This window comes from Escherichia sp. 20412-1, assembly GCF_003027595.1.
Lineage (GTDB): Bacteria > Pseudomonadota > Gammaproteobacteria > Enterobacterales > Enterobacteriaceae > Escherichia > Escherichia marmotae.
Map to the genome: position 1 here is coordinate 1 of NZ_PYQM01000031.1, position 42,433 is coordinate 42,433.

A 42,433-nucleotide genomic window follows, 5' to 3' on the forward strand; every position below is an offset into this window, starting at 1 on the left:
GTCTGCGTTTCTCCGGTCCTAAGACATCAATCATCTGTTCTCCAATGACTAGTCTAAAAACTAGTATTAAGACTATCACTTATTTAAGTGATATTGGTTGTCTGGAGATTCTGGGGGCTAGTCTAGTAATCACTGGCATTACCGGTATTACCAAACCAACCAGTAGTTCCTTCATCAGTCCATGAACCTGAGGTCACGGTAGAATCTTTAACAGTAATAGTGTTATTAAACACTTCACTGCTGTTTACGCCAGTGCTGACCGTGTTGTCGTCAATATCTTCCCACTCATAACCCTGAGTCAGCGTAATACCTGCCACGTGAGAGTTATTAGAGATGGACAGATCAACTTCTTGATCCAGAGTAATGGCAGTACCAATGTTATAAACGTCTACAACATGAGTATCAGCGGCATTATTGTAGGTGCCGTTATAAGTATAGTGTTCGTAGTTGTCGTCGATTGTTGAATTATCAACAGTCAGCGCCAGACGATCATGGTAGTAGTCATCCGCACGATCAACACAATCAGTTGTCATGCACTCGGAATAAATCATACCGTGGATAGTGCTGTTTTTGATTGTCAGACTATTGGCGTTGGTATTGGTAGAAATACCATCGTCCAGATAGTAGGTAGAGATTACGCCATTAACGGTAGCTTTATTGATGACGGGATAAATATCGCCGTTGTAATAGCTGTCAGCTGCGTAGTTGTTCCAGCCTGCATAACCATCATAGTAAACGTCATCAGCATAGGTGGCGTCATTGTAGTGATGGAAAGTATTGTAAGTTTGACCAGAAATATCGTTGGTCGCTGCATTAGCCTGAGAGGTGATAGCCAGAGTGCAAGCCAATGCTAATTGTGATACTACAAGTTTCTTTTTCCAGGAGTGCATTTGTCATCCCTCCTCAGGGACGTAATAAGTTGATCCATCAATTATCAATGCATAGAAAACATATTATGTTTCGCGCTAACGATTATGCTGCGTTACAGACGAATGGTTCAATTATTCTTTCCCCTAAGTCCGAATGTGGACATATATAAATCACACGTGCACACTTATTACAAAAAGAGATAAAAACGCAGCATTTCAATATGTTAATGATGGCCTTAATTTTAACTCATACACTTTGCAATATATTACAAAAACAAATCAGACAAATAATGTATCAATAACCAAAATAACTTTTAATCATTCTGTTTTTGACAGTGCAATCAAATAACCAAAAACAATAACCAATAGCTATAAATAAAAATTAAAAATATTTTCAATGAATATGAAATTATTGCTATTTCTATTAAAAAGATGTCATGGCCTCTCTTTCATTCCCTTCTTAACAACATCGCGACAACTTTCGTAAAACACTCCTGCCCCGCTTCAGGTATACTGTGCACCTTAATTCCACAAACATCAGGCAGACCATGACAGACTTAATCCAACGCCCTCGTCGCCTGCGCAAATCTCCTGCGCTGCGCGCCATGTTTGAAGAGACAACACTTAGCCTTAACGACCTGGTGTTGCCGATCTTTGTTGAAGAAGAAATTGACGACTACAAAGCCGTTGAAGCCATGCCTGGCGTGATGCGCATTCCAGAGAAACATCTGGCACACGAAATAGAACGCATCGCCAACGCCGGCATTCGTTCCGTAATGACTTTCGGCATTTCTCACCATACCGATGAAACGGGCAGCGATGCCTGGCGGGAAGATGGTCTGGTGGCGCGTATGTCACGCATCTGCAAGCAGACCGTGCCAGAAATGATCGTCATGTCAGACACCTGCTTCTGTGAATACACTTCTCACGGTCACTGCGGAGTGCTGTGCGATCACGGCGTCGACAACGACGCAACCCTGGAAAATTTAGGCAAACAAGCGATAGTTGCTGCTGCTGCGGGTGCAGACTTCATCGCCCCTTCCGCTGCAATGGACGGTCAGGTGCAGGCAATTCGCCAGGCGCTGGACGCCGCAGGTTTTAAAGATACTGCGATCATGTCGTATTCGACTAAATTCGCCTCCTCCTTTTATGGCCCGTTCCGCGAAGCTGCCGGAAGCGCATTAAAAGGCGACCGCAAAAGTTACCAGATGAACCCAATGAACCGTCGCGAGGCGATTCGTGAGTCACTGCTGGATGAGGCCCAGGGCGCAGACTGCCTGATGGTTAAACCAGCCGGAGCGTACCTCGACATCGTGCGTGAACTGCGTGAACGTACTGAATTGCCGATTGGTGCGTATCAGGTCAGCGGTGAGTACGCGATGATTAAGTTCGCCGCGCTGGCAGGTGCAATAGATGAAGAGAAAGTGGTGCTCGAAAGCTTAGGTTCAATTAAGCGTGCGGGCGCGGATCTGATTTTCAGCTACTTTGCGCTGGATCTGGCTGAGAAAAAAATTCTGCGTTAATGACCATGGATGCCGGGTAATCCCTACCCGGCACTTCACCTTACTCTGCCCGATAAAACGGTTTATCCCCGAGAATTGTCGCCCGATGCATAATCCGCCGCTGCGGCAGATAATCAGCATTCGCATAGTGCTGAGTCACACGGTTATCCCAAATCGCCACGTCATTTGGCTGCCAGCGCCAGCGCACCTGAAATTCCGGTTTGGTGATATGGGCGAATAAAAAGCCCAGCAACGCTTCGCTCTCTTTCTCGCTAACATCGATAATTCGCGTAGTAAAACCTTCATTAACAAACAGCGCCTGTTTACCGCTCACCGGATGCGTACGCACCACCGGATGGAACAACGGTGGATTTTTCGCAGCAGCCTCGCGCCAGCGTTGATGTTCCTCCTCAGTTTTACGATATTTGTATTCCGGAAACGATTTACGGAAATCATGCTCCGCACGCAGCCCGCTCAACAGTTGGCGGAAGGGAGTTGAAAGCGCCTCATACGCTGCAATACCGCTGGTCCATAGCGTGTCACCGCCGGTCGAGGGCAACTCTTTCGCCGCCAGAATCGCCCCAGCGGGTGGCGTCTCAATAAACGTCACATCGGTGTGCCAGTTGTCGTTATCTGGCGGATTATCGTTATGGGTATCCAATACGATAATCTCCTCAACCCCTTCGGCATGAGGATAAACAGGGTGAATATGCAGCTCGCCAAAACGCTGGGCCAGCGCGCGTTGCTGCTGCGGCGTAATGGCTTGTTCACGCAGAAAGACTACCTGATGGCGCAGCACCGCATGGTAAAGCTGTTCAAACTGGTTATCGCTTAACGGACGCGTCAGGTCAGCCCCCGAAATTTGTGCGCCAATATACGATCCCAGCGGGGTAATGCTCAGACGTTCACTCATTGTATTTCTCCATGCCAGGGCGTCAGGCGGCGCTGTAACGCGCGCAACCCCAGTTCTAAAAGAAAGGCGATAATCGCGATCACCGCAATCCCCGCCAGTACCACGTCAGTCGCAAGAAACTCCCCCGCAGACTGAACCATAAAGCCCAAACCACGCGTCGCTGCAATCAGTTCCGCCGCCACCAGCGTAGACCAACCCACCCCCAAACCAATACGTATTCCGGTGAGAATTTCTGGCAGCGCGCCAGGCAGAATAACAAACCACAGCACCTGCGCACGGCTTGCGCCTAGCGACTGCGCGGCACGAATGCGAACCTGCTGCGCGCTTTTCACTCCCGCCAGCGCCGACATCGCCACCGGTGCAAAAATCGCCAGATAGATCAGTAAGATCTTCGAGGTTTCACCAATACCAAACCAGATCACCATCAGCGGCAAATAGGCCAGCGGCGGCACCGGGCGATACAGTTCGATTACCGGATCAAGAATGCCGCGCACCATCGGGCTTATCCCCATCGCGATCCCGACCGGAATGCCGATCAATACCGCCGCAAGTAACGCCAGCAAAATGCGCGTCAGGCTGGCTGCCAAATGCTGCCAAAGTGTGGCGTCCATAAATCCTTGCGGCCCGGCAATGGTGAGCAGTTTTTCCAGCACCTGCTGCGGCGGTGGTAAAAACAGCGGGCTAATCAGTTGCAGCGCCGCCACTGCCCACCATACAGAAAGTAAAACGGCTAACGTGCCAATGCTTAAAGTCACCCGACCTGAGAGCGGCCAGCGCCATTTCAGCCGACGCGAATGCAGTTTTTCATTAATGACCACGCTCATGAGAACGCCTCCCGTTGCTCAAATACGCGGCTTAAGACATATTCGCGCATGGCGATAAACTGTGGATCAGACTTAATGCTGCGACTCGACTCCCCCGCAACAAAGCGGCGGGCGAAGTTGAGCGGCAACCGCTCCAGCACACGGCCAGGAGCGGATGAAAGCAGAACCAGTTCAGTTGCCATAAACACCGCTTCTTCTATATCGTGGGTAATCAACAGCACCTGCTTGCCGGTCTCCTGCCAGAGTTTCAGCAGTAAGGTTTGCATCTGGTCGCGGGTAAAGGCATCCAGCGCGCCAAACGGTTCGTCGAGTAATAACAACTGAGGATTAGCCGCCAGCGCGCGGGCAATTCCCACCCGTTGACGCTGACCACCGGAAAGCTGCCAGACATATCTTTTTTCTGCGCCTTCCAGACCTACTTTTTTCAGCATCTGGCGCACGATTTCCAGACGTGGCGTTTTCTCCATCCCCGCCAGTTGCAGGCCAAACGCCACGTTATCCTGCACATTGCGCCACGGCAGCAATCCTTCATTCTGAAAAACCACGCCGCGCTCAGCCCCCGGTCCCTGAATACGCTTGCCCGCCAGTTGAATGCTGCCGTGCTGATAAGGCACAAAACCAGCTATCAAATTTAACAAGGTAGTTTTGCCGCAACCGGACGGCCCCAGCACTACCAACAATTCGCCGTTTTCCAGCGCCAGGTTGATATCTTCCAGCGCCGGTTTGCCGCCATAATCGGCGTAAAGATGAGAGATTTGCAGCATTCGCGCCTCCTTTTATTGCACGAAGCGCGAGGTGACAAACTGGCTGTAATCATTCGCCACGGCGGGAACTTTGCCCTGCTCTTTCAAAAACTGGGCGGTATCGATGATCGCTTTGTTCACCGGCCCGGTCAGTTCTACCGTCTGTTGCTGCGGCGTCAGATAGGTATTCCCCTTCACCAGCCCTGGTACATCGCCTTCCGGCACGCCGCTTAAGCGCGCCAGCTTGCTGATATTTTCCGGCTGTTTCAGCCACGCGTCAGGATTAGCAATATACGGTTGCTGGGCATCGATAGCGCTTTTAGCAAACGCTTTCACTACCTCCGGATATTTCTCGGCAAAATCTTTACGCACTACCCAGACATCCAGCGTCGGCGCGCCCCACTGGCCGACCTGTTCAGAATCGGTCAGCACCTTGCCGTCTTTTTCCAGGGCGTTAACCGCAGGTGCCCAGACATAAGCACCATCAATATCTCCCCGTTGCCATGCGGCGATAATCGCGGGCGGCTGCAGGTTCACAATTTCCACTTGTCCGGGTTTTATGCCCCAGTGTTTCAGCGCCGCCAGCAGACTGTAATGCGTGGTGGAGATAAACGGCACGGCGATACGTTTGCCAATCAGATCTTCCGGTTTGCTGATGGTTTTCTTCACCACCAGCGCTTCGGAGTTACCCAGTTTCGAGGCTAAAAGAAAGACTTCAATCGGCACCTGTTGGCTGGCAGCCACCGCTAATGGGCTGGAGCCGAGGTTGCCGATTTGCACATCGCCAGAAGCCAGCGCCCGCACAATGCTGGCTCCGCTGTCAAACTTACGCCAGTCCACGGTCGCCCCGCTCTCTTTGGCAAAGGTGCCATCAGCCTGAGCCACTTTCGCCGGTTCAGCGGAGGTTTGATACGCCACGGTGACGTTCACCGCCTGCGCCTGAAAAGCGATGAATGCCAGTGCGGCAAGAAGTGTGTTACGCGATGAAATTGTCATGATTATCTGCTCCCCTGTCTTGTTATGGGTGCAGTATTCGCGGGTAAAGACATTTATTAAAAGAATTAATCATTATGGGCAATATGTTTTTATTCTTAGCAAAAAAACGGCAAACGATAGATTAGTTATGCATTTGCTAATCGTTTCCCTACAAAGTAATGCCATATTTCTTTTTATATGCGAATAAAAATTCGAACTACGCTAGTTTATTTCTCCAACCTACTGACTAAGTAAACCAATAACAAATACATATATCATTCTAATTTTATATAATGCAAAGCATAGAAACCACTTTATCATACAAATTCATTCATAATACGAATATAAAAACCAGTTTTTCACAGAAGATATTTTTTAAATGCAATTAATTGACAAACTAAATCACATCTAAATACAATATATAAAAAATATAAACACATTCACAAAACACACAAACAGTTAACATATGACACACACAATTCAAACTTATACCGCTTACGGCCCTCCGGGCATTAAATAACCCCGTTCTCAGGATTATTCTTTTTTACAGCGTGCCATTTTTAACATCTGAGTATGTTGCAGAGGGTTGCAGCTCTGCATTCGCCGCGCTTTCAGCATAATAATTAAAATGGAGTGTCATGAATTGGACAAGGTTTTAAATTCTGCGTTGCATTCTTCAGCAGAAAAGAGGAAAGGTATCCTTGCGATTGGCGCACATCCTGACGATATAGAATTAGGTTGTGGTGCATCGCTTGCTCGTCTTTCGCAGAAAGGAATTTATATCACTGCTGTTGTCATGACTGCCGGCAATTCGGGTGTTAGCGATGTCATCGATCGTTGTGAAGAATCTCGCGAAGCATTAAAGATGTTGGGTTGTCAGCAAACTATTCATCTTAATTTTGCAGACACCCGTACACATCTGCAACTCAATGATATGATTTCTTCCCTGGAAGATATTATTAAAAATCAAATTCCCTCTGATGTAGAAATCATACGGGTATATACCATGCATGATGCTGATCGCCATCAGGATCATCTGGCAGTTTATCAGGCGTCAATGGTTGCCTGCCGCACTATTCCACAAATTCTCGGCTATGAAACCCCAAGCACCTGGCTTTCATTTATGCCCCAGGTTTTTGAATCCGTGAAAGAAGAATATTTCACCGTCAAACTTGCAGCATTAAAAAAACATAAAAGCCAGGAGCAACGTGATTATATGCGTCATGAACGTTTACGTGCTGTTGCACAATTTCGCGGACAACAGGTCAATAGCGATCTGGGTGAAGGCTTTGTTATTCATAAAATGATTCTTTGAGCAGATAAAATGAAAACCTGGATCTTTATATTTATGGCCGTCGCAATATTGCTATGGTTTTTGAGTACGTTAAGGCGTAAGCCCAGCCAAAAGAAAGGCTGTATTGACGCAATTATTCCTGCCTATAACGAAGGCCCTTGTCTGGCACAGTCGCTGGAAAATCTACTGCGCAACCCTTATTTTTGCCGTGTGATTTGCGTTAACGACGGCTCTACGGATAACACAGAAGCAGTAATGGCGGAAGTCAAACGCAAATGGGGCGATAGGTTTGTTGCTGTTACACAAAAAAACACCGGCAAAGGCGGTGCTCTAATGAACGGCCTCAACTACGCCACATGTGACCAGGTTTTTTTAAGCGATGCCGATACTTACGTCCCTCCAGATAAAAATGGCATGGGGTATATGCTGGCGGAAATTGAGCACGGCGCTGACGCCGTAGGCGGCATTCCCTCGACAGCCTTGAAAGGCGCAGGCCTGTTGCCGCACATCCGCGCGACCGTAAAGTTGCCGATGATCATTATGAAACGCACGCTACAGCAACTCCTGGGCGGCGCACCGTTTATTATCAGCGGTGCGTGCGGGATGTTCCGTACTGATGTATTGCGTAAATTCGGTTTTTCGGACCGAACGAAAGTTGAAGATCTTGACCTCACCTGGACGTTGGTCGCCAATGGTTACCGCATTCGTCAGGCGAATCGCTGCATCGTTTATCCACAAGAGTGCAATAATCCACTTGATGAATGGCGACGCTGGCGGCGTTGGATTGTGGGCTATGCCGTCTGTATGCGCCTGCATAAAAAGCTTTTATTTAGCCGTTTCGGCATCTTCAGTATATTTCCTATGCTTTTGGTTGTGCTTTATGGTGTTGGAATTTATCTCGCTACCTGGTTTAATGAATTCATCACCACCGGGCCACATGGCGTGGTATTGGCAATGTTTCCGCTTATCTGGGTCGGCGTAGTTTGTGTTATTGGTGCTTTTAGCGCCTGGTTTCATCGTTGCTGGTTGTTGGTGCCTTTAGCGCCACTTTCCGTTGTGTATGTATTATTAGCTTATGCCATCTGGATTATTTATGGACTTATTGCCTTTTTTACTGGACGCGAGCCTCAACGCGACAAACCTACACGTTATTCCGCACTGGTGGAAGCGCCAATCGCTTACTCCCAACCTTCTGTCACCGGAACTGAAAAGCTATCTGAAGCTTAATATTAAAGAGAAAAATATTCAGATTGCAGACCATGTGATTATTGATGAAAGTGCTGGTGAGGTTATTATCGGCGCGAATACACGTATTTGCCACGGCGCAGTTATTCAGGGACCAGTAGTGATTGGCGCAAACTGTCTGATAGGTAATTATGCATTTATTCGCCCAGGCACAGTAATCAGCAATGGTGTAAAAATTGGTTTTGCTACTGAAATAAAAAATGCAGTTATTGAATCGGAAGCAATGATTGGACCGCAATGTTTTATTGCCGACTCGGTAATTGCAAGCCTGGCATATTTGGGCGCACAAGTGCGTACCAGTAATCATCGTCTGGATGAACAGCCAGTGTCTGTGCACACTCCAGAAGGTATTATCGCTACCGGATGCGATAAATTAGGGTGTTATATTGGACAACGTTCACGTCTTGGCGTGCAGGTTATTATATTGCCAGGACGAATTATTTCCCCGAACACACAACTTGGCCCGCGTGTGATTGTAGAACGTAATTTACCTACCGGAAGTTATTCACTCCGGCAAGAACTTATCCGTACAGGAGATTAAAATGATAAAACGGACGTTATTAGCAGCGGCAATTTTTAGTGCATTTCCCGCTTGTGCCGGGTTAACTTCCATTACCGCAGGCTACGATTTTACCGATTATTCTGGCGATCACGGTAACCGTAATTTGGCGTATGCTGAACTGGTGGCGAAAGTTGAAAACGCAACGCTGCTTTTTAATCTTTCCCAGGGACGTCGTGATTATGAAACTGAACATTTCAATGCCACACGCGGTCAGGGGGCTGTCTGGTACAAATGGAATAACTGGCTGACAACCCGAACGGGTATTGCCTTTGCAGATAATACGCCGGTCTTTGCTCGCCAGGATTTTCGTCAGGATATTAACCTGGCCCTGCTGCCAAAAACGCTGTTCACGACCGGTTATCGCTACACTAAATATTATGATGATGTTGAAGTCGATGCCTGGCAAGGCGGCGTATCGCTCTATACTGGCCCGGTGATCACCAGCTATCGCTATACTCATTATGACTCCAGCGATGCAGGTGGCAGTTACAGCAATATGATTTCCGTGCGCCTGAATGATCCGCGCGGCGGTGGCTATACCCAGCTTTGGCTAAGCCGCGGAACAGGCGCTTACACCTATGACTGGACGCCAGAGACGCGCTACGGCAGCATGAAGAGCGTAAGCTTGCAACGTATCCAGCCGCTGACAGAACAACTTAATCTGGGTCTGACGGCAGGTAAAGTGTGGTACGACACACCAACCGATGATTATAACGGTCTGCAACTCGCAGCCCATCTGACCTGGAAATTCTGATTCCTTCCGCCGCCCACTTCCCGGGGCGGCAATCTCACTTGATTAGCGCACAAACACTTTCCTCTTCATTTTCTCCAGATATCTCTCATATTCAGCAGATAAATTTTATTCGCCAATGTTATATACTATAGGGGGGTATGCATTGACTCATAACATACCCCCCTATAGTATATTGCGTGCAGATGATGAGGTGCGAAATGCCCAGTACTCCGGAAGAGAAGAAAAAGGTTCTTACTCGAGTTCGTCGTATTCGGGGGCAGATTGATGCTCTGGAACGGTCGCTGGAGGGTGATGCCGAATGCCGTGCCATACTCCAACAGATCGCCGCCGTTCGGGGCGCGGCTAACGGGCTAATGGCAGAAGTGCTTGAAAGCCATATCCGGGAAACGTTTGACCGAAATGACTGCTACAGCCGCGAAGTCAGCCAATCCGTTGACGACACTATTGAATTGGTTCGCACCTATCTTAAGTAGCTGAACCTATTTACCTTATTGAGGAAGAACGAGATATGAAATCACGTGCTGCCGTTGCATTTGCGCCCGGTAAACCGCTGGAAATCGTTGAAATTGACGTCGCACCACCGAAAAAAGGTGAAGTGCTGATTAAAGTCACCCATACCGGCGTCTGCCATACCGACGCTTTTACCCTCTCTGGCGATGATCCAGAAGGTGTATTCCCGGTGGTTCTCGGTCACGAAGGGGCTGGCGTCGTGGTTGAAGTCGGTGAGGGCGTGACCAGCGTTAAACCTGGCGACCATGTGATTCCGCTTTACACCGCAGAGTGCGGCGAGTGTGAGTTCTGTCGTTCCGGCAAAACCAACCTCTGTGTCGCCGTTCGCGAAACCCAGGGCAAAGGCCTGATGCCAGATGGCACCACGCGCTTTTCTTACAACGGGCAGCCACTTTATCACTACATGGGGTGCTCTACATTCAGTGAATACACCGTAGTCGCGGAAGTTTCTCTGGCAAAAATTAATCCAGAAGCAAACCATGAACACGTCTGTCTGCTGGGCTGTGGCGTAACCACCGGAATTGGCGCGGTACACAACACCGCAAAAGTCCAGTCAGGGGATTCCGTTGCCGTGTTTGGGCTTGGCGCAATTGGTCTGGCGGTTGTTCAGGGCGCTCGTCAGGCGCAAGCAGGACGAATTATCGCTATCGATACAAACCCGAAGAAATTCGATCTGGCGCGTCGCTTCGGTGCCACCGACTGCATTAACCCGAACGACCACGACAAACCGATTAAAGATGTCCTGCTGGATATCAACAAATGGGGCATCGACCATACCTTTGAGTGCATCGGTAACGTCAACGTGATGCGTGCGGCGCTGGAAAGTGCTCACCGCGGCTGGGGCCAATCGGTGATCATCGGTGTCGCGGGTTCCGGTCAGGAAATCTCAACCCGTCCATTCCAGTTAGTCACCGGTCGCGTATGGAAGGGGTCCGCGTTTGGCGGCGTGAAAGGTCGTTCTCAGTTACCGGGGATGGTTGAAGATGCGATGAAAGGTGATATCGACCTGGAACCGTTTGTCACTCATACCATGAGCCTGGATGAAATTAATAACGCCTTTGATCTGATGCATGAAGGCAAATCCATTCGAACCGTAATTCGTTACTAATTTCCCGCTGGTTTTACCCCGTCCGGTTCGGGCGGGGAGTCGCGTTTTCTTTTGAGACTGATGACAAACGTAAGATGACCTGATGTGCAAGCGTCGCATCAGGCATCTGTGTGCAATTGCCGGATGCGGCGTGAATGCCTTATAAGGCAATTTAGCCTTTGGTATTATCACCACATCAAATCATCAGGCACTTTGAAATCGGCATACGGATCTTCTTCATCCTGCTCTTCAGCGCTGAGTGCGCTGTGTAATACGATACTGCTGGCATCGCGCTGGGCGATCTTATCGGCAACGCTTGCCGGAATAATCGCATATTCACTTTCGCTATTGTTATCGACCTGCAATCGGGCAATCGCCAGGCGTCCATTAATCAACTGCGTTTGCGTAAGCTTATCGACAAAAATCTTCTTAATCAGATTACCGTCAGTGAAGTTAAAACCGATATCGCCATTGGCAATGGTGATACGATTCATTTCAATGAGCTGCTTCACCTGGGCTTTATATTCTTTCGCTAACGCCGCTTGTTTTTGTTGTTCGCTAAGTTGTTTATCGCGCTCAAGCTGTGCCTTTTTATTTTCTTCTACCGCCGCCCGCGCTTCACGCGCCTGAACACGCGATTTTTTCGCCGTTCTCTCAACCTTCGCTGCTTTTTTGCTGGTGACTAATCCCGCTTTGAGCAACTGCTCCTGTAAGGTAAGTTTTGCCATCTTTGTTTCCAAACCCGATGAATAATTTTTAGCGAGTATACCTGTAAACGCCGTGGGTGTATTGGGGGAAGTCCCTTTCTCCCTGCTTGATAAAGCGCGTCAGGCATCAGTGCACGCCTGCATTCGTGTTTTCCGGCTCATCAAAATAAACACCGCTAACCCAGCAACAAGAATGCCCGGTGCAGAAGCTACCATTACGCCGACCGTGCCGGTACCTAAGGCCAGCATTTTCCCGGCCAGCAACGGACCACTCATTGCCCCAAGACGCCCAACCGCCACGGCGGTTCCCACACCGGTTGCGCGGATCTGCGTGCTATAAAACAACGGTGCCAGCGCATACAAAACGCTTTGCCCACCTGTCGCAAACAACCCAGCGCCGAACCCCGCCAGCAACATACCGCTAAACGACGACACCGTTCCCAGCGCCAACAGCGAAGCTAACATGCCGCTATAAATCAGTAGCGACATGGTCATTGGACGCAGCTTATCCATCAATGCGCCCAACATTAACGTCCCGCTTGCCGCCCCCATTTGCAGTGCAAACATCACCCCTGCCGCCTGCGACGGCAAGAATCCTTGCTCCACCAAAAGCAGCGGTAGCCAGTTGATCAACATGTAGACCACCAGCAGCGTGAAGAAATAACACAACCACAACAGTAGGGTCGCGGTTGCCGTGGCTGGCGCAAATAACGCACGCAGCGGCGGCGCGGCCTGTTTTTCACCAGCGAAAACCGCCGACTCCGGCAGCCAACGCATTAACAGCGGCACCAGAATCAACGGCACCACACCGCCTACCCAAAATACCGTCTGCCAGGCTAAATTTGCTCCAGCGAAACCCAGCGTAGCCGCCAGCGCCGCGCCAATGGGGACACCGCAATACATCAGGCTCACCGCCGTCCCGCGAAAACGTGGCCCTGCCGCTTCAGACGTCAGGGCGATGAGATTCGGCAACGCCGCCCCCAGCCCGATACCGGTCAAAAGCCGCGCAAAGACCAGAGAGGGAAAATCCCATGCCATAGCGGTCGCTAGCGAGAACAGACCAAACAGCGCAACTGCACCAATCAAAATACGTTTACGACCGTAACGGTCCGCCAGCATCCCGCCAACCAACGCGCCGGGTAGCAAACCGAGTATTCCGGCGCTGAAGATCCAGCCCATTTGCATTTTATCGAGTGCGAAGGCCTGGGCGATACCTGCCGCCGCAATGCCAGCCGCCTGAAGATCCAGCCCTTCCATCAGGGCAACCAAAAAACAAAGCCCAATGGTAAGCATCAGGCGGGATGAAGATGATAAAGGGGTACGAGTCGACATAAGATGAACCTCGTTGCGGGTGCAGGTGAATCGCGGCTGATGCATTGCCAACCGCGTAATCAGAACCATTTAATGACAGCCTCCGGGCGAAATGTAGGCCGGATAAGGCGTTCATGCCGCATCCGGTAGTCGTGCACAGATGCCTGATGCGACGCTGACGCGTCTTATCATGCCTGGGATGGGCATACAAAATGCACGTTGTCGGCAGTCATCATTATTTGTTGTTGCGCAGATCCAGCGCCACGTCGACGATCATATCCTCCTGGCCGCCAACCATCCGGCGTTTGCCCAGCTCAACGAGAATATCCACCGCACTTAAGCCGTAACGCGCCGCTGCCGTTTCACAGTGACACAAGAAACTGGAGTAAACGCCAGCGTATCCCAACGCCAGCGTTTCGCGATCGACACGTACCGGACGATCCTGCAACGGACGCACCAGGTCGTCAGCGGCATCCATTAACGCATAGAGATCGGTCCCATGCTGCCAGCCCAGTTTATCCGCGGCGGCAATAAACACTTCCAGCGGCGCGTTACCTGCACCCGCGCCCATCCCCGCGAGGCTGGCGTCGATGCGGTCACAGCCCTCTTCCACCGCCGCGATAGAGTTCGCCACGCCAAGACTCAGGTTATGGTGAGCATGCATGCCGGTTTGCGTTTCCGGTTTCAGCACCGCTTTCAGGGCGCGGAAACGGTCACGGATATCGCTCATGTTCATCGCACCGCCAGAATCCACCACATAAATACAGGTCGCACCGTAGCCTTCCATCAGCTTTGCCTGCTTCGCGAGATTCTCCGGCGTGGTCATGTGGCTCATCATCAGAAAGCCAACGGTATCCATTCCCAACTCACGGGCATACTGAATATGCTGGGCGGAAACATCAGCTTCGGTGCAGTGGGTCGCCACGCGCACCACCCGCGCGCCAGCCTGCCAGGCATTTTTCAGATCGTGAATAGTGCCAATTCCTGGCAGCAACAACGTCGCGATTTTGGCGTGCTTCACCACATCCGCCGCTGCTTCAATCCATTCAAGGTCGCTATATGCACCGAAACCATAGTTAAAACTGGAACCCTGCAAACCATCACCATGAGCCACTTCAATCGAATCCACGCGAGCATCATCCAGTGCTTTGGCAATCTGGCGGACATTTTCCAGCGAATACTGATGACGAATGGCGTGCATACCGTCACGCAACGTGACGTCCGAGATATAAAGTTTTTTACCGTTCATGCCGCTTCTCCTGCCTTGCGCGCCAGTGACTGGGCCATTTTTTCTGCTGTCGCCAGCGCACTGGAAGTCATAATGTCGAGGTTGCCTGCGTAGGCAGGCAGATAATGCGCTGCGCCTTCGACCTCCAGCCAGACCGCCGTTTTCAGACCGGAGAACTGACCAACGCCCGGTAAATTAACCGGTGTATCCTGCGGGATGACTTCAAACTGCACGCGCTGTTTCAGGCGATAACCCGGTACGTAAGCCTGCACCGCCTCAGCCATTTCATTGATTGAGGCTTCGATATCATCTTGTGAAGCTTCATCGCTCAATACATACACCGTGTCGCGCATCATCAACGGCGGCTCTGCCGGATTAAGCACAATAATCGCCTTCCCTTTTGCCGCACCGCCCACGACTTCAATGGCTCGCGAGGTGGTTTCCGTAAATTCATCGATATTGGCACGCGTGCCGGGTCCGGCAGATTTACTGGCGATAGAAGCGATAATTTCGGCGTAATGAACACGCGCCACACGTGAAACAGCCGCCACCATCGGAATAGTTGCCTGGCCGCCGCAGGTGACCATATTGACGTTCAGTTGATCGACGTTTGCATCGAGGTTAACCACCGGCACACAGTAAGGGCCGATGGCAGCCGGCGTCAGGTCGATTAAGCGAATATCCGGTTTCGCTTCGCGCAGAGCGGCATCGTTTTTCACATGCGCGCCCGCGCTGGTAGCATCAAAGACAATGTCGATATCAGCAAATTCAGGCATGTTCATCAGCCCGATCACCCCTTCATGGGTGGTGGCGACGCCCATACGTCTGGCACGTGCCAGACCGTCGGACTGAGGGTCAATGCCGACCATCACCGCCATCTCCAGATGCTGACCGTGACGCAAAATTTTAATCATCAGATCGGTGCCAATGTTGCCAGAACCGATAATGGCGACTTTACGCTTACTCATGACAGACTTCCTTTTGGGGCCGCATTTGAAAATGTCGCAGCAACTGAGCCTATGCCTTCGATATGGGCTTCAAAACGATCGCCCGCATTTACCGCCACCATCGGACCTAATGCCCCGGTAAGAATGATATCTCCGGCGCGCAGCGGTTCACCCAGGCTGACCATTTTGCGTGCCAGCCAGACGGCGGCATTAAGTGGATGCCCCAGGCATTCGCTGCCGCGCCCGCTGGAAACCTCTTCGTTATTACGCGTCATCGTCATAGCGCAGTTTTTCAGGTCTAACCCTGCCGGACGTTGCGCCGGACCGCCGATGACATACACCCCGCAGGAGGCGTTATCTGCCACGGTATCGACAAACTGAATCGACCAGTCGCGAATACGGCAGCCCACCACTTCCAGCGCCGGAAGCACCCATTCAATGGCGTTATACAGTTCGTTAAACGTGGTATCGGTCGCGGGCAAATCGCGGTTTAGCACCAGTGCGATCTCCGCTTCAATGCGGGGTTGCAAGACGCGGGAAAAAGGAATGGTTTCGTTATCGCCATAACACATGTCGGCAAATAATGTTCCGAAATCCGGTTGATCAACCCCCAGTTGTTGCTGCACTTTCGGATGCGTCAGTCCCACTTTACGCCCCACAACGCGACGCCCCTGCGCGACATCATGTTGCACATTGATGCGCTGAATCGCGTAGGCGGCTTTCGCGTTTTCAATACCAATCAAATCGCGCAGCGGCGCAATCGCTTCGCCCTGCTCTGCGGCGCGGCGTAAATCCGCCGCCAGTTGCTCAAGAGTATGCTTCGTCATGACCGTTCCTTAAGGACGTGCGAGGAAATTCAGCACCAGTTGATTGAAAGCGTCGGCATGTTCCCACTGCGCCCAGTGACCACAGTCGCGGAAGATATGCAGTTCAGAACCGGCGATACCGGACAGCAAACGCAGCCCCGCATCCATCGGCACAAAACGGTCGTTACGCCCCCAGACAATCAGGGTTTGCGCTTTAATTTCCGCCAGACGCGGACCAAAATCCGGGAACTGTTTCGGATTGGCTTCCAGGCTCTTAACGAAGTTATCCAGGTGATCGCGGCGCGACAGCATATAATTCAGGCGTGCTTCAAACAGAGCGTCGGTCAAATCGCTGGTATCGAAAACGAAGATATCCATCATCAGCTTCAGGTTTTCGATAGTCGGCTGACGATAAAGCTGATTCAGTCGCTTAATGCCTTCAGTTGGCATTGGCGTAAACAAACTCATGCCACCTGTACCGCCGCCCATCAGCACCAGTTTGCCGACGCGCTCCGGCCAGTTAAGAGTAAACGCAACAGAACTGTGCCCACCCATCGAGTTGCCCAGTAGGTGGATTTTGCCGATATCCAGTTGATCCACGACGCTTTTCAGGATGCGCGCATTGAGATCCGATCGCGAACCACTGTTAACGATCGAATCACTCTTACCCCATCCAGGACAATCCAGCAGGATCACCCGATAGCCCGCCTCTACCAGCGGATCGATATTGCGGCTGAAGTTCGCCCAGCCAGTAGCCCCCGGGCCGGAACCGTGCAGCAGGACAACGGTTTCGTCGCCTTGTCCGCTGTCATTAAAATGGATGCGTAGCGTTTTACCCGCTTCTTCTACATTCAGAAAACGGCTGGTGGCGGCTTCGGTTTGTGGCTGATAACTCATCATCTTCTCCTGCATATTCAGTTCTGTGTTCTGGCGCTTAACGAACCAAATCCGGCAATCCACTCCGGGATTGGGCGGTAATAACGCCCTTCGCTACGCCAGTTGCCAAACGCAGAAATAGCGGCAAAAGCAGCGACCCAGGTTTTGATTTCATGTGTCGACTTTCCGGCAATGGCGGAAAGCTCTTCGTTACTGACGGCATCCAGTTCCTGTATGCGTCCCTGCTCCAGCAAAGTCATGAACTGGTTATCCCAAATCGGGTTAAGCGGATGCAGAGTTCTCTGATCCTCAACAAACTTCTCAGCGGCGTTAATCACCCGTTGCTGGCGCATTTCGCGCTCATTGGCGGGCAAATATTTCCCACTACCCAACAGACGATCGCGCATATGGGCATCGGCTTTTGCCAGTTCGGGCACTGGCGGCTGATGGGAAAGCCCACCGGAACCAAGAAACAGCACGCGTTTATTCAGACTACTGGTGAAACGACCAATCGCTTCGCCCATCATTCGGGTTCGCTGAAAACCGGGCAGCGGCGTGGCGACGCCGTTGATGAATACAGGCAGGACCGGCACCTTATCCAGCCCACCGAGCAAAAACTCCAGCGGCTGGGCGAACCCATGATCCACCTGCATACAGTAAGAAACGGCAAGATCGATCCCGTTCTTCATTACGGCATGCGCACAAGCCTCCGCCAGCTCCACAGGCACGGGTAGCTCTCCCGCCGCACTGCCGAAATCACCAATTGCCGTCGCTCCGACGCCTAAACAGAACGGTGGCATCACGTCATAGAAAAAACCGTTGTAATGATCTGGCGCAAACAGCACCACCAGTTCAGGGGAGAAAGCCGCAATGCGCTCGCGGGCACTGGCAATCACGCCATTGACCTCATCGAGTACCTCTTGCGCCGGGTCGACATACCCCACCAGCGGCGAGTGGGAAAGACAATGAAGATAAGCGTGCATATCAGGCTACCTTTTCGACAGAAACGTCGGCATCAGGGCGGTTCAGTGTCATCACCGACGCCAGTTTATTCAGCGTATTACCCAGAGTTTGCGGAATGGCGATGGCGGCAACAAAGCGATCCGGGCGCATCACCACCAGCGAAGCATTATGTTGTGCGAACCAGCTACGCAGGCGACCTTGCATATCACCCAGGCGCAGCACTCCGTCGTGGTTATCCTGCGCGATATGAATTTGCACTTCTGGCACCACCTGAATGAAGCGTGTGCCCAGCGCGCGCCACTGCTGGATTTGCTCGTCGCTCATCCCCCACAGCGGATTGCATCCCCAGCCAATCACCGCGAAGTTCGCGCCGATCGCATTATCGAGCAGTGTTACGTCACCGTTTTCCAGCGTGACTTTCGGCTGAATAAACATCTTGCCGACCGGAGAGTGCTTCGCCTCGCCCTCACGTACCAGCGCACCGGCGTAGTATTGCGGCATCGGCTTGAAGCGCATTTCGAGGAAGTAGCGTTTTACTGGCGGCAAGTAATTCAGCAGCCAGGAAACGCCGTCACGCAAGCTGCCCTGCCAGCGTTTCGGCGGAGCCAGTACGTTGCCCGCCGTCACCGACAGGTCAATCATCGCTTTGGCGTGATCGCGACGTTCTTGTTGATAGGTATCGAGCAGCGCATCGCGAGCTTTCCCCTAGATAACCAACGCCAGTTTCCAGGCGAGGTTAAAGGCGTCGCGCATACCACTGTTATAGCCCTGCCCCTGCCATACCGGCATGATGTGCGCGGCATCGCCCGCCAGCAGTACGCGGTCAATACGAAAACGTTGCGCCAGCCGCGCGTTGTGGGTGTAAACACGCTGGCGAATCAATTCGACGTTGTCCGGATTAGGCAGCACTTTGCTTAACAGCTCGCGCATATTTTGCGGCTCGCAGAGCTGTTCTTCGGTTTCTCCCGGCATCACCATAAATTCAAAGCGACGTACCGCATGAGGCAGAGCCGCAGAAACATACGGGCGCACCGGATCGCAACACAAATAGATATGCGGCGTACTTAACGGATCGTTGGCGATATCCACCACAATCCACTGATTTGGTGCTGTTTTACCTTCAAACGGTACATTCAGGGTACGGCGGACAAAACTTGCTCCACCGTCACAGGCTACCAGCCACTGGGCTTTGACGGTTTCCCGCTGCCCTTCTGCCGTTTTCAGATGCAAGGTCACTTCGTCATCTTGTTGGCTGAAGGCCTCCAATTCGCGGGAAAACAGGCAGCGCACATTCGGAAAACGCGACAACCCTTCCAGCATCACTGCATCGACCTGCGGCTGAATAAAGGCGTTACGGCGCGGCCAGCCAAATTCATCGGTCATTGGCTGAATATCGGCAAAACAGCGACCTTTTGGGGTGAGGAAACGCATCGCGTGCCACGGCGTAGTATGCGGTAAAACATTATCAACGAGGCCGACCGACTGCATGGTGCGCAGCGCCTCGTCATCAATACCAATCGCACGGGGATAATCGATCAGTTTATCGAGTTTCTCCACCGCCAGCACGTCAATGCCCATCTGGCCGAGATAGTTCGCCATCATCAACCCGACCGGACCGGCACCAGCGATCGCCACCTGAACGCAATGGTTAACAGCAGGCTGGATGTCAGGGTGTTGTATTGCCATTTCAGTACCTCACGACTCGGACAAAATGCCGTTGCGCGCACAGTACAGCGCAACTCATTTTGTTAAAAACATGTAAATGATTTTTTTATTGTGCGCTCAGTATAGGAAGGGGGTTTTCGGCTACAATCAAAACATGTCTGAGTGTGCACCAAGTGCACAACGTTGTTTTAACTATATAAATGTCAATTAATATGCAGAAAGATGAGCAGACGGAATACAAAACCGTGCGCGGCTTAACCCGCGGTCTAATGTTATTAAATATGTTAAATAAACTCGATGGCGGTGCCAGCGTCGGGCTGTTGGCGGAGCTCAGCGGCCTACATCGCACCACTGTGCGGCGACTGCTGGAAACGCTGCAGGAAGAGGGATATGTCCGCCGCAGTACCTCCGATGACAGTTTTCGTCTGACCATCAAAGTGCGGCAATTAAGCGAAGGATTTCGTGACGAACAATGGATTTCTGCACTGGCGGCCCCGCTACTGGGCGATCTGTTGCGCGAAGTGGTATGGCCGACAGATGTGTCCACGCTGGATGTTGACGCAATGGTAGTACGCGAAACCACCCACCGTTTCAGCCGGTTATCCTTTCACCGGGCGATGGTCGGGCGACGTTTACCGCTGCTGAAAACCGCCTCAGGACTGACCTGGCTGGCCTTTTGCCCGGAACAAGAACGCAAGGAGTTAATCGAAATGTTAGCCGCCCGCCCCGGTGATGACTATCAACTGGCACGAGAACCGTTAAAGCTGGAAGCCATTCTGGCACGCGCGCGCGAAGAGGGTTACGGACAGAACTACCGCTGCTGGGATCAGGAAGAGAAGATCGCCTCCATTGCCGTGCCCCTACGCAGTGAACAACGGGTGATTGGCTGTCTGAATCTGGTGTATATGGCGAGCGCAATGACCATCGAACAGGCAGCGGAAAAGCATCTTCCGGCGCTGCAACGGGTGGCAAAACAGATCGAAGAAGGTGTGGAATCGCAGGCTATTCTGGTGGCCGGACGGCGAAGCGGCGTGCATTTACGCTAGCGACGTCAATGTGTAATTTGGCCCATTCTCATCGTTATTCGCCCATTTGCCCACATGCACAGTACGGGCTGCACGCTACGCTAATGACATCAATACTGTGATGTGGAGCAAATCATGAAAATTACTCAAATTCGTAATGCCACCCAAATTATCCAATACGCTGGCAAAACATTTCTTATCGACCCGTTACTCGCGCCAAAAGGAAGTTATCCGGGTTTTGCCGGAACGGCACGCGCAGAAATCCGCAATCCAACGGTAGAATTACCGTGTGATTTAACAACGTTACTCAACGTTGACGCCCTAATCGTGACCCATTTGCATGAAGATCACTGGGACGAAACAGCCTCCCGCGTTGTCCCCAAAGATAAACTGATTTATGTGCAAAATGAGCAAGATGCTGAATCACTGCATAAACAAGGATTTACGCATCTTACCGTACTTACCGACGAGACTAAATTTGGCGATATAACTCTGCATAAAACGACAGGGCAGCACGGCTCCGATCGCACCTATGCCGACCCGGCTATGGCGAAGCGTTTAGGCGCAGCCTGCGGCGTTGTTTTCCGGCATCCGACAGAGAAAACGCTCTATCTGGCTGGCGATACCCTCTGGCGTGACGACGTCGAGGCTACAATGCTAACTTTCCAACCAGAAGTGGTTGTGTTGAATGCCGGATTTGCGCATGTTCTGGGGCATGGTGCGATAATTATGGGAGCAGAAGATATTCTCAAAACACATTTTACCCTGCCAGAAGCGCAAATTGTCGCGACACATATGGAGGCCGTAAACCACTGTTTGCTGACGCGTGATGCGCTCAAGGAATACGCCAGAGATAATCAAATTATCGAATTTGTGAACGTACCAGAAGACGGTGAAACGTTGACATTCTAATTCGGAGATAAAGAGTGTTATGCGCCCGCTGACTGTTGCCATTATCGCCGTTGCCGGTTTTAGTCCTTTTCACCTTTCCGTACCGTTTATCGTGTTTAGCGAAAAAATGGCGGAAAAAAAACGCTTTCACGTGATTATCTGCGCTGAAAAGCCGGGAAACGTGGACTCTGCCGATGGGTTTTCCGTAACCGCCACCCATGACTATACCGCAGTCATACAAGCGGATATTGTGATAATTCCTTACTGGGGAACAATTACACAAAAACCGCCACAAAAACTGCTGGAAGCCTTAACGACCGCACAGGATAACGGGGCACAGATTGTCGGGCTTTGTCTGGGCACGTTTGTGCTCGGCTATGCAGGTTTACTGAAAAATAAGCGTGCAGCCACGCACTGGGAGTTCGAACGTGAATTTCAGGCACGTTTTCCAGAAACACATCTGGATATTAACGCGTTGTATGTAGACGATGACGGCATTATTACCTCTGCCGGTACTGCCGCGGCGCTGGATTGCTGTTTGTATATTGTTCGGCAACATTTTGGCAGCGACTATGCTAACCACATTGCCCGACGGATGGTCGTACCGCCATACCGCACCGGCGGTCAGGCGCAGTTTATTGAGCAACCGGTGCCGAAAAATACCCATGATGAACGCATCAACCTCCTGCTGGATTACCTGCGGCAAAACATTGCGCAACAGCATGATCTCGACTCGCTGGCGCAGCGAGTAATGATGAGTCGCCGCACACTAACCCGCCATTTTATGAAAGCGACCGGTTCGAGTATCGCTGAATGGCTCATCACTGAACGCTTACGCCGTAGCCAGGAACTGTTGGGTTCCAGTCAGTTGCCCGTTGAGCGGATAGCGGCTGAGGTGGGCTTCCTCTCACCTGTGACGTGGCGTCAGCATTTTAAATCTCACTTCGGCGTCAGCCCCGCCGAATGGCGCAAAACCTTTCGTGGTATGGCATGATAGCGCCCGGAAGAGAGTCATTTCAGGGTGGTGAATGTGAAACCAGTAACGCTATACGATGTCGCTGAGTATGCCGGTGTGTCTTATCAGACCGTTTCCCGCGTGGTGAATCAGGCCAACCACGTTTCTGCGAAAACACGGGAAAAAGTGGAAGCGGCAATGGCAGCGCTGAATTACATTCCCAACCGCGTGGCACAGCAACTGGCAGGCAAACAGTCGTTGCTGATTGGCGTTGCCACGTCCAGTCTGGCTCTGCATGCACCGTCACAAATTGTCGCGGCAATAAAATCCCGCGCCGATCAACTGGGAGCTAGCGTCGTAGTCTCGATGGTGGAACGAAGCGGCGTCGAAGCCTGTAAAGCGGCGGTACACAATCTTCTCGCGCAACGCGTCAGCGGTCTTGTCATCAACTACCCGCTGGATGAGCAAGATGCCATTGCTGTGGAAGCCGCCTGTGGTAACGTGCCCGTTTTGTTTCTTGACGCCTCTGACAGGTCACCCGTCAACAGTATTATTTTTTCCTATGACGACGGTACGCGGCTGGGCGTGGAGCATCTGGTCGAGTTGGGTCACCAGCAAATCGCGCTGTTAGCCGGTCCATTAAGTTCTGTCTCGGCGCGTCTGCGCCTGGCAGGCTGGCATAAATATCTCGGCCACAATCAACTTAAGCCAATAGCAGAGCTTGAAGGTGACTGGAGCGCAATATCGGGTTTTCAGCAAACCATGCAGATGCTGAATGAGGGCATCATCCCCACCGCAATGCTGGTTGCGAACGATCAGATGGCGCTGGGCGCAATGCGCGCCATTACCGAGTCCGGGCTGCGCGTCGGTGCGGATATCTCGGTTGTGGGATACGACGATACCGAAGATAGCTCGTGTTATATCCCACCGCTCACCACCATCAAACAGGATTTTCGCCTGCTGGGACAAACCAGCGTGGATCGCTTGCTGCAATTCTCCCAGGGCCAGGCGGTGAAGGGAAATCAGCTATTACCCGTGTCACTGGTTAAACGAAAAACCACGCAACCTCCGAACGCGCAAGCAGCCTCTCCCCGCGAATTGGCCGATTCTTTAATGCAACTGGCGCGACAAATTTCCCGACTAGAAACCGGACAGTGAGCGCAACTCAATTAATGTGAGTCAGCTCACTCATTAGGCACCCCAGGCTTTACACTCTGTGCATCTGGCTCGTATGTTGTGTGAAATTGTGAGCGGATAACAATTTCACACAGGATACAGCTATGACCATGATTACGGATTCACTGGCCGTCGTATTACAGCGTCGTGATTGGGAAAACCCAGGCGTTACCCAACTCAATCGCCTTGCAGCACATCCCCCTTTTTCCAGTTGGCGCAATAGCAAAGAAGCCCGTGATAATCACCCTTCCCGTCAATTGCGCAGTCTGAATGGTGAATGGTTATTTACCTGGTTTCCGGCACCGGAAGCGGTGCCGGAAAGCTGGCTCGAACGCGATCTCCCAAAAGCCGATAATATTCCGGTGCCGTCAAACTGGCAGATGCTCGGTTACGACGCCCCCATTTATACCAACGTGACCTACCCCATTACGGTGAATCCGCCGTTTGTTCCCGCAGAAAACCCAACGGGTTGTTACTCGCTCACATTTAATGTTGATGAAAGCTGGCTCCAGGATGGCCAGACGCGGATTATCTTTGATGGTGTTAACTCGGCGTTTCACCTGTGGTGTAACGGACGCTGGGTTGGCTACGGCCAGGATAGCCGCCTGCCGTCTGAATTTGACCTGAGCGCCTTTTTGCACGCCGGAGAAAACCGCCTCGCGGTGATGGTGCTGCGCTGGAGTGACGGCAGTTATCTTGAAGATCAGGATATGTGGCGAATGAGCGGCATTTTCCGCGACGTCTCGTTGCTGCACAAACCGACCACGCAAATCAGCGATTTCCATGTTGCTACCCATTTTAATGACGATTTCAGCCGCGCCGTGCTGGAGGCTGAAGTGCGCATGGGTGGCGAGTTGCGCGACTTTCTGCGGGTAACAGTTTCTTTGTGGCAAGGTGAAAACCTGGTCGCCAGTAGCACCGCACCTTTCGGCAGCGAAATTATCGATGAGCGCGGCAGTTATGCCGATCGCGTCACGCTACGTCTGAACGTCGAAAATCCGGCGCTGTGGAGCGCAGAACTCCCGAACCTTTACCGTACAGTTGTTGAACTGCACACCGCCGACGGTACGCTGATTGAAGCGGAAGCCTGTGATGTTGGCTTCCGTCAGGTACACATTGAAAATGGTCTGCTGTTACTGAATGGCAAACCGTTGCTGATTCGCGGCGTTAACCGCCACGAGCATCACCCTCTGCGCGGTCAGGTCATGGATGAGCAGACGATGGTGCAGGATATCCTGCTAATGAAGCAGAACAACTTTAACGCCGTGCGCTGTTCGCATTATCCGAACCATCCGCTGTGGTACACGCTGTGCGACCGCTACGGCTTGTATGTGGTGGATGAAGCTAATATCGAAACCCACGGCATGGTGCCGATGAATCGCCTGACGGATGATCCGCGCTGGTTACCGGCGATGAGCGAGCGCGTAACGCGGATGGTACAGCGCGATCGCAATCACCCGTGCGTGATTATCTGGTCGCTGGGTAATGAATCCGGTCACGGCGCTAATCACGACGCGCTCTATCGCTGGATAAAATCCGTCGATCCCTCCCGTCCGGTGCAGTATGAAGGTGGCGGAGCAGACACTACGGCTACCGATATTATTTGCCCGATGTATGCCCGTGTGGATGAAGATCAGCCCTTCCCGGCAGCACCGAAATGGTCAATCAAAAAATGGCTTTCACTGCCTGGTGAGTTGCGCCCGCTGATCCTTTGCGAATACGCCCACGCGATGGGTAACAGCCTCGGCGGCTTTGCCAAATACTGGCAGGCATTTCGTCAGTATCCGCGTTTACAAGGCGGCTTTGTCTGGGACTGGGTCGATCAGTCACTGATTAAATATGATGAAAACGGCAACCCGTGGTCGGCTTATGGCGGTGATTTTGGCGATACACCGAACGATCGCCAGTTTTGCATGAACGGTCTGGTCTTTGCCGACCGCACGCCGCATCCGGCGCTGACGGAAGCAAAACACCAACAGCAGTTTTTCCAGTTCCGTTTATCCGGGCGAACAATCGAAGTCACCAGCGAATACCTGTTCCGTCATAGCGATAACGAAATCCTGCACTGGTCGCTGGCGCTGGATGGCAAGCCGCTAACGAGTGGTGAAGTGCCTCTGGCTGTCGCGCCACAAGGAAAACAGTTGATTGAATTGCCTGAACTGCCCCAGCCGGAGAGTGCCGGGCAACTTTGGCTCACGGTACAGGTGGTGCAACCAAACGCGACCGCGTGGTCAGAAGCCGGACACATCAGCGCCTGGCAGCAATGGCGACTGGCAGAAAACCTCCGCGTAACGCTCTCGTCTGCGCCCCACTCCGCCCCGCAACTGACCACCAGCGAAACGGATTTTTGCATCGGGCTGGGTAATAAACGTTGGCAATTCAACCGCCAGTCAGGTCTTCTTTCACAAATGTGGATTGGCGATGAAAAACAACTGCTGACCCCGCTGCGCGATCAGTTCACCCGAGCGCCGCTGGATAATGACATTGGCGTAAGCGAAGCGACTCGTATTGACCCGAACGCCTGGGGAGAGCGCTGGAAAGCAGCAGGCCATTACCAGGCAGAAGCAGTGCTGTTGCAGTGTACGGCAGATCGGATTACCGACGCGGTACTGATTACGACTGCCCACGCGTGGCAGTATCAGGGGAAAACCTTATTTACCAGCCGGAAAACCTACCGTATTGATGGACACGGTGAGATGGCCATCAGCGTGGATGTTGAAGTAGCAGGTGATACGCCGCATCCGGCGCGGGTGGGCCTGACCTGCCAACTGGCACAAGTCGCAGAGCGGGTTAACTGGCTCGGATTAGGGCCGCAAGAAAACTATCCCGACCGCCTTACTGCGGCCTGTTTTGACCGCTGGGATATGCCGTTGTCAGAGATGTATATCCCATACGTCTTCCCGAGCGAAAACGGTCTACGCTGCGGAACACGCGAATTGAATTATGGCCCACACCAGTGGCGCGGCGACTTCCAGTTCAATATCAGCCGTTACAGCCAACAACAACTGATGGACACCAGCCATCGCCATCTGCTGCACGCGGAGGAAGGGAGCTGGCTGAATATCGACGGTTTCCATATGGGGATTGGCGGCGACGACTCCTGGAGTCCGTCAGTTTCGACGGAATTCCAGTTGAGCGCCGGTCACTACCATTACCAGTTGATCTGGTGTCAAAAATAATAATAACCGGGCAGGCAATGTCTGCCCGTATTTAGCGTAAGGAAATCCATTATGTTCTATCTAAAAAACACAAACTTTTGGATGTTCGGCTTATTCTTTTTCTTTTACTTTTTTATCATGGGGGCCTATTTCCCGTTTTTCCCGATTTGGCTACATGACATCAACCATATCAGCAAAAGTGATACCGGCATTATTTTTGCTGCTATTTCTCTGTTCTCCCTGTTATTTCAACCGTTGTTTGGTCTGCTTTCTGACAAACTCGGGCTGCGCAAATATCTGCTATGGATTATTACCGTCATGTTAATGATGTTTGCGCCGTTCTTTATTTTTATCTTTGGCCCACTGTTACAATACAATATTATATTAGGTTCGATTGTTGGCGGCATTTATCTTGGCTTCTGTTTTAACGCGGGTGCACCGGCAGTAGAAGCATTTATCGAGAAGGTCAGCCGTCGCAGTAATTTCGAATTTGGTCGCGCGCGGATGTTTGGTTGCGTTGGCTGGGCGCTGTGTGCCTCAATTGTCGGCATCATGTTCACCATCAATAACCACTTTGTCTTCTGGCTGGGTTCCGGCTGTGCGCTCATCCTCGCCGTTCTGCTTTTTTTCGCCAAAACGGATGCACCTTCTTCCGCCACGGTTGCCAATGCCGTAGGTGCAAATCATTCCGCATTTAGTCTTAAACTGGCGCTGGAGTTGTTCAAACAACCGAAACTGTGGTTTTTATCGCTGTATGTTATTGGTGTTTCCTGCACCTACGATGTGTTTGACCAACAGTTTGCTAATTTCTTTACTTCGTTTTTCACCACTGGTGAACAGGGTACGCGAGTATTTGGCTATGTCACAACAATGGGTGAATTACTTAACGCTTCGATTATGTTCTTTGCACCACTGATTATTAATCGCATCGGTGGGAAAAATGCCCTGCTGCTGGCTGGCACCATTATGTCTGTGCGTATTATTGGCTCATCGTTCGCCACCTCGGCGCTGGAAGTGGTTATTCTAAAAACACTGCATATGTTTGAAGTACCGTTCCTGCTGGTGGGCTGCTTTAAATATATTACCAGCCAGTTTGAAGTGCGTTTTTCGGCAACAATTTATCTGGTCTGTTTCTGCTTCTTTAAACAACTGGCGATGATTTTCATGTCTGTTCTGGCGGGCAATATGTATGAAAGCATCGGTTTCCAAGGCGCTTATCTGGTGCTGGGTCTGGTGGCGCTGGGCTTTACCTTAATTTCCGTATTCACGCTTAGCGGCCCAGGCCCGCTTTCCTTGCTGCGTCGGCAGGTGAACGAAGTCGCTTAAGCAATCAATGTCGGATGCGGCGCGAGCGCCTTATCCGACCAACATACCAGAGCGGAATAATCGTAATGAACATGCCAATGAGCGAAAGAATAAAAGCAGGAAAGTTATTTACCGATATGTGCGAAGGTTTACCTGAAAAAAGACTTCGTGGGAAAGCGTTGATGTATGAGTTTAATCACTCACATCCATCGGAAGTTGAAAAAAGGGAAAGCCTGATTAAAGAAATGTTTGCCACGGTAGGAGAAAATGCCTGGATAGAACCACCTGTTTATTTCTCTTATGGTTCCAATATCCATATAGGCCGCAATTTTTACGCAAATTTCAATTTAACCATCGTCGATGACCACACAGTCACTATCGGTGATAACGTACTGATTGCCCCCAACGTTACCCTTTCCGTTACCGGGCACCCTGTACACCATGAATTGAGAAAAAACGGAGAGATGTACTCTTTTCCGATAACGATTGGCAATAATGTCTGGATTGGGAGTCATGTGGTCATTAATCCAGGCGTCACCGTCGGAGAAAACTCTGTTATTGGCGCGGGCAGTGTCGTAACAAAAGACATTCCGCCAAATGTCGTTGCTGCAGGCGTTCCCTGTCGGGTTATTCGCGAAATAAACGAGCGTGATAAACAGTATTATTACAAAGATTATAAAGTTGAATCTTAAGGTTAAATAAGCACAGGAACAAAAGAAGGTAGCAGAGTAATGAATCATGGTAGCCACTGACACAAGTCAGTGGCTGTTCACCCCAGACGATTACCGTTTGTAGTCAATGGCTTCCGGCTGATCCAGATATACAGTGGTTTGTGCCGGTTGTGTACTGGCAATCACCTTACCGCCACGTACCGAATAACGTACCGGAACCTGACGACGCAGCGCGTCAAACCCATTTTCTGCAGGCAGGATAATCAGGTTGGCGCTGTTTCCAGCGGAAACACCATAATCCTGTAAATTGAGCGTTCTGGCACTATGATGGGTGATTAAATTCAGACCATCGTTAATCTGCCCGTAGCCCATCAACTGGCAAACATGCAGCCCCATATGCAGCACTTGCAGCATATTCGCCGTTCCCAGCGGATACCACGGATCGAAGACATCATCGTGACCAAAGCAGACGTTAATGCCGGACTCCAGCATCTCTTTGACGCGCGTAATGCCGCGACGTTTTGGATAAGTATCAAAACGTCCTTGCAGATGAATATTGACCAGCGGATTGGCAACAAAGTTAATGCCGGACATTTTCAGCAAGCGGAACAAGCGCGAAGTATACGCCCCGTTATAAGAGTGCATTGCGGTGGTGTGGCTGGCGGTGACGCGCGCGCCCATTCCTTCACGGTGCGCCAGCGCGGCAACAGTTTCGACAAAACGCGACTGCTCATCGTCTATCTCATCGCAGTGAACATCGATCAGGCGGTCGTATTTTTGCGCCAGCGCGAAGGTTTTATGCAACGACTCCACGCCGTATTCGCGGGTAAATTCAAAATGCGGAATCGCCCCCACTACGTCAGCTCCCAGGCGTAGCGCCTCTTCCAGCAACTCTTCACCGTTGGGATACGACAAAATCCCTTCCTGCGGGAAGGCGACGATTTGCAGGTCAATCCACGGCGCGACTTCCTGCTTCACTTCCAGCATCGCTTTCAGTGCAGTCAGGGTTGCGTCGGAGACATCTACATGGGTACGCACATGTTGAATGCCGTTGGCAATCTGCCATTTCAGCGTTTGCCAGGCGCGTTGCTTAACGTCGTCATGGGTTAATAACGCTTTGCGCTCGGCCCAGCGTTCAATGCCTTCAAACAGCGTGCCGGACTGATTCCAGTTCGGTTGCCCGGCAGTTTGCGTGGTGTCCAGGTGAATATGCGGTTCCACAAACGGCGGTAAAACTAAACCTTTCTCAGCATCCAGACTGTTTTCAGTCACGGGCATGACGCCGGATTGCGCATCAATGGCGCTGATTTTTCCGTCCTGCAGATGAATCTGCCACAGCCCCTCTTTGCCGGGTAACCGGGCGTTAATAATTGTCTGTAAAGCGTTATTCGACACTGTTAGCCTCCACATGCGTCATTGCTGCTGTCGTTCTGCGATTCAAAATCGGGTTAAGGATCAGATAGCTCAGCGCGCCACCTAATACAGCGTTGACCGGAACAATCCCCGGTAACCAGTGGCCTGCGGCAATCCCCAGCGCGACAGCCAGAATCGCCACCCAATTGACACTCATCATACGCGTGGTCGCAAAGTGCTCATAGCGGCGACGGTTCATCAGATAGTCCGCGATGATTACGCCGCCAACGGGAGGGATAGCTGCCGAAAGAAAGGTCAGCCAGCCGACAAAATTGTTGTACAGCCATAATGCGCAGACCGTACCGATAATACCGTTGATGACCGAAAGGGTTTTGCTCGACATACCGGTAATGTTGGCGAAACCTAAACCCGACGCATAGAGCGCGTTATCGTTGGTGGTCCAGATATTCAACCCCAGCACCACAATCGCAGGCAGCAGCAGGCCCTGAGCAATCATCACATCAGAGATATCTGCCATGCCCAATGCCGCAGCACCTGCCGCACCGAAAATAAACATCAACGAGTTGCCGAGGAAAAAGGCCACCATCGCCACCAGCACCGCCAGTTTGGCATTGCGACCAAAACGGACAAAGTCGGCAGTGAGCGTACCTGCACTGATAAATGAACCGACAACCAGCGCCAGCGCGACATTGAAATCTAGCGGTTGTGCGGGAACGACCGCTTTTAATGCCTCCAGACCGCCCATGCCGTTAACGGCCAGCCACACGGAATAACCGCCAAGACAGGCGATCGCCGGAACCGCAATTACAGAAAGAACTGTCAGCGCCGAAATGCCAAAGAACACGGTGACGGTCATCAGTAAACCAGAGACGGCGATGAGCAGATTAATATCCAATCCCGTCGCCTTGCCCACCGGAATGGCAAACATCGCCACGCCAACACCAAACCAGCCAACCTGGGTGCCGCCCAGCAGCAGTGAAGGTAGCCATGAACCTTTAACACCAAAAGAGAAGCGAGCAAGAAGATGGGTCGTCAGGCCAGTTTTTGCGCCAATGTAGCCAAGAAATGAAGTGTAAATACCGAGGAGAAGATTACCGATGAGGACTGCGAGGAAGAAATCATGATAGCTAAGACCGGTTCCGAGAGTGCCGCCGGTCCACATACTGGCGGAAAAGAAGGTTAATCCCAGCATGACGAACGTCAATGCCAATACCCCTTTCCGCGCCGACTGCGGGACTGGCCCCTGGCTAAAGTTGTTATCTTGCGACACGAAATTCCTCCGTTTGCTGTTTGAAACCCAAAAAATCCGCCGCATTCTATTCATCTGAAAATAAAAAGCAATCGTTTCCGTGGTGGAATATATTTTTTATATGGATGAGTGCAAAAAAGTGGATAAAAAATTATCTCTGGAAAAACAGTGGGTAGACTTGATAAGACGCGCCAGCGTCGCATCAGGCATCAAAGCACGGTTGTCGGATGCGGCGCGAGCGCCTTATCCGACCTACGGTTCAGACCTGCAGGCCTGATAAGACGCACCAGCGTCGCATCAGGCATCAAAGCACGGTTGTCGGATGCGGCGCGAGCGCCTTATCCGACCTACGGTTCAGACCTGTAGGCCTGATAAGACGCGCCAGCATCGCATCAGGCATCAAAGCACGGTTGTCGGATGCGGCGCGAGCGCCTTATCCGACCTACGGTTCAGACCTGTAGGCCTGATAAGACGCGCCAGCGTCGCATCAGGCATCACAGCACAGTTGTCGGATGCGGCGCGAGCGCCTTATCCGACCTACGGTTCAGACCTGTAGGCCTGATAAGACGCGCCAGCGTCGCATCAGACATCACAGCACAGTTGTCGGATGCGGCGCGCGACGCGTCCGACAATACCTTACTCTTCCATCGCCTGGCGGATCTGATCCAACGACGCGGGATCATCAATGGTCGTCAGATCCCCCGGATCGCGTCCTTCGCAAATGGCCTGGATCGTGCGGCGCAACATTTTTCCGGATCGCGTTTTCGGCAACTGCGAGACAAACCAAACGTGCGCCGGGCGGCCAAAGTTGCCAATCTGGCTGTCCACCAGCGCCATAATTGCCTTTTCTTCGGAGTGTGCCACCTCGCGGTCTTCCAGACTGTCGCTCTCTTTCGGAATAACAAACGCCACCGCCACCTGCCCTTTCAACGCATCTTTCACCCCTACCACCGCCACTTCGGCAACGCCAGGATGACTGGAGATACTCTCTTCAATCTCGCGCGTGCCCAGCCGATGCCCGGCAACGTTAATCACATCATCAGTGCGCCCGAGAATAAAGTGATAGCCGTCAGCATCGCGGATACCCCAGTCAAAGGTGGCATATACCGGACGGGAAAACAGCGACCAGTATGTCTTCACAAAGCGGTCGTCGTCACCCCAGATAGTCTGAATACAGCCCGGCGGCAGCGGCCCTTCCACCACCAGCATCCCTTTCTCATTCACGCCGCACGGTTCGCCAGTAGCTTCGTTGAGCAACTGCACATTGTAGCCATACATCGGCACGCCGGGGCTTCCCAGACGCGTCGGCCTGTCGTCCAGGCCTCGAGCAATCGCCATAATCGGCCAGCCGGATTCGGTCTGCCAGTAGTTGTCGATGACCGGCACATCCAGTGTATTGCTCACCCAACTGGCGGTCGGTTCATCCAGCGGTTCTCCTGCCAGATAGAGCACTTCCAGCGACGAGAGATCGTGTTTACGAATTTCAGCAGTAGGAAATTTTTTCAGCACGCGAATAGCGGTCGGCGCTGAGAACATTCGGCTCACCTGATATTTCTCGACAATTTTCCACCACACGCCACAGTCCGGCCAGGTCGGCAACCCTTCGTAAACAATGGTCGCCATCCCCGCCAGCAGCGGTGCGTAGACAATATAAGAATGCCCCACCACCCAGCCGATATCCGACGCGCAAAAGAACACACCGCCCGCTTTGCCACCAAAAATGTTTTCCATTGAGGTTGCCAGCGCCACCGCATAACCGCCGACGTCACGCTGCACGCCTTTAGGTTTTCCGGTCGTGCCGGAGGTGTAGAGAATGCAGGAAGTTTCGTTAGATTCCAGCCAGGCGACCGGCACCCGCGCGCCGATGTGCTGATGACGCAACGAAGCGAAATCAACATCCCGCCCGCTGACGCGCGCCATTTTCGCCAGCCCGCGATCCACCAGCAAAACGTGGCGCGGTTGGTGCTGCGCCTGCTTTATCGCATCATCGAGCAATTTTTTATAGGGAATGATTTTGCCGCCACGCGCCCCGGCATCTGCCGAGACAATCAGCACCGGTTTGGCGTCGTCGATTCGCGCCGCCACGCTGTGCGAAGCAAATCCACCAAATACCACCGAGTGAATAGCACCAATCCGCGCGCAGGCCAGCAGGGTAATGTGCGCTTCGGCAATCATCGGCATATACACCAGCACCCGATCGCCGCGCTGCACGCCCAATGAGCGCAACATTGACGCCACCGCGTTCACTTCGTCATATAACTGGCGAAAGGTAAACGTGCGCTCTTCTTCTGTTTCCGAAGAGACGGCAATCAGCGCCAGCGCCTCTGGCTGTTTCTCCAGCCAGCGGTCGACGGCGTTGTGGCACAAATTGGTTCGGCCTTCACAAAACCAACGGGCAAACGGCGGATTGCTGTGATCGAGCGTTTGCGTAAAGGGCGTCTGCCAGTCGATACGCAGGGCCTGCTCGGCCCAGAACTGCTCCGGTTCGTTAATCGAACGCTGATAAAATTCGCTAAAAGACATAATGCTCTCCTGTTGAACTTACGCCTTACCGCCGTTTGCTTAAATCACGTACAGGTCGAGATACTCATTGACCGGCATCTGCTCGAGGCGAGTTCTGTCGAGAGAAACCGCCAGAATGTGCTGCTGCTGGCGAGTCGGGAACTGGCGCGCAAGGTTGATTTTGAATTTATCGACCAGCTTCGGAATGCCATCCTGACGGCGGCGGGCATGACCAATTGGGTACTCCACCACCACTTCTTCAAAGCGCGTACCATCGGTGAACTCAAGGGTAATGGCGTTGGCAATAGCGCGTTTTTCCGGGTCGTGGTAGTCGGCAGTAAACGCCGGATCTTCAAAGCAAGTGATCTTCTCGCGCAGGGCGTCGATGCGTTTATCTTGCGCAACCTTGTCTTCGTAATCTGCCGCCGTTAAGCGCCCAAACAGCAGCGGGATCGCCACCATGTACTGAATGCAGTGGTCGCGGTCAGCCGGGTTATTGAGCGGCCCTTTTTTGTCGATGATGCGAATACAGGCTTCGTGGGTGCGGATGGTCACTTTTTCGATATCCGCCGCTGTTTTACCTGCAGCCTGCATCTGTTCATAGAGCGTCATCGCCGCTTCAACTGCCGTCTGGGAGTGGAACTCCGCCGGGAAGGAGATTTTGAACAGCACATTTTCCATAACGTAGGAACCGTACGGACGCTGGAAGCGGAACGACTCACCTTTGAAGGAGACGTCGTAGAAGCCCCACACCGGCGCAGTCAGGGCTGACGGATAACCCATTTCGCCGGTTTTCGCCATCAGCGCCAAACGTACCGCGCGGGATGTGGCATCGCCCGCCGCCCAGGATTTACGCGTGCCGGTGTTCGGCGCATGACGATAGGTGCGCAGCGACTGACCGTCCACCCACGCCAGCGAAACAGCGTTGAGAATTTCCTCGCGGGTCAGGCCGAGCATTTCGGCCACCACGGCGGTGGAAGCCACTTTCACTAACAAAACGTGGTCGAGGCCGACGCGATTAAAGGCGTTTTCCAGCGCGATGCAGCCCTGAATTTCGTGGGCTTTGATCATTGCGGTCAGCACGTGCTTCATGGTCAATGGCGCTTTGCCGCTGGCGACTGCGTTGCGGGATAACCAGTCCGCCGTGGCGAGAATACCGCCGAGGTTGTCGGAAGGATGGCCCCACTCCGCTGCCAGCCAGGTATCGTTGAAATCGAGCCAGCGGATCATCGCACCGATGTTAAACGCAGCCTGGACAGGGTCGAGCTGGAACTGAGTTCCGGGGACACGCACGCCGTTAGGTACGACGGTGCCGGGGACAATTGGCCCCAGCAGTTTTTTACAGGCTGGATATTCCAGCGCTTCCAGACCACAGCCGAGGGTATCGAGCAGGCAGTAATGGGCGGTGTCGTAGGCCACTCTGGAACTGATTTCGTAATTCATGACGTAATCGACGATATCAACGATTTCACGGTCGAATTCCGGGCGAATGTTGTTGATTTGAGCTGACATTGGGTACGTTTCCTTATTGTTATTCGTAGAGGTTTACTGGCGCTTATCCAGCGCAACAAACTGACGGTCTTCCGGTCCAACGTAATTCGCGGAAGGACGGATAATTTTGTTGTCCTGACGTTGTTCAATAATGTGCGCCGCCCAGCCGGTAATGCGAGCGATGACAAACAGCGGAGTGAACATCTCAGTGGGGACGCCCATCATGTTGTAGGAAACGGCAGAGAACCAGTCGAGATTGGGGAACATCTTTTTCGTCTCCCACATCACCGTTTCCAGACGATCGGCGATGTTGTACATCTTCAGTGAACCGCCTTCCTGCGAGAGCTGCTTCGCCACACGTTTGATCACCTGATGGCGCGGATCGGCAATGGTATAAACCGGGTGCCCGAAACCAATGACCACTTCTTTGTTTTCCACGCGTTTACGAATATCCGCTTCGGCTTCATCCGGCGTTTCGTAGCGTTGTTGGATCTCCAGCGAAACTTCATTCGCCCCGCCGTGTTTCGGCCCACGCAGTGCGCCGATTGCGCCGATAATGGCTGAATACATGTCAGAACCGGTGCCCGCAATAACCCGGCTGGTGAAGGTGGAGGCGTTAAACTCGTGCTCGGCGTACAGCACCAGCGAAATTTGCATCGCCTTTTCCCAACTTTGCGACGGCTTTTCGCCATGCAGCAGATGCAGGAAGTGGCCGCCGATGGAGTCGTCATCGGTTTCCGGCTGGATGCGTTCGCCGTTGTGGCTGTAGTGATACCAATAGAGAAGAATCGAACTCAGCGACGCCAATAATTTGTCAGCAATATCCCGCGCGCCTGAGACGGTGTGCCCCTCTTTTTCCGGCAGCGTACAGCCGAGCGCAGAAACGCCTGTGCGCATGACATCCATCGGGTGCGACGCCGCAGGTAAGGCCTCCAGCACGGTACGCACGTTAGCCGGTAAACCACGCAGGGCTTTCAGTTTCGTTTTGTAGGCGGCGAGTTCGTCACGGGTCGGCAGCTTGCCGTGGATCAGCAGATGCGCCACTTCTTCAAATTCGCAATGTTCTGCGAGGTCGAGAATATCGTAACCACGGTAGTGCAGGTCATTGCCGCTTTTACCCACCGTGCAGAGCGCCGTATTGCCCGCCGGAACGCCGGAAAGTGCCACAGATTTTTTCGGTTTAATGACATGGGTACTGTTTTGCAGGATCGTTGTGTCGCTCATGTTGTCCTCGTCATTGTTATCATTTGTAGGGTCGGGATTGTTGTCGGATGCGACGCCATGCGTCTTATCCGACCTACAGTTCAGCACGCCCCGTAGGCCTGATAAGTCGCGTCAGCGGCGCATCAGGCATCGGTTGTCGGATGCGACGCCATGCGTCTTATCCGACCTACAGTTCAGTACACCCCGTAGGCCTGATAAGTCGCGTCAGCGGCGCATCAGGCATTGGTTGTCGGATACAACCAACAGGCGTTTGTTTTATTTCGCCTGACTACGGGCAAACAGATCGTCGAGCTTCTCTTCGTACTGGTAGTAGTTGATGCTTTCGTACAGCTCGTTGCGGGTTTGCATGGTGTCGATGACGCTTTTCTGCGTGCCTTCCTGACGCAGGACGTTGTAGACATGTTCGGCAGCGCGGTTCATGGCGCGGAACGCTGACAGAGGGTACAGCGCCATTGCGACATGAGCGCTGCGTAATTCATCGGTGGTAAACAGCGGCGTAGCGCCAAATTCGGTAATGTTGGCAAGGATCGGCACCTGCACCGCATCGGCAAACTGGCGGTACATGGCGAGTTCGGTAATTGCCTCCGGGAACAACATCTCGGCACCGGCTTCAACGTAAGCCTGCGCACGCTCAATCGCCGCGTCCAGCCCTTCAACCGCCAGCGCATCGGTGCGCGCCATGATCACAAAATCAGGATCGGTTTTCGCATCCACTGCCGCGCGGATCCGATCCACCATCTCTTCTTTCGAGACGATCGCTTTGTTCGGGCGATGACCGCAGCGTTTCGCACCAACCTGATCTTCAATATGCAGCCCCGCCGCACCGGCCTTAATCATCGATTTCACTGTACGAGCGACGTTAAAGGCCGAAGAGCCAAAACCAATATCAGCATCGACCAGCAACGGCAGCGAGCAAACGTCGGTAATACGGCGAATATCGGTCAGTACATCATCAAGGGTAGAAATACCGAGATCGGGCAACCCCAGCGAACCGGCCGCCACACCGCCGCCGGAGAGATAAATTGCCTGATATCCGGCACGCTGTGCCAGCAACGCATGGTTAGCGTTAATGGTGCCGACAATTTGCAACGGGGTTTCTTTGGTGAGTGCGGCGCGAAACGCTTTACCTGGAGAGTGTAGAGACATAGCCCATCCTTTGTTATCAACTTGTTATTTCGTTGATAAACACAAAGCAAGGGCTGTGCCACAATTACTCAAATCAAACTAAGTATTAAATTTCAATAAGTTATTAAAATCACGCTTAATTAATCCGCAAATATGCGTTTCAGTTAACGTTTCAGACAATGTTTCACTGCGTTTCATTGCAACAATGATGAAACAAGTCTAAACCCAATATTCGGTTTCTTGATTTATGGCGCGCAATGGCACATCCACCTCGACTTAACGACGACAAACCGGTTATCTGGACAGTATCGGTGACGCGCTTGTTCGAGCTGTTTCGCGATATCAGCCTCGAGTTTGATCACCTGGCGAACATTACCCCTATCCAGCTTGGCTTTGAGAAAGCGGTGGCCTACATCCGTAAGAAACTGGCAAGCGAACGCTGCGACGCCATCATCGCCGCAGGCTCTAACGGCGCGTACCTGAAAAGCCGCCTGTCGGTGCCGGTGATTCTGATTAAACCCAGCGGCTTTGACGTATTACAGGCGCTGGCAAAAGCGGGAAAACTCACCTCGTCTATCGGCGTCGTCACCTATCAGGAAACTATCCCGGCGCTGGTGGCTTTTCAAAAAACGTTTCATTTGCGCCTCGACCAACGCTGCTACATCACCGAAGAAGACGCACGTGGGCAGATCAACGAACTGAAAGCCAACGGCGCCGAAGCGGTAGTTGGTGCTGGGCTGATTACCGATCTGGCAGAAGAAGCCGGGATGACCGGTGTTTTTATCTATTCTGCCGCCACCGTGCGCCAGGCATTCAGCGATGCGCTGGATATGACGCGCATGACGCTACGCCATAACGCCCACGATGCGACCCGCAACGCGCTGCGTACTCGCTACGTTCTGGGCGATATGCTCGGTCAATCGCCACAGATGGAACAGGTGCGGCAAACCATTTTGCTGTATGCCCGCTCAAATGCTGCGGTGCTGATTGAGGGAGAAACAGGAACCGGCAAAGAGCTGGCAGCGCAGGCAATTCATCGGGAATACGTTGCCCGCCACGATGCGCGACAGGGGAAAAAATCGCATCCGTTTGTTGCCGTTAACTGCGGGGCGATTGCTGAATCACTGCTGGAAGCGGAGTTGTTTGGCTATGAGGAAGGGGCATTTACCGGCTCGCGACGCGGAGGCCGCGCCGGGCTGTTCGAAATTGCCCACGGCGGCACGCTGTTTCTGGATGAGATAGGCGAAATGCCGCTGCCGTTGCAGACTCGCCTGCTGCGGGTATTGGAAGAAAAAGAGGTCACCCGCGTCGGCGGGCATCAACCGACTCCGGTGAATGTGCGAGTTATCAGCGCCACCCACTGCAATCTGCAAGAGGATATGCAGCAAGGGCGGTTTCGCCGTGATCTGTTTTATCGGCTGAGTATTTTGCGCCTGCAGTTACCCCCACTACGCGAGCGGGTTGCGGATATTCTGCCGCTGGCGGAAAGCTTTTTGAAAGTGTCACTGGCAGCACTTGCCGCCCCGTATTCTGCTGCGTTACGCGAGGGGTTAAATACCTGCCAGGCGGTGTTATTGCACTATAAGTGGCCGGGGAATATTCGCGAACTACGCAATATGATGGAACGACTGGCGCTATTTTTAAGCGTGGAACCGATGCCAGATTTAACGCTGCAATTTCTGCAGCGATTATTGCCAGAACTGGCCAAAGAATCGGTTAACGTTATCGCCGCCACCGTGCTGACACCACGGCAGGCGCTGGAGAAATTTAACGGCGATAAAACAGCAGCAGCGAATTATTTAGGCATCAGCCGCACGACGTTCTGGCGGCGATTAAAAAATTAAATTGCCGGACGCGGCGTGAACGCCTCATCCGGCCTGCAAAACTATGAATATCAATATGTTGCATTTACTGATAAACGTGCGCATTAGGCATGTTTACATGGACTTAAGAATTACTTCTTCTTATAAATATTTGCCGTGCCGTGGATCTTATTGTCAGTCTGACCGGAGGTCAGCACTAACACATCAGCCCCTTTTTCATCCGCTTTTTTGATCAAATCTTCTTTCGCATCTGCGGTCGACATTTCATTACTGGTTGAAATATCACCTATTTTTTCATATTGCGATTCAACCTTTTCAAATTCCGCTTTGGTCATCAATTCCGCTGCATAAACGTTTGTGACAACAAAAGCTAACGCACCAACTAAGAGCTTAGTTCCAGTTTTCATCGGTGAACTCCATGATGTGTGATTAGGCTAATACCCTGAAGCTAACAGTCATCATCAGGGTTGATTAATAAGTAGTTCAGCGATTAAGAAAAATCTATAGCAAAAGAGAATATATTTGTATTATTCTTAATGTGAATCCCACTTCTCCTGCCAGTTAATAACTCTTCCTGCAATTGTCGCTGGTATCATTTGAATTATTTTTTATAATAATCTCAAATTTTCACCCTGCCAGAAACTCAATGTAAAAATCATGAAGCCCACATCATTTTTCTTAATAAAAAAACTTTAACCATCTATTTAATTGATTTATATAAGCTTTACTTATTGCACTTTTATAGTCCTTAAGACGATTTATTATTATTTTTTTCAGAAATACCATGTTAACATATTGACATCGATGACAAACCACAAAAAGCTATCAATGCAATAAATAACTAACACTTTAATATATTTATTGCACCCTCTGTTACAGATATTCTTATTTAGAGAATTGCATACTTACGCCTTGCAAGGTTTCAGGAAGAAAAGATGTGCAATAGAAAAGCATTTCGCCATTTAATTTTTAAGGATAAAAGTGAGTGATATGAAATCAGCAAAAAAAAGCTTATCGACACGGGCGATAGCCATTTATACCATATTATTTACGCCAGTATCCTTGGCTATCACCCCACCTGTAAATTCAGATAGTAATGTTGTCATTAATAATAATGAAGAGATAAAACTCATTGCGTCAGAAGGCTACGATCCCGGATGGGAGCATTTTAACTCATTGAAAGTAGGTGAAGACTCTAATGGTTCATTACTCATTGATAATCTTTCACTTACCACTTCAGCAGCCAGCATTGGTAATAATGCTGAAGGCTCCATCACTTTAACAAACCATACCAACTGGCAGTTCGACACACCTTCCTCCAATATTTTTTTAGGCACTAACGAAGGCTCCGGTACGTTATACGTGTTAGATGGTAGTAAGATAAGTGGCCTGCAATCAATAAGAGTTGGTGAGTTTTATGGTGATGCCAGGGGGACGTTGGTTATTGATGGGGAAAGCTCATCAGTCACCTCTAAAATTGCTATTGTTGGCGATCAGGGAACAGGGAAAGTATCTGTTACTAATGGCGGAACACTCACTTCCCTGACTCAAATGAATATTGGGTATGTTGACGCCCATTCTTCTCTGTCAGCTAACCAGAGTAGCTATGGAGAAGTTCTGGTTGCCGACAAAAATTCAACAGTAAATGCCCCATATATACTTCTTGGCGGATATAATACATCTTCCGTTTCTGATACTACCGGAATTCTCACTGTCAGCAACGATGGTGTAATCAATGCGAATTCATATATCTGGGTTGGTGTCTCCTCTAACGGAACAGGAATGTTAAATATTGGAGGTGCACAAGGTGAGGCTGCGCAGCCTGCTGGTTCAATTAATACACCCCGAATTTATTTAGGGGGGACAAATGCGTCAACCACTTCAATATTAAACTTTAATCACACCAACGCTGATTTTGTCCTGACCTCATACATAGACGGTAAAGGCCAGGTTAACCAGGTAGGTTCCGGAACAACCACATTATCCGGCTCGAATATCTATACTGGTGATACCTATATAACTAAAGGCAGCCTACGCGCTGGTAAAGTAGATACCTTCAGCCCCAACTCCGATTATATTGTCGACAGCGGTGGAGATCTCGATTTAAACGGTTATTCACAAACGTTAAAAACGCTGGCACTGGCTGGAACAGCAACGTTGTCTGCGTATGAAAATGGCCACGAGTTCACGCCGACCACACTGACCATTAACGGTAACTATACTGCCAATGATGGTTTGTTAGTCATGCATACGGTATTAGGCGATGATAATTCCGTAACGGATAAACTCATCGTAAAAGGTGATACTTCCGGTAGTACCCGCGTCATGGTCAACAATGCGGGCGGTCTGGGCGCGGATACTCTGGAAGGGATAAAAATTGTGGAGGTTGACGGCCTGTCAGAGGGCGTTTTCAGTAAAGAAGGTCGTATTGTTGCCGGTCCCTATGACTACAACGTGGTAAAAAGCGACAACCAGAACTGGTTTTTAACCAGTGAAATTCCCGCAGGACCGTATACCCCACCGGAACTGCCCGTCATCCCGGAACCAGACCCTGAGCCCCCTGTAACACCAGAACCGCCTGTGACACCGGAGCCACCTGTTACGCCATCTGTTCCACAACCAGAACGAAAACATCTGTATCGCCCGGAAATTGGCAGCTATCTGGCCAATATTCAGGCGGCAA

At 51.6% G+C, this 42,433-nt stretch carries 35 protein-coding genes and 2 pseudogenes; 17 read left to right on the top strand and 20 right to left on the bottom strand.

All coding sequences use genetic code 11. From position 1 onward, the window contains the following. Positions 1–125: 125 nt before the first annotated feature. Positions 126–890, bottom strand: a pseudogene (locus C7B16_RS17740) (autotransporter outer membrane beta-barrel domain-containing protein); the annotation flags it as partial. A 527-nt stretch (positions 891–1,417) separates the two neighbouring features. Between C7B16_RS17740 and hemB the strand changes: the two are divergent. After that, positions 1,418–2,392 carry a porphobilinogen synthase gene (hemB, locus tag C7B16_RS17750; protein WP_107179961.1) on the top strand — a complete coding sequence of 325 codons (975 nt, stop codon included), beginning with the start codon at positions 1,418–1,420 and terminating at the stop codon, positions 2,390–2,392. A gap of 40 nt (positions 2,393–2,432) precedes the next feature. On the opposite strand, the gene tauD is transcribed toward hemB, so the two are convergent. Genes tauD through tauA form a run of 4 tightly spaced genes read right to left on the bottom strand, consistent with a single transcriptional unit; the run spans position 2,433 to position 5,847 of the window. Then, entirely contained in the window at positions 2,433–3,284 is an 852-nt protein-coding gene (tauD, locus tag C7B16_RS17755; protein WP_000004076.1) for a taurine dioxygenase, read from the bottom strand. Then, on the bottom strand, positions 3,281–4,108 hold the full coding sequence (gene tauC / locus C7B16_RS17760; protein ID WP_016262980.1) for a taurine ABC transporter permease TauC: 828 nt from the start codon (positions 4,106–4,108) through the stop codon (positions 3,281–3,283). The genes tauD and tauC overlap by 4 nt, the downstream gene beginning before the upstream one ends. After that, complete coding sequence (tauB, locus tag C7B16_RS17765) at positions 4,105–4,872, bottom strand: taurine ABC transporter ATP-binding subunit (protein WP_016248405.1); 768 nt, start codon at positions 4,870–4,872, stop codon at positions 4,105–4,107. The genes tauC and tauB overlap by 4 nt, the downstream gene beginning before the upstream one ends. A gap of 12 nt (positions 4,873–4,884) precedes the next feature. Beyond that, on the bottom strand, positions 4,885–5,847 hold the full coding sequence (gene tauA / locus C7B16_RS17770; RefSeq protein ID WP_105269753.1) for a taurine ABC transporter substrate-binding protein: 963 nt from the start codon (positions 5,845–5,847) through the stop codon (positions 4,885–4,887). 622 nt (positions 5,848–6,469) lie between these two features. Between tauA and C7B16_RS17780 the strand changes: the two genes are divergently transcribed. The 6 genes from C7B16_RS17780 (at position 6,470) to frmA (ending at position 11,299) form a co-directional block, all read left to right on the top strand. After that, on the top strand, positions 6,470–7,141 hold the full coding sequence (locus C7B16_RS17780; protein WP_001515855.1) for a PIG-L deacetylase family protein: 672 nt from the start codon (positions 6,470–6,472) through the stop codon (positions 7,139–7,141). A gap of 9 nt (positions 7,142–7,150) precedes the next feature. After that, positions 7,151–8,347, top strand: a complete 1,197-nt coding sequence (locus C7B16_RS17785; protein WP_000860451.1) for a glycosyltransferase — start codon at positions 7,151–7,153, stop codon at positions 8,345–8,347. Positions 8,348–8,381: 34 nt separating this feature from the next. Continuing rightward, a complete protein-coding gene (locus C7B16_RS17790) occupies positions 8,382–8,906 on the top strand; it encodes a transferase (RefSeq protein ID WP_001515853.1) in 525 nt (174 codons plus the stop codon). A gap of 1 nt (position 8,907) precedes the next feature. Further along, positions 8,908–9,681, top strand: a complete 774-nt coding sequence (locus C7B16_RS17795) for a YaiO family outer membrane beta-barrel protein (RefSeq protein ID WP_000596077.1) — start codon at positions 8,908–8,910, stop codon at positions 9,679–9,681. A gap of 197 nt (positions 9,682–9,878) precedes the next feature. Then, on the top strand, positions 9,879–10,154 hold the full coding sequence (gene frmR / locus C7B16_RS17800) for a formaldehyde-responsive transcriptional repressor FrmR (protein ID WP_001515852.1): 276 nt from the start codon (positions 9,879–9,881) through the stop codon (positions 10,152–10,154). Between the two features lie 35 nt (positions 10,155–10,189). After that, the gene (gene frmA / locus C7B16_RS17805; RefSeq protein ID WP_000842111.1) at positions 10,190–11,299 is read left to right on the top strand and encodes an S-(hydroxymethyl)glutathione dehydrogenase; all 1,110 of its coding nucleotides are present in this window, start codon (positions 10,190–10,192) and stop codon (positions 11,297–11,299) included. Positions 11,300–11,466: 167 nt separating this feature from the next. Here frmA and C7B16_RS17810 read toward each other — a convergent pair whose 3' ends face one another. The 8 genes and pseudogenes from C7B16_RS17810 to C7B16_RS17845 form a co-directional block, all read right to left on the bottom strand. Further along, on the bottom strand, positions 11,467–12,006 hold the full coding sequence (locus tag C7B16_RS17810) for a DUF2058 domain-containing protein (RefSeq protein ID WP_024191844.1): 540 nt from the start codon (positions 12,004–12,006) through the stop codon (positions 11,467–11,469). Between the two features lie 99 nt (positions 12,007–12,105). Continuing rightward, complete coding sequence (gene mhpT, locus C7B16_RS17815; RefSeq protein ID WP_024191843.1) at positions 12,106–13,317, bottom strand: 3-(3-hydroxy-phenyl)propionate transporter MhpT; 1,212 nt, start codon at positions 13,315–13,317, stop codon at positions 12,106–12,108. Positions 13,318–13,531: 214 nt separating this feature from the next. Further along, the gene (gene mhpE / locus C7B16_RS17820) at positions 13,532–14,545 is read right to left on the bottom strand and encodes a 4-hydroxy-2-oxovalerate aldolase (RefSeq protein WP_107179962.1); all 1,014 of its coding nucleotides are present in this window, start codon (positions 14,543–14,545) and stop codon (positions 13,532–13,534) included. Beyond that, a complete protein-coding gene (gene mhpF, locus C7B16_RS17825; protein WP_001515847.1) occupies positions 14,542–15,492 on the bottom strand; it encodes an acetaldehyde dehydrogenase in 951 nt (316 codons plus the stop codon). Before mhpF ends, mhpE begins: the two co-directional genes overlap by 4 nt. Next, the gene (gene mhpD, locus C7B16_RS17830) at positions 15,489–16,298 is read right to left on the bottom strand and encodes a 2-keto-4-pentenoate hydratase (RefSeq protein WP_107179963.1); all 810 of its coding nucleotides are present in this window, start codon (positions 16,296–16,298) and stop codon (positions 15,489–15,491) included. Before mhpD ends, mhpF begins: the two co-directional genes overlap by 4 nt. Before the next feature lie 9 nt (positions 16,299–16,307). Continuing rightward, entirely contained in the window at positions 16,308–17,174 is an 867-nt protein-coding gene (gene mhpC, locus C7B16_RS17835; protein WP_107179964.1) for a 2-hydroxy-6-oxonona-2,4-dienedioate hydrolase, read from the bottom strand. A 17-nt stretch (positions 17,175–17,191) separates the two neighbouring features. Next, a complete protein-coding gene (mhpB, locus tag C7B16_RS17840) occupies positions 17,192–18,136 on the bottom strand; it encodes a 2,3-dihydroxyphenylpropionate/2,3-dihydroxicinnamic acid 1,2-dioxygenase (protein ID WP_000543454.1) in 945 nt (314 codons plus the stop codon). 1 nt (position 18,137) lies between these two features. Then, positions 18,138–19,802: pseudogene (locus C7B16_RS17845) on the bottom strand (bifunctional 3-(3-hydroxy-phenyl)propionate/3-hydroxycinnamic acid hydroxylase). Between the two features lie 191 nt (positions 19,803–19,993). Between C7B16_RS17845 and C7B16_RS17850 the strand changes: the two are divergent. The 7 genes from C7B16_RS17850 (at position 19,994) to lacA (ending at position 28,983) form a co-directional block, all read left to right on the top strand. Continuing rightward, positions 19,994–20,827, top strand: a complete 834-nt coding sequence (locus tag C7B16_RS17850; RefSeq protein ID WP_001515844.1) for a DNA-binding transcriptional regulator — start codon at positions 19,994–19,996, stop codon at positions 20,825–20,827. Between the two features lie 114 nt (positions 20,828–20,941). Further along, a complete protein-coding gene (locus C7B16_RS17855) occupies positions 20,942–21,718 on the top strand; it encodes an MBL fold metallo-hydrolase (protein WP_001515843.1) in 777 nt (258 codons plus the stop codon). Between the two features lie 19 nt (positions 21,719–21,737). Further along, complete coding sequence (locus tag C7B16_RS17860) at positions 21,738–22,691, top strand: GlxA family transcriptional regulator (protein WP_001247693.1); 954 nt, start codon at positions 21,738–21,740, stop codon at positions 22,689–22,691. 36 nt (positions 22,692–22,727) lie between these two features. After that, positions 22,728–23,810, top strand: a complete 1,083-nt coding sequence (locus tag C7B16_RS17865) for a LacI family DNA-binding transcriptional regulator (RefSeq protein WP_105269759.1) — start codon at positions 22,728–22,730, stop codon at positions 23,808–23,810. A gap of 122 nt (positions 23,811–23,932) precedes the next feature. After that, a complete protein-coding gene (locus C7B16_RS17875) occupies positions 23,933–27,007 on the top strand; it encodes a beta-galactosidase (RefSeq protein ID WP_107179965.1) in 3,075 nt (1,024 codons plus the stop codon). Between the two features lie 51 nt (positions 27,008–27,058). Beyond that, positions 27,059–28,312: a lactose permease gene (gene lacY, locus C7B16_RS17880; RefSeq protein ID WP_000499565.1), complete on the top strand. Its 1,254-nt coding sequence runs from the start codon at positions 27,059–27,061 to the stop codon at positions 28,310–28,312. A gap of 65 nt (positions 28,313–28,377) precedes the next feature. Continuing rightward, positions 28,378–28,983: a galactoside O-acetyltransferase gene (lacA, locus tag C7B16_RS17885; protein WP_016262973.1), complete on the top strand. Its 606-nt coding sequence runs from the start codon at positions 28,378–28,380 to the stop codon at positions 28,981–28,983. A 90-nt stretch (positions 28,984–29,073) separates the two neighbouring features. Here lacA and codA read toward each other — a convergent pair whose 3' ends face one another. Further along, a complete protein-coding gene (gene codA, locus C7B16_RS17890) occupies positions 29,074–30,357 on the bottom strand; it encodes a cytosine/isoguanine deaminase (RefSeq protein WP_001515837.1) in 1,284 nt (427 codons plus the stop codon). Next, on the bottom strand, positions 30,347–31,606 hold the full coding sequence (gene codB / locus C7B16_RS17895; protein ID WP_000076244.1) for a cytosine permease: 1,260 nt from the start codon (positions 31,604–31,606) through the stop codon (positions 30,347–30,349). The genes codA and codB overlap by 11 nt, the downstream gene beginning before the upstream one ends. A gap of 118 nt (positions 31,607–31,724) precedes the next feature. Here codB and C7B16_RS24840 point away from each other — a divergent pair, with 118 nt between their 5' ends. Beyond that, positions 31,725–31,862 (top strand): hypothetical protein, encoded by a 138-nt coding sequence (locus C7B16_RS24840; RefSeq protein WP_166697394.1) that lies wholly within the window; start codon positions 31,725–31,727, stop codon positions 31,860–31,862. A 359-nt stretch (positions 31,863–32,221) separates the two neighbouring features. Here the strand turns inward: C7B16_RS24840 and prpE are convergent, their stop codons facing one another. The 4 genes from prpE to prpB form a co-directional block, all read right to left on the bottom strand. Next, a complete protein-coding gene (gene prpE / locus C7B16_RS17905; protein WP_105225145.1) occupies positions 32,222–34,108 on the bottom strand; it encodes a propionate--CoA ligase in 1,887 nt (628 codons plus the stop codon). 39 nt (positions 34,109–34,147) lie between these two features. Then, positions 34,148–35,599, bottom strand: coding sequence for a bifunctional 2-methylcitrate dehydratase/aconitate hydratase (locus tag C7B16_RS17910; protein ID WP_001515835.1), 1,452 nt, complete (start codon positions 35,597–35,599; stop codon positions 34,148–34,150). Between the two features lie 33 nt (positions 35,600–35,632). Continuing rightward, a complete protein-coding gene (gene prpC, locus C7B16_RS17915; protein WP_107179967.1) occupies positions 35,633–36,802 on the bottom strand; it encodes a bifunctional 2-methylcitrate synthase/citrate synthase in 1,170 nt (389 codons plus the stop codon). Between the two features lie 255 nt (positions 36,803–37,057). Next, positions 37,058–37,948 carry a methylisocitrate lyase gene (gene prpB / locus C7B16_RS17920; protein WP_001515833.1) on the bottom strand — a complete coding sequence of 297 codons (891 nt, stop codon included), beginning with the start codon at positions 37,946–37,948 and terminating at the stop codon, positions 37,058–37,060. 236 nt (positions 37,949–38,184) lie between these two features. Here prpB and prpR point away from each other — a divergent pair, with 236 nt between their 5' ends. Further along, the gene (gene prpR, locus C7B16_RS17925; RefSeq protein ID WP_107179968.1) at positions 38,185–39,771 is read left to right on the top strand and encodes a propionate catabolism operon regulatory protein PrpR; all 1,587 of its coding nucleotides are present in this window, start codon (positions 38,185–38,187) and stop codon (positions 39,769–39,771) included. 110 nt (positions 39,772–39,881) lie between these two features. On the opposite strand, the gene yahO is transcribed toward prpR, so the two are convergent. After that, complete coding sequence (yahO, locus tag C7B16_RS17930; RefSeq protein WP_000848012.1) at positions 39,882–40,157, bottom strand: DUF1471 family periplasmic protein YahO; 276 nt, start codon at positions 40,155–40,157, stop codon at positions 39,882–39,884. Between the two features lie 583 nt (positions 40,158–40,740). Between yahO and C7B16_RS17935 the strand changes: the two genes are divergently transcribed. Further along, the coding region (locus C7B16_RS17935; protein ID WP_258182573.1) for an autotransporter outer membrane beta-barrel domain-containing protein at positions 40,741–42,433 on the top strand (1,693 nt) is incomplete at its 3' end.

What these genes read in the sequence shown, in the direction of transcription:
- C7B16_RS17875 (WP_107179965.1), top strand. Translation starts at nt 23,933, where the DNA reads ATGACCATGATTACGGATTCACTGGCCGTCGTATTACAGCGTCGTGAT.
- prpE (WP_105225145.1), bottom strand. Translation starts at nt 34,108, where the DNA reads ATGTCTTTTAGCGAATTTTATCAGCGTTCGATTAACGAACCGGAGCAG.
- C7B16_RS17860 (WP_001247693.1), top strand. Translation starts at nt 21,738, where the DNA reads ATGCGCCCGCTGACTGTTGCCATTATCGCCGTTGCCGGTTTTAGTCCT.
- mhpE (WP_107179962.1), bottom strand. Translation starts at nt 14,545, where the DNA reads ATGAACGGTAAAAAACTTTATATCTCGGACGTCACGTTGCGTGACGGT.
- mhpF (WP_001515847.1), bottom strand. Translation starts at nt 15,492, where the DNA reads ATGAGTAAGCGTAAAGTCGCCATTATCGGTTCTGGCAACATTGGCACC.
- prpR (WP_107179968.1), top strand. Translation starts at nt 38,185, where the DNA reads ATGGCACATCCACCTCGACTTAACGACGACAAACCGGTTATCTGGACA.
- C7B16_RS17810 (WP_024191844.1), bottom strand. Translation starts at nt 12,006, where the DNA reads ATGGCAAAACTTACCTTACAGGAGCAGTTGCTCAAAGCGGGATTAGTC.
- prpC (WP_107179967.1), bottom strand. Translation starts at nt 36,802, where the DNA reads ATGAGCGACACAACGATCCTGCAAAACAGTACCCATGTCATTAAACCG.
- C7B16_RS17850 (WP_001515844.1), top strand. Translation starts at nt 19,994, where the DNA reads ATGCAGAAAGATGAGCAGACGGAATACAAAACCGTGCGCGGCTTAACC.
- C7B16_RS17855 (WP_001515843.1), top strand. Translation starts at nt 20,942, where the DNA reads ATGAAAATTACTCAAATTCGTAATGCCACCCAAATTATCCAATACGCT.
- tauC (WP_016262980.1), bottom strand. Translation starts at nt 4,108, where the DNA reads ATGAGCGTGGTCATTAATGAAAAACTGCATTCGCGTCGGCTGAAATGG.
- lacA (WP_016262973.1), top strand. Translation starts at nt 28,378, where the DNA reads ATGAACATGCCAATGAGCGAAAGAATAAAAGCAGGAAAGTTATTTACC.
- prpB (WP_001515833.1), bottom strand. Translation starts at nt 37,948, where the DNA reads ATGTCTCTACACTCTCCAGGTAAAGCGTTTCGCGCCGCACTCACCAAA.
- frmA (WP_000842111.1), top strand. Translation starts at nt 10,190, where the DNA reads ATGAAATCACGTGCTGCCGTTGCATTTGCGCCCGGTAAACCGCTGGAA.
- yahO (WP_000848012.1), bottom strand. Translation starts at nt 40,157, where the DNA reads ATGAAAACTGGAACTAAGCTCTTAGTTGGTGCGTTAGCTTTTGTTGTC.
- tauB (WP_016248405.1), bottom strand. Translation starts at nt 4,872, where the DNA reads ATGCTGCAAATCTCTCATCTTTACGCCGATTATGGCGGCAAACCGGCG.
- tauD (WP_000004076.1), bottom strand. Translation starts at nt 3,284, where the DNA reads ATGAGTGAACGTCTGAGCATTACCCCGCTGGGATCGTATATTGGCGCA.
- frmR (WP_001515852.1), top strand. Translation starts at nt 9,879, where the DNA reads ATGCCCAGTACTCCGGAAGAGAAGAAAAAGGTTCTTACTCGAGTTCGT.
- mhpB (WP_000543454.1), bottom strand. Translation starts at nt 18,136, where the DNA reads ATGCACGCTTATCTTCATTGTCTTTCCCACTCGCCGCTGGTGGGGTAT.
- hemB (WP_107179961.1), top strand. Translation starts at nt 1,418, where the DNA reads ATGACAGACTTAATCCAACGCCCTCGTCGCCTGCGCAAATCTCCTGCG.
- mhpC (WP_107179964.1), bottom strand. Translation starts at nt 17,174, where the DNA reads ATGAGTTATCAGCCACAAACCGAAGCCGCCACCAGCCGTTTTCTGAAT.
- C7B16_RS17785 (WP_000860451.1), top strand. Translation starts at nt 7,151, where the DNA reads ATGAAAACCTGGATCTTTATATTTATGGCCGTCGCAATATTGCTATGG.
- lacY (WP_000499565.1), top strand. Translation starts at nt 27,059, where the DNA reads ATGTTCTATCTAAAAAACACAAACTTTTGGATGTTCGGCTTATTCTTT.
- mhpD (WP_107179963.1), bottom strand. Translation starts at nt 16,298, where the DNA reads ATGACGAAGCATACTCTTGAGCAACTGGCGGCGGATTTACGCCGCGCC.
- C7B16_RS17910 (WP_001515835.1), bottom strand. Translation starts at nt 35,599, where the DNA reads ATGTCAGCTCAAATCAACAACATTCGCCCGGAATTCGACCGTGAAATC.
- C7B16_RS17795 (WP_000596077.1), top strand. Translation starts at nt 8,908, where the DNA reads ATGATAAAACGGACGTTATTAGCAGCGGCAATTTTTAGTGCATTTCCC.
- mhpT (WP_024191843.1), bottom strand. Translation starts at nt 13,317, where the DNA reads ATGTCGACTCGTACCCCTTTATCATCTTCATCCCGCCTGATGCTTACC.
- tauA (WP_105269753.1), bottom strand. Translation starts at nt 5,847, where the DNA reads ATGACAATTTCATCGCGTAACACACTTCTTGCCGCACTGGCATTCATC.